The sequence below is a fragment of the Janthinobacterium pasteuri genome (assembly GCF_051380775.1).
In the GTDB taxonomy this organism is placed as follows: Bacteria; Pseudomonadota; Gammaproteobacteria; order Burkholderiales; family Burkholderiaceae_D; genus Janthinobacterium.
In genome coordinates this window covers 171,201-227,525 of sequence record NZ_JBNYXS010000004.1, presented here as the reverse complement: position 1 = coordinate 227,525, position 56,325 = coordinate 171,201, and the positions used below count along the sequence as shown (strand labels likewise).

Sequence of the window (56,325 nt, the reverse complement as noted above, 5' to 3'; positions counted from 1 at the left end):
CACTGCTTCATAGGTCAGAGTGCCCGAACGCGAAACCACGCCGATACGGCCCTTCTTGTGGATGTGACCTGGCATGATGCCGATCTTGATTTCGTCTGGCGTGATCAAGCCTGGGCAGTTAGGGCCCAGCAGCAAGGTTTTGCTGTTGGCTTTAGCCATGCGATCTTTCAAGGCCATCATGTCACGCACAGGAATGCCTTCGGTGATGCAAATGGCCAGATCCATTTCAGCTTCAACAGCTTCCCAGATCGCCGCTGCCGCGCCTGCTGGCGGCACGTAAATCACGGACACGTTGGCGCCGGTTTCTTTTTTCGCTTCGGTGACGTTAGCGAAAATAGGAATGCCTTCGAAGTCTTCGCCGGCTTTCTTCGGGTTCACGCCTGCCACGAAGGCAGCTTTGCCGTTCGCGTAGTCGCGGCAACCGCGGGTGTGGAACTGGCCGGTCTTGCCGGTGATCCCTTGGGTTACGACTTTGGTATCTTTATTGATCAGAATGGACATGTTGATTCCTTAATTAAGCTTGACCGGCAGCAGCGGCAACGACGCTCTTGGCTGCATCTTCCATGGTGTCGGCTGCGATGATAGGCAGACCGGAATCGGCCAGCATCTTCTTGCCCAGGTCTTCGTTGGTGCCCTTCATGCGCACGACCAGCGGTACGTTCAGCGAGACAGCTTTCACCGCGGCGATAACGCCTTCAGCGATCACGTCGCAACGCATGATGCCGCCGAAAATGTTCACCAGGATGGCTTTCAAGCCTGGGTTTTTCAGCATGATCTTGAACGCTTCGGTCACTTTTTCTGCCGTGGCACCGCCGCCGACGTCCAGGAAGTTGGCTGGCTCGCCGCCGAACAGCTTGATGGTGTCCATGGTGGCCATGGCCAGGCCGGCGCCGTTCACCAGGCAACCGATGTTGCCGTCGAGCGAAATGTAAGCCAGGTCGAATTTCGACGCTTCGATTTCAGCTGGATCTTCTTCGTCCAGATCGCGCAGGGCGACGATTTCCGGATGGCGGAACAGGGCGTTCGGGTCAAAGTTGAACTTGGCGTCCAGTGCGATGACTTTGCCGCTGCCGGTAACGATCAGCGGATTGATTTCGGCCAGCGAGCAGTCGGTTTCCCAGTACGCTTTGTACAGGCCTTGCAGGTTGACGCGGGCGTCGGCGATGGAACCGGCAGGCACGCCGATTTTGGTCGCGATGTCGTCTGCCTGGGCATCGGTCAGGCCAACACCTGGATCGATGGTGACGTGGTGGATCTTCTCTGGGTGGCTCTCGGCCACTTCTTCAATGTCCATGCCGCCTTCGGACGAAGCCATCAGGACGATTTTCTGGGTGACGCGATCGGTGACCAGCGAAACGTACAGTTCTTGTTTGATGTCGGCGCCTTCTTCCACCAGCAGGCGGTTGACTTTTTGGCCTTCGGCGCTGGTCTGATGCGTGATCAGCTGCATGCCCATGATCTGGTCGGCGTATTCCTTGACCTGTTCGATCGATTTCGCCACTTTCACGCCGCCGCCCTTGCCGCGGCCACCTGCGTGGATCTGCGCCTTGACGACCCATACCGGACCGCCCAGGGTTTCCGCAGCCTTGACGGCTTCGTCGACGGACATGCACGGAATACCGCGTGGTACCGTCACTCCATACTGCCGGAGGATTTCTTTGGCTTGATACTCATGGATTTTCATGCTGGCTTCCCTTCTGATACTGATTTGTAAAAATACGGTTAGTGGTGCAAAAAAAACAGGAAAAACAGCGCCGGGGTCACGCTTTGGCTACCCAGCGCGGGTAATACTGTGTAACCGCCCCGCCATCGGTGCGCAGGGCGTGGCATTTGTCGAGTTGAAACGGCTTTTCATGCGGCAAATCAGCATTCTCACCGTCGCGGGTCGACCAGACATCGCCGGCAAATGCCTGAACCGTCGCAGTCGGCAAGACTTGCGCCAATTCGGTCAAATGGGTACAGCCGGCGATTCCCGCCAGGCGCTGTTTCAAGTCGCGGCGGAAATTCTTCAATAAATTCAGACCGATCAGCGCGCTGTAAGCGGGGCCGATGGTATCGCAAAAACCGGGATAGGGTACGGAATCGGAGGCAGCTTCGGCCTCGACGATGGTCAGTTCGCGATCGACGGTAATGCGTAAGTGGAGGTCATGCAGGGGAGTGCCGGCGGGACGGGGGCCGGAGGCCAGCATCGCGTCATGGCTTTTGATATCGGTGATACGGGCGTCAATATCCCACAGGCCGTCGTCGCGCATATACGCTTGGACGTCGATAACGCGGGAGTGCCGTAGGGCGCGCCGGGATACGGGAGTTGACAGGGGCATAAGACCGATGCCGCTTGCGCGGCCATAATTTAGTAAGCAGCCATGTGCATAAAGCACGCCGTTCGCAGCTTCTACGAACAGCAACCGCACCTGCGGCGCCGCAAAAACCCTAAAAGTGTAGCACATTGGGCGCTGGTTGCGCCGCAACATAATTTTTCATTGCTTCGATAAAAACATTTCAAAGTATAAAAAATGCACATGGAAATTGATGCTGTTATCACTCACGGTGATGATAGATATGGCCGACACGTGCCGCGAAATACCGCAACTGACCGCGCCTGCCCGGCAGACGGCAGCACAGGCAGGCCCGGCGCCACGCAGCGCAACAATATGCCATCCAGGGACAAACGGCTGACAAGGAAAGTGAACTTACCAGTAAAACAATGATCCGCAGCGAGGCTGGCTTGCAGGCAAGGCACAGGGCAGCCATCAACTGTTGCAGAAGGAACACAGCGGAGCCACGGTGGGCAAGCCCGCGCGCAGGTCTGACCTTTGGCCAGCGGGACGTACCTTGGCGCGTGTCTAGTCGTCCTCGGGCTCCAGGCCTTTCAAGGCCACCTGCACGGCGCGCTGCGAAAAGCCCCGCTGCATCAGGAAGCGCACCTGCTTGTTGCGCTGTTCGGCATCCTGCGCCACTTCACCGAATTTGCGACGCCACACTTCGCAGGCGCGCGCGGTCTCGCCTTCGGCCAGGCCCGCCTTGAGTTCCTGCAGCGCTTCACCGCCTATGCCATGGCTTTGCAATTCCGCCATGATGCGGCTATTGCCGAAACGGGCCGAGCGGCGGTGAATCAGCGATTCGGAAAAGCGCTCCTGCGACAGCCAGTTGGCTTGCTCCAGGCTGTCGAGCAAGGCTTCCACGTCGTCACCTTCCTGCGCATGGCGCTGCAGCTTGCGCCGCAATTCCATCCGGCTGTGTTCGCGCATCGACAGAAAGCGTAGCGCCCTGCCCTTCAGGCTTAGTTGTACTGCAGCCATACACCCACCTTGTCTTTCATTCCACGATCACAGCACCCAAACACAATCGCCGCCCGGCGCAACAGCGCGGGACGGCGATCATGGTCACACCTTGCCAGACACCATCCGCAAGCGCGAATGATGGCTGACGGCAGCTTACTCGGCAGCCTTGGCTTCCGCCTTGGCAGCCTTGTCGGCGGCTTTATCCGCTTTTTCCGGCTTTTCAGCAGCCAGCGGTGGCAATTCGCGCACGCCCAGCGAAGCGCGGACCTTGTTTTCGATCTCGCGTGCCAGCGCCGGACGCTCTTGCAGGAAGGCACGGGCATTGTCCTTGCCCTGGCCGATGCGTTCGCCGTTGTAGCTGTACCACGAACCGGATTTTTCCACGATCTTGGCATCCGAGCCCAGATCCAGGATTTCGCCTTCGCGCGAGGTGCCGGCGCCGTACAGGATGTCGAAGTGCGCTTCCTTGAACGGTGGCGCGATCTTGTTCTTGACGACCTTGACTTTGGTTTCGTTGCCGATCACTTCATCGCCGGACTTGATCGAGCCGGTGCGGCGGATATCCAGGCGCACGGAGGCGTAGAATTTCAGCGCATTGCCGCCCGTGGTCGTTTCCGGGCTGCCGAACATCACGCCGATCTTCATGCGGATCTGGTTGATGAAGATGACCAGGGTATTCGTGCGGTTGATGGAACCGGTCAATTTACGCAAGGCTTGCGACATCAAACGCGCTTGCAAACCTGGCAGGGAATCGCCCATGTCGCCTTCGATCTCGGCGCGTGGCGTCAGTGCGGCCACGGAGTCGATGACCACCAGGTCGACGCTGCCCGAACGCACGAGGGCGTCACAGATTTCCAGCGCCTGCTCGCCCGTGTCCGGTTGCGAGATCAGCAATTCGTGCAGGTTCACGCCCAGCTTTTGCGCGTAACCGACGTCGAGCGCATGCTCAGCATCGATAAAGGCGCAAGTACCGCCCAGTTTTTGCATTTCAGCAATGGTTTGCAGGGTCAGCGTGGTTTTACCCGACGATTCCGGACCGTAGATTTCCACCACGCGGCCGCGCGGCAAACCGCCCACGCCCAGCGCGATATCGAGGCCGAGCGAACCGGTCGACACGACTTGCACTTCTTCGATCGCCGCGCTGGCATCCATGCGCATGACCGAACCTTTGCCAAACTGCTTCTCGATCTGCGCCAGTGCAGCGGCGAGCGCCTTGGCTTTTTCCGATGCGGGTACTACAGCTTTTTTATCGTCCATATGTTCTTTCAGCCGTTCTACAGTTGCAGATCCATTTGAATCCTGCAGCCTGCGATAGCGCCAGTGGGTTAAATTCTTTACACAGACAGTACTGTATAAAAAAACAGTGATCAATGCAAGCGGAACGTGGATTTGTTTTGAAACTGATCAATACAACCCTGGTTTTTCACAAAAACTCGCTACCTTGCGGAAAATGAAACACAATACAAGCTTCTACCGCCGCAAGCATAGGAAGTGCACCATGCGTATTTTACTTGCCGAAGATGACAGCGTGCTGGCCGATGGCCTGACCCGCTCGCTGCGCCAGTCCGGTTATGCGATCGACTACGTCAAGACCGGCCAGGAGGCCGATACGGCCCTGTCCACCCAGGAGTTCGACCTGCTGATCCTCGACCTGGGCCTGCCCAAGATGTCTGGCCTGGAGGTGCTGCGCCGCCTGCGCGCGCGCGCCTCGCTGCTGCCGGTGCTGATCCTGACGGCCGCCGATTCCATCGAACAACGCGTGAATGGCCTCGACCTGGGTGCCGATGATTATATGGCCAAGCCGTTCGCGCTGTCGGAACTGGAGGCAAGAGTGCGCGCCCTGACCCGCCGCGGCGCCGGCGGCGGCGCCACCGTCATCAAGCACGGCCCGCTCAGCTACGACCAGGTGGGGCGCAGCGCCTACATCAACGACCAGATGCTCGACCTGTCGGCGCGCGAACTGGGCTTGCTGGAAATCCTGCTGGGCCGCACCGGCCGCCTTGTCTCGAAAGAGCAGCTGGTCGACCACCTGTGCGAATGGGGCGAAGAAGTGTCGAACAACGCCATCGAAGTGTATGTGCATCGACTGCGCAAGAAGATCGAGGTGGGCGGCGTGCGCATCGCCACCGTACGCGGCCTCGGCTATTGCCTGGAAAAATACTCGGAAGCGGCGCGCCTGAACGCCGAAGCGGGCGAGTCGGCAGGCCCGGCCAGCGGACCCGCCACCAAGTGAAGGCGCGCGAGGTGCCGGCGGACGAGGCGGACGACGACGACTGGTTCGAGCCGCCCACCACGGAGCAGGATGACACCATCGAGCATTCGCTGTTTGGCGAAATCCTCGACTGGATGCTGGCGCCCTTGCTGCTGCTGTGGCCGATGAGCATCGCCATCACCTATCTGGTGGCCAAGGGCATCGCCAATCAACCGTTCGACCATGCGCTGGAAGACAGCGTGACGGTGCTGACGCAGCAGGTCAAGCAGGCCGACGGCGCGATGCTGCGCCGCGTGCCGGACAAGAACAGCAGCGGCCGCGACTTCCTGCGCGGCGACGATGTCGACACCCTGTATTACCTGGTGGTGGGCGGGCACGGCGAATACTTGGATGGCGACCGCGACTTGCCGCCGCCGCAAGACCCCGACAAATACCGCAGCGGCATGGTGCTGTTTCGCAACGACACCATCCACGGCACGCCCGTGCGCGTGGCGTTCAGCTATCTCGACATGCCGTCCAGCACCGACGACGAACCGCGCCGCACGCTGGTGCAAGTGGCCGAGACGCTGGAAAAGCGCGCCCAGCTGGCCAATGAAATCATCAAGGGCGTGATCTTGCCGCAGTTCATCATCCTGCCCGTGATCCTGGCCCTGGTCTGGTTTGCCCTGGCGCGCGGCCTGTCGCCGTTGGCGCAATTGCAGGAACGCATACGCGCGCGGCCGCCCGACGATCTCTCCCCCATCGAATCGGGCCAGGTGCCCGAGGAAATCACGCCACTGGTCGGCTCGCTCAACGAAATGCTGGCGCGACTATCTCTGTCGATCGACATGCAGAAACGCTTCATCGCCGATGCCGCGCACCAGATGAAGACACCGCTGGCCGGCATGCGCATGCAATCCGAGCTGGCCCTGCGCCAGACCGACCACGACGAAATTCACCGCTCGCTGCTGCAGCTGGCGAAAAGTTCGGAAGCGGCCACGCGCCTGGTGAACCAGCTGCTGGCCCTGGCGCGCGCAGAAAACCAGCCGCAAGCGGGCACGACGTTCGAACCGATCGAGCTGAGCGAACTGGCGCGTGGCGTGGTGCAGGACTGGGTGCAAGCCTCGTTTGCCCAGCATATCGACCTGGGCTTCGAACAGCCAGCGTATTCGATCATGATTTCCGGCAATGCCATGATGCTGCGTGAACTGCTGAGTAATCTGATCGACAATGCCCTGCGTTACACGCCGGCCGGCGGCAGCGTCACGGTGCGCGTGCGCAGCACCCTGGAACTGGCCATCCTGGAGGTGGAAGATACGGGCCCCGGCATCCCGCAGGCCGAGCGGGCCCACGTGTTCGAACGCTTTTACCGCATTCTCGGCAGCAACGTCGACGGCAGCGGCCTGGGCCTGGCCATCGTGCGCGAAATTGCTCAACAGCATGGCGCCGAAGTCGATATTTTTAACAATCCGCGCGCGCAGTCGCCGAAACTGCCAGGCACCCTGTTGCGCCTGAGCATTGCCCTGCTGTTGCCGGACGCGCCCGAAGAGGATGAGATCACGTATGGATAAGCCCAGCCTTCCCGCAGCGCCGCTGCGGCCGGCGCGCACGCCCAGCCCCGAGCTGCAGGCGCGCCTCGATGTGCACTGGCACAAGACGCGGCGCCTGACGGCCATCCTGCTGCTGATCTGGCTGCTGACGGGCTTTCTGACCGTGTTTTATGCGCGCGAACTGTTGCACCTGAACCTGTTCGGCTGGCCGCTGCCCTTCTATATGGCGGCCCAGGGCGCTTCGCTGGTGTACCTGGCCATCATCGCCTTCTATGCCTGGCGCATGCGGCGCCTGGACCGGGATTTTCATGCCGCGGAGCAAACATGAGCGGTCAGCGCAGCTTCTTTGCGCGGCTGTGCCGCTACTACCTGCTGTTTACCGCCGGTTTCGCCGCCTTCCTGCTGGCCCTGTCGGTGCTGGAACAGGAAGGCATGCCGCGCGCCTGGATCGGCTACCTGTTCATGCTGGTCACCATCACCCTGTACGCCACCATCGGCGTCATCAGCCGCACCTCGAATGTCACCGAATACTATGTGGCAGGGCGCCGGGTGCCGGCCATGTTCAACGGCATGGCCACGGCAGCCGACTGGATTTCGGCCGCCAGCTTCATCAGCCTGGCCGGCGGCCTGTACCTGAACGGCTTCGACGGCCTGGCTTTCATCATGGGCTGGACGGGCGGCTATTGCCTGGTGGCGCTATTGATCGCCCCCTACCTGCGCAAGTTCAGCCAGTACACGATTCCCGACTTCCTCGCCGCCCGCTACGGCAGCGGCACCGACAAGCGCGGCGCCAGCGTGCGCGTGGTAGCCGTGGCCGCCACCATCATCGTATCGTTTACGTATGTGGTGGCGCAGATCTACGCCGTCGGCCTGATCGCCTCGCGCTTTACGGGCGTGGATTTTTCCGTCGGCATCTTCCTGGGCCTGGCCAGCATCCTCGTCTGCTCCTTTCTTGGCGGCATGCGCGCCATCACCTGGACGCAGGTGGCGCAGTACATCATCATCCTGGTCGCCTTCCTGATTCCCGCCATGTGGCTGTCGGTCAAGCATGCGGACAATCCCGTGCCGCAAATCGCCTACGGCAAGGTGTTGCCGCAACTGAGCGCGCGCGAACACGTGCTGGAAACGGATCCGAAAGAAAACGAAGTGCGCACCATCTTCCGCCAGCGCGCGCAAAGCTACCAGGCGCGCATCGACGGTTTGCCCGGTTCCTGGGAGCAAGGCCGCCAGGCGGCCCAGCGCCAGCTTGATAGTTTGCGCCAGCGCAATACCTCGCTGTTCGATATCCGCAACGCAGAGCGCTACCTGATTGCCTATCCGAAAAGCCCGGACGAGGCACGCGTGCTGTGGCAGGCGGCGCAGGTGCAGAATCAGAAACGCGCCGAACCCATCATTCCGCACGCGCAGCCGTTTCCCGCCGCCGACCGCGAGCAGTCCGACATCAAGCGCAACAATTTCCTGGCCATCGTGTTTTGCATGATGCTGGGCACAGCCGCCCTGCCGCATATCCTCATGCGATCGTATACCACGCCCTCCGTGCATGAAACGCGCGTGTCCGTCTTCTGGGCCCTGTTTTTCATCTTGTTGATCTATCTCACGATTCCTGCGCTGGCCGTGCTGGTCAAGTACGATATTTACTCGGCACTGGTAGGCACGCAATACACGAACCTGCCCACCTGGGTATCGTACTGGGCCAATGTGGACAAACTCAGTCCCCTGATCAGCATCGTCGACGTCAACCGCGACGGCATCGTGCAACTGGCGGAAATTTCCATCGACGCCGACGTGCTGGTGCTGGCCACGCCCGAGATCGCCGGCCTGCCCTATGTGATTTCCGGCCTGGTGGCGGCCGGCGGCCTTGCCGCTGCCCTGTCGACGGCGGACGGCTTGCTGCTGGCCATTTCAAATGCTCTGTCGCACGACATCTATTACAAGGTGGTCGATCCCAGCGCCTCGACGCAAAAGCGCGTGACAATTTCAAAATTGCTGTTGCTGGCCGTGGCCTTCATCGCCGCCTATGCGGCCTCGCAAAAGCCGGCGGACATTTTATCGCTGGTAGGCGTGGCGTTTTCCCTGGCCGCCTCGACCCTGTTCCCGCCGCTGGCGCTGGGCGTCTTCTGGCAACGCGCCAATTACCAGGGGGCGCTGGCCGGCATGCTGACGGGCTTTGGCGTGTGCCTGTATTACATGCTGCACACCAGCACCATGCTGGGCGGCAATGCCAGCGGTCAATGGTTTCATATCGCGCCCATTTCTGCGGGCATTTTCGGCGTTCCGGCCGGCCTGGCCGCCGCCATCCTGGTCAGCTGGCTGACGCCGGCGCCGGGACGGCGCAGCATGGGACTGGTGGAACATATCCGCGCCCCGGAGTAACAGCGCATACTGGCCTGTGATGACGTGGAGAAATTCCACGACAGAACTATCGGAAAAGTCAGCGCCCCGGCTAAAAAGGAGTAGGCTGGAGGGCCGTTCCATTTACAAGGAAATCCCATGCCGTCTGGAAAAATTCTTGTTGCCCAGGGAGGCGGCCCTACCGCCGTCATCAACCAGTCGCTGGTGGGCGTGGTGCTCGAATCGCGGCGTTTTCAGCATGTCACGCGCGTGTATGGCGCGCTGCATGGCGTGCGCGGCATCGTCAATGAAGAATTCGTCGATCTGACGCAGGAAACCAGCCACAACCTGGAACTGGTGGCCGCCACGCCCTCGTCGGCCCTCGGCTCCACGCGCGACAAGCCGGACATCGCCTACTGCCATCAAATCTTCGAAGTGCTGCGCGCGCACGAAATCGAACATTTCTTTTATATCGGCGGCAATGACTCGTCCGACACGGTGCGCATCGTCAGCGAGGAAGCGCACAAGGCCGGCTATCCGCTGCGCTGCATCCACATCCCGAAAACCATCGACAACGACCTGGTGGGCAGCGACCACACGCCCGGCTTTCCCTCCGCCGCGCGCTTCGTCGCGCAAGCGTTCGCCGGGGCCAACCTCGACAATGCAGCCTTGCCCGGCGTCTACGTGGGCGTGGTGATGGGTCGCCACGCGGGCTTCTTGACGGCCGCCTCGGCGCTGGGCAAGAAGTTCCCCGATGATGGCCCGCACCTGATCTACCTGCCCGAAAGAATCTTCGTGCTGGAGCAATTCCTGGCCGATGTGAAAGCCACGTATGAAAAATACGGCCGCTGCGTGATCGCCGTCTCGGAAGGCATCCACGATGCCTCGGGCGAGCCCATCGCCAGCCTGCTGGCCAAACAGGTGGGCAATGAGGTGGAACGCGATGCGCACGGCAATGTGCAATTGTCCGGTACGGGCGCGCTGGCCGACCTGCTGTGCGACGAAATCAAGGCCAAACTGGGCATCAAGCGCGTGCGCGGCGATACCTTCGGCTATCTGCAGCGCTCCTTCATCGGCTGCGTCTCTGATGTAGATCAACGCGAAGCGCGAGAAGTGGGAGAAAAGGCGGTGCAGTTCGCCATGTGGGGCGACCGCGACGGCTCGGTTGCCATCAAGCGCACGGGCTTTTATTCCGTCGATTATGAATTGCTGCCCCTGACGGAAGTGGCGGGCAAGACGCGCACCATGGAAGATGAATTCATCAGCGCCAGCGGCACGGACGTCACCGATGCTTTCAGGTTATATCTGCGCCCGCTGCTGGGCTCAGGCATGCCCGATGCCTTCCGCCTGCGCGCAGCCAAGGTGGCGAAGGTGCTGAAACCCTAGTTGCTCTCCGCCAGCAATAGCGGCCGCAGCTTGATGGCCGCTTATATTAACTGCGGCACGCGCTGCAGGCCACGGCCTCGGCGGCAAATGAGGCGGCGCCGTGCTGATGACGCATGAATATGCCACGCAAAAGAGCGCGACTTCTATGCCAGCCTGCCGCAAGTTGGCCTGTGCCTCGCGGCACGCAAGCGCTGATGGGCGTGAGGGTTTTTTGGCCGCCTGTCGGACCGCATCGGCCGCAGCCAGGTGTTTTTCTGGGGTGCATAGATCAATCCGGGCGTAAAAAAAGGCAGGCCTCTCGCGAGTGCCTGCCTCTTCTATTCAAACTACAGCTTAGATGACGATCGTTTGATGCTCATCGCCCACGCGCGCGCGGATGGTGCCGATGCGCGAGACGCTTTCGCCGGCCGCTTGCAACTGGGCGATGGCGGCGTCCGCGTTTTCCTGCGAGACGATGACGGTCATGCCGATGCCGCAGTTGAAGACGCGGTGCATCTCGGCGTCAGCCACGCCGCCGTGCTGTTGCAGCCACGTGAACAGCGGTGGCATGGTCCATGCCTTCGAGTCCAGCTCGGCCACCAGGCCAGGCTGCAGCACGCGTGGAATGTTTTCCACCAGGCCACCACCGGTGATGTGCACCATGCCTTTGACTTCCATGGCGTCCATCAGTGCCAGCAATGGCTTGACGTAGATGCGCGTCGGCTGCATCAGCACGTCGGCCAGCTTGCGGCCGTGGAAGTCGCCTTCCAGGTCCGGCTTGGCCACTTCGATGATCTTGCGCACCAGCGAGTAACCGTTCGAGTGCACGCCCGACGAGGCCAGGCCCAGCACCACGTCGCCTGGAGCGATCTTGGTGCCGTCGATGATTTTCGATTTTTCCACGGCGCCGACGGCAAAACCTGCCAGGTCGTATTCGCCGGCCGGGTACATGCTCGGCATTTCTGCCGTTTCGCCGCCGATCAGCGCGCAGCCCGCCTGTTCGCAACCCTGGGCAATGCCCTTGATGACGTCGGTGGCGATGGCCACGTCCAGCTTGCCGCAAGCGAAGTAGTCGAGGAAGAACAGCGGTTCCGCGCCTTGCACCAGGATGTCGTTGACGCTCATGGCGACCAGGTCGATGCCGACCGTGTCATGGCGGTTCAGTTCGAACGCCAGGCGCAATTTGGTGCCCACGCCGTCGGTACCCGAGACCAGCACCGGCTCCTTGTACTTCTTGCTGATTTCAAACATGGCGCCAAAACCGCCCAGGCCGCCCATCACGCCTTCGCGCAGGGTGCGCTTGGCAAACGGCTTGATTGCTTCGACTAAAGCGTCACCTGCGTCGATATCGACGCCAGCGTCACGGTAGGAAAGGGAAACATTAGAAGTCTGGTTCATGGTGTGGTGGCAGCGGAGGCGGTAAAATAGAAGGCGGATACCCGCCGGCACGCGCGCGCAAGCATGTTTTTCAACATCGTGCGGCAGGGCGCCAGCGGGTGAATTCGGTCGATCAAGTCGCTATTTTATCAAACTGCCCCGCAATTTCGTAATTAACTGCCTTTTTTTAACGCAACAGCACAAACTACATGCCATTCGCCATCACCGCAGAACAGAAGCAAACAGCATTTTGGATCGCGGTCTGGCTGGCATTCTTGCTGCTGCTCGTCAGCCTGGGCCCCATCCTGACGCCCTTCCTGGCCGCCGCCATCCTCGCCTACGTGCTCAATCCCGGCGTGGACCGATTGCAACGCCTGCACTACAAGCGCTTTTACTTGCCACGGCCGCTGGCCGTGCTGGTCGTCGTGGTGTTGTTTTTCCTCGCCATTACGGCACTGGTGCTGATCGTCGTGCCAGTATTGCAAAAAGAAATCCCCCTGCTGCAGGCGCAGATCCCGCAGTTTCTCAGCAAGGCCAACGAGCTGCTGGCGCCGAAACTGCGCGACCTGGGTATCCGCGTGCGCCTGGACGGCACGGGCATCAAACGCATGCTGAGCCAGCAGATGGCCACCAGCGGCGATGAAATCTGGAGCACCGTGCTGGCCTCGGCGCGCATCGGCGGCACGGCCGTGCTGGGCTGGCTGGCCACCGTGGTGCTGATTCCCGTCGTGTTGTTCTACCTATTGCTGGACTGGCATCCGATGCTGGCGCGCATCGCCGGTGCCGTACCGCGCCGCTGGGTGGGCCGTACGGTGGGCATGGCGCAGGAAGTCGATACCCTGCTGGCGCAATACCTGCGCGGCCAGTTGCTCGTCATGCTGGTGCTGGCCACGTATTACTCGGTGGCGCTGGCCATCGCCGGTTTTGAAGTAGCATTGCCTGTGGGTATCATTACGGGCTTGCTGGTGTTCATCCCCTACCTGGGCTTCGGCCTGGGGCTGATGCTGGCGCTGATCGCCGCCCTGCTGCAATTTGCCGACTGGAGCGGCGTGATCGCCGTCGCCGTCATTTACGGTTGCGGGCAGGTCATCGAGGGCTTTTTCCTCACGCCGCGCCTGGTGGGCGAGCGCATCGGTTTGAACCCGCTGGCCGTCATCTTCGCCTTATTGGCTTTCGGACAATTGTTTGGTTTCGTCGGCGTTTTGCTCGCTTTACCCGCTTCTGCCGTCCTGATGGTCGCTTTTAAGCATCTAAGACGCCACTACCTCTCCAGCAGCTTCTATAATACCTAGTAAAAGCGGATATCATATCAACCTAGCAATACCACGATGCACATGCAGTAATGAAAAACAGGACAAGGCGTACGCCATGAAACAACTGGTGCTCGATTTAGGCACAGACCAGGCGCACAGCCTCGATACCTTCGAGGTGGGACAGAATGCCGAAGTGGCGCAGCTGATGCGCCAGTTCGCCGCGCGTACCTCGCGCGAACATTTTGCCTACCTGTGGGGCGAACTGGCCGCCGGCAAGAGCCATCTGCTCAAGGCCCTGGCCAGCACCGAGCGCGCGCGCTATATTTCGCCGTTCTCGATCGAGTCCGAATTCGTGTATTCGCCTGACGTGGATTTGTACCTGCTCGACGATTGCGAAAAACTCTCGCCGTTGGCGCAGATCGATGCCTTTGCCCTGTTCAATGAAATCCGCGCCAACAAAGCCTATATGGTGTGCAGCGGCGCCGTGCCGCCGGCCGTGTTGCCCGTGCGCGAAGACTTGCGCACGCGCATGGGCTGGGGCTTGATTTACCAGATCCACGGTTTGACCGACGATGAAAAAATCGCTGCCCTGACCCAGGCGGCCACCACCCGCGGCTTGACCTTGTCGCCGGGCGTGTTACCCTATCTGCTGTCCCATTTCCGGCGCGACATGCGTTCGCTGTCGACGATGCTGGACTCTCTCGACCTCTACTCCCTGGAAACCCAACGCCCGATCACCTTGCCATTGTTGCGCGAGTTGCTGCAGGCGGAAGCGAAAGAATGATGAATCTGGCCCTGTTTGACCTCGACCACACCCTGCTGCCCATCGACTCGGATCACGAGTGGGGCGAATTCCTGGTACGCATCGGTGCCGTGGACGCCGCCGAATTCACCCGCCGCAACGACGAATTTTTCGCCCAGTACCAGGCCGGCACGCTCGATCCGGTGGAATACCTGGAATTCTCGCTCGGCACGCTGGCACAATTCCCGCGCGAACGCCTGGAAGCGCTGCACCGGCAATTCATGGCCGAAGTGGTCATGCCGGCGATCCGCCCGGAAGTCGTGGCCTTGCTCAAGCAGCACCAGGACGCGGGCGATTTGCTGGCCATCGTCACGGCCACCAACCATTTCATCACCAAGCCCATCGCCGATGCGCTGGGTGTCGAGCACCTGCTGGCCGCCATGCCCGAATACGACGCCGAAGGCAATGTCACTGGCAAGCTGCTGGGCATGCCGACCCTGGGCGCGGGCAAGCTGACCCACACCCACGCCTGGCTGGAAAAGATGGGCAAGGAACTGGGGCAGTTCGAGCGCAGCTACTTTTACAGCGATTCACACAACGACATTCCCTTGCTGTCGGTCGTTACCCACCCTGTCGCGACCAATCCCAACACCGCTTTGAGCGCACACGCATCCCTCCACGGCTGGCCATCACTCCACTTATTCAATGATTAAAAAATTCATCCGCAAGATCCTCGGCGTTAAAAAAGAGGCAGCGCGCGACACCACGGCACCCATCGTGCTCGGTCCTGCGCAACACGGAATCGACCCAAAACTGGTGTCGTCGAATGCCATCCGCGTCACCAGCAGCCTACAGGAAGCGGGCTTCGAAGCCTTTGTCGTCGGCGGCGCCGTGCGCGACCTGCTGCTGGGCGTGAAGCCGAAAGACTTCGATATCGCCACCAACGCCACGCCGGAACAGGTCAAGCGATTGTTCCGCCGCGCCTTCATCATCGGCAAGCGCTTCCAGATCGTGCACGTGATGTTCGGCCAGGATTTGCTGGAAGTGACGACCTTCCGCGGCGCCGGTGCCGACTCGGCGCCCAAAGATGAACATGGCCGCGTCCTGCGCGACAACACCTTCGGGCTGCAGCACGAAGATGCGCTGCGCCGCGACTTCACCATCAACGCCATGTACTACAACCCGGCCACGCAGGAAGTGCTGGACTACCATGGCGGCGTGGAAGACATCCGCGCCAAGACCTTGCGCATGATCGGCAAGCCGGAAGAGCGCTACCGCGAAGACCCCGTGCGCATGCTGCGCGTGGTGCGCTTCGCCGCCAAGCTGAAATTCACCATCGAGCCGCATACGGCCGCGCCGATTCCCATCATGGCACCGCTGATCAACAACGTGCCGGCGCCGCGCGTGTTCGATGAGATGCTAAAACTCCTGATGAGCGGCCACGCGCTGGCCTGCCTGCAGCAGCTGCGCAAGGAAGGCTTGCATCACGGCTTGCTGCCGCTACTTGACGTAGTGCTGGAGCAGCCACTGGGCGCGAAATTCGTCACCCTGGCGCTGGACGCCACCGATCAACGCATCGCCGCCGGCAAGACCGTCTCGCCGGGCTTTCTGTTTGCCTCGCTGCTGTGGCACCAGGTGCTGGAAAAATGGACGGCCTACCGCGCCGCTGGCGAGTCGACCATCCCCGCGCTGCACCTGGCGGCCGACGACGTGCTCGATTCGCAGACGGAAAAACTGGCCCTGCAGCGCAAGATCGGCTCCGACATGCGCGACATCTGGTCGATGCAGCCGCGCTTCGAGCGCCGCGTTGGCAAGGCGCCGCACAAATTGCTGGAACACCTGCGCTTCCGCGCCGGCTACGACTTCCTGCTGCTGCGCTGCGCCTCGGGCGAGATCGACATGGACATCGGCGAATGGTGGACCGCCTTTTATGAGGGCGACGAAGAAACGCGCGAAGCGCTGCTGGTCAGCGCGAATGCCGCACCGGGCGCCGTCAAGAAGAAGCGCCCGCCACGCCGCAGCACGCGCAGCAAGACCGGCACCGGCGGCGGCTCGACCACCGGCAGCAGCAGCGACGAATAATGGTCGTCATTGCTTACATCGGTATCGGTGCCAACCTGGGCGACGCGCGGGCAAATGTACAGGATGCGATTGCGCGCCTGGCGCGCCTGCCCGGCGCATCCCTCGTGGACGCCTCGGCCAGCTACCGCACGGCGCCCATCGATTCCAGCGGTGACGACTACATCAACGCCGTGGCGCGCATCACGACCACCCTACCGGCAGAGGAACTGCTGCAGGCCCTGCACGCCATCGAGGCGGCGCATGGACGCGAACGGCCTTACCGCAACGCCCCGCGCACCCTGGACCTGGACTTGCTGCTGTACGGCGATGAACAGATCGCCAGCGCCAGCCTGACGGTGCCGCATCCACGCATCACCGAGCGCGCTTTCGTGCTGGTGCCGCTACTCGAACTGGCGCCCGCCGTCGTCGTGCCCGGCCTCGGGCCGGCGCAGGACTACCTGGCAAGCGTCGCTGACCAGGCCATCATCCAGCTCTGACGGCCACGCGGCATTGCTCTACAATGCCGCCCCTGCACGCCGCCATATAAAGTACTACACTAGCGGCGTCGCAATAGCATCACCCCCCTTTCACTCTAGAGAATACCTATGTCCGCTTATTTGCAAGGAACAGATCTGGCCGCAAAAGACAAGGCCGCCACACCGGCGCCGGCGCCATCCAAGCCTGTCGCCAACAAGGCCGTGACCATCCACACCCTGGCCACGCTGCGCGCCGCCCGCGAAAAGATCACCATGCTGACCTGCTATGACGCCAGCTTCGCGTCCCTGATGGACCGCTGCGGCGTGGAAATCCTGCTGATCGGCGATTCGCTCGGCATGGTCTGCAACGGCCACAACTCCACCCTGCCCGTCACCGTGGCCGAACTGGCCTATCACACGGCTTCCGTAGCGCGCGGCGCCAAGTCGGCCATGATCATGTCGGACTTGCCGTTCGGCGCGTATGGCACGCCCGAAACGGCCTACGCCAACGCCGTCATCCTGATGCAGGCTGGCGCGCACATGATCAAGATCGAAGGCGGCGCCTGGCTGGCCGAGACCGTCCGTTTCCTCACGGAGCGCGGCATTCCCATCTGCGCCCACATCGGCCTGACGCCGCAATCGGTGCACCAGCTGGGCGGCTACAAAGTGCAGGGCAAGAGCACGGAAAGCGCGGCGGAACTGAAGAACGACGCTCTGGTGCTGCAAAACGCCGGCGCCGCCATCGTGCTGATGGAAGCCATGCCGTCGCAGCTGGGCAAGGAAGTGACCGACATGCTGACGATACCCACCATCGGCATCGGCGCCGGTCCCGACTGCTCGGGCCAGGTACTCGTCATGCACGACATGCTGGGCGTCTTCCCAGGCCGCAAGGCGCGCTTCGTGCGCAACTTCATGGAAGGCGCGGCCAGCATCGACGACGCCGTCACCGGCTATGTGAATGCCGTCAAGGATGGCAGCTTCCCGGCGCTGGAACACTGCTTCTGATCTAGCCTATTGAGGCGATATCGCCCCGGTACTCGCCGGGGCGATTTTTTTTTCGCGCAGCGTTTCTGTGCGTACAAACGCCACCTCCAGTCCAAAGAACTGCCCGATACGGTTCAGCGTCAGGATGGTCGGATTGCCTTTGCCGCTCTCGATCTCCTTGATGGTTTTCAAGCTGACCCCTCGGTGTTCCGCAAATTGGGCCTGCGTCAGGCGCGAGATGGCGCGCATTTCCTTGACGGTGTGCTGTAGCGTGATGGTGCCTGCTTCAATGGCTGCGTAAAGCACAGCCCTGCGCTGCCGCAACTCTTCCTTGTCAACGGTCTTTTTCGTACGCGCCATGTCAGTGCTCTCCCAATGCCTTGAGCTGTTCGATCTGCCCGGCGATATGTGGCCGGAGGAAAGCGACGATGTCGTCATCCACGCCAGCCTCCTGCATATGCTGTTCCAGCGCGGTCAGTTGCTGGGAAAATCCGTATAGCGCGAAGCGGCTCTGCTGGCGCTCCACGTCCGGCATGGGGATCGTGGCCAGTATCGTCGTCCAGTCATGCAGCTCGTTTTTGGTATCCGGGTGATACCAGCGCGCTGCGCGTGGTATGCCATCCGGGTCCAGGTACATCGGCGCAAAATCGAACAGCGGCGTGAGGCGCACCTCGGCACCAATTTGCTGCACCGCCGTATTGCGTGCGTGATTGTCGGTATTGCGCATGGCCAGGTTCAAGATATCGCGTTTGAGAAATTCGATGGTTTCCGCAGTCTTATCGCTGACGACGGCGCGCAGCGCCTGCAATAGGTCGAACTGGCTGGGTGTGGCTTCAAAGCCAACAATACCTGCCAGCGAAGCGGCGCTTTCCTGATGCAGCCGCAGCACTTTTCCATCCCGGATGCGGCGGTCAAAACGGGGAATGAACAAGGTATCGTCCTGGTAGCGCAGCTGGCCTTCGGTGCGCAAGCCCACCGCGCGTGCCACAGTCATGTATGCGGCTTCATTCCTGAATACCTTCGCGTCGCTGGCGGTCTTTCCGCGCGGACGCTTGACGATGAAATATTAGCACTTATACGATCCAAATTTCAGCAGCCACATCGCCACGAAAAAATAAATAGACCTTAAAAGAACCATTTTAAGCCATCAACAACCTTAATTAGTCCTTTTAAGTGCCATACGCAAATTAACCCACCTGTATCCACGTCGTCTTCAACTCCGTGTACTTGTCCAGCGCGTGCAATGACTTGTCGCGCCCATTGCCCGACTGCTTGTAGCCGCCGAACGGCACGGTAATGTCGTCGCCGTCGTACTGGTTGACGTGCACGGTGCCCGCGCGCAGGGCGCGCGACGTCTGGATCGCCTTGCTAATATCCGACGTCCACACGGCCGCCTGCAAGCCGTACGGCGTGGCGTTGGCCTGTTTGGTGGCCTCTGCGATATCCGTAAAGCCCAGCACGGACAGGACGGGGCCGAAGATCTCTTCACGCGCAATCGTCATGCCCGCGTCCACGCCACCGAACACGGTCGGCTGCACGTAATAGCCACCCGTATCAAGGCGCACGGCGTCGCCGCCGCCCAGCAGCTGTGCGCCTTCGTTCTTGCCGGCCGCGATATAGGCCATCACTGTGTTCATCTGCGTGGCATCGACGATGGCGCCCATGACGGTGGCTTCGTCGAGCGGGTCGCCGGGCTGGAAACGGGGCAGCATGGCCAATGCCTTGGCCAGGAATTCTTCCCTGATCGATTCTTCCACGAACAAACGCGATGGCGCATTGCAGCTTTCGCCCTGATTGAAGAAGATGGAGCCGACGGCGGCCGCCACGGCCTTGTCCAGGTCCGGGCAATCGGCGCAGACGATATTGGCGGACTTGCCGCCCAGTTCCGTCCATGCCCGCTTCAGATTCGACTGGCCCGCCATCTGCACGATCAACTTGCCTGTGCGCGTGGAACCCGTGAAGCCGATGCAATCGACATCCATGTGCAGCGCCAGCGCGGCGCCGGCCTCGTTGCCGTAGCCAGGCAACACGTTGAACACACCTTTCGGCAAGCCCGCTTCCAGCGCGATGTCGGCCAGGCGCAGCGCCGTCAGCGGCGATTTTTCAGAGGGTTTCAATATCACGCTGTTGCCGGCCGCGAGGGCCGGCGCGATCTTCCAGGCAGCCATGATCATCGGGTAATTCCACGGCACGATGGCGGCGACGACGCCGACCGGCTCGCGCGTGATCAGGGCCAGGCTGTTGGCGGGAGTCGGTGCGATTTCATCGTAGACCTTGTCGATCGCCTCGCCATACCAGCGCAGGCAATTGGCCGTGGCGCCCACGTCCACGCTCTGGCTGTATTTGATCGGTTTGCCCATGTCCAGGGTTTCCAGCAAGGCCAGCTCGGGACCGTATTGCTGCACCAGGTCGGCGAACTTGATCAATACGCGCTTGCGCTGCGCGGGCGATTTGCCTGCCCAGCGGCGGTCATCAAAGGCGGCGCGCGCGGCCTGCACGGCCGCATCCACATCGGCGCTGTCGCAGCGGGCCACTTGCCCCAGCATGCGCCCATCGATGGGCGACAGATTGTCGAAAGTCTGGCCAGACCTGGCCCCCATCCGTTCGCCATTGATGAAGGCGCGTCCATCGATCGTGAGCGCTGCGGCCCGCGCATGCCAGCTGGTGTTTTCCGTCATGGTCGTCTCCTGTGTCAGTGTAAGAGCAGCTTACTCCTGGCCTGCCAAATAGGCCGCAGACAGTTGCTTGCGGCGCTGCCGGTCGGCGCGCGCCAGCATCACGGCATACACGATCACGGCGAGCGTCACGACGAGAATGGTCAGCGCGGCAATCGCATTCACGCGCGGATCGAGCCCCAGACGCGCGCGCGAGAAGATCACCAGCGGCATCGTCGTCGAACCGGGGCCGGAGAGGAAGGCCGACAGCACAACGTCATCGAGCGACAGGGTGAACGTCAGCAGCCAGGCCGAGGCCAATGCCTGCGTGATGTTCGGCAGGGTCACGAGGAAGAAGACCTGGTGCGCGCGGCAGCCCAGGTCCATAGCCGCTTCGGCCAGCGACTTGCTCATTTCCTGCAGGCGCGACTGTACCACCACGGCCGCATACGCCATGCCCAGCAGGGTGTGACCGAACCACATCGTCAGCACGCCACGCTCGGGAAAACCGAAGACCTTTTGCATGGATACCAGCATCAGCAGCAGCGACAGGCCGATGATCACTTCCGGCATCACCAGCGGTGCGCTGACCATGGACGAGAACAGCGTACGGCCGCGGAAGCGCTGGTAGCTGGTCAAGGCGAAGGCGGCGAAGGTGCCCAGGATGACGGACGAGGTGGCCGACATGAAGGCAATCTTCAGGGACAAGCCGAAGCCCGAGATGATCTGCGTATCGCTCATCAACTCGCTGTACCAGCGCAGCGAAAAGCCGCTCCACACCATGTCCTGGCGCGAGCTGTTGAACGAGAAGACGATCAGCACGATGATGGGCAGGTACAGGAACAGGTAGCCGAGCGAGAGCCAGCCGCGGCCGAACCAGCGCTGTAAAAAGGTACGTCCGTTCATGTGCGCTCCTCCGCGTCCTGGTCCGTCTTGTATTTGTTAAAAATAGCCATCGGCACGAGGATCAGCAAGACCACCAGCACCGTCACCGACGACGCCATGGCCCAGTCGTTATTCGTGAAGTATTCATCCCACAGCACGCGGCCGATCATCAACGTTTCCGGGCCGCCCAGCAACTCGGGAATCACGTATTCGCCCACGGACGGAATGAACACCAGCATGGCGCCTGCGATGATGCCCGATTTCGACAGCGGCACCGTGATGCGCCAGAACGCCTGGAAGGGCGTGGCGCCCAGGTCGGCCGCCGCTTCCAGATAGCGCACGTCCATTTTCACCAGGTTGGCATACAGGGGCAAAATCATGAACGGCAGATAGGCGTACACCATGCCAACCACCAGCGAAAATGAGGTATTCATCATGTGCAGCGGTTCACTGACCACACCCAGTGCGATCAACAGGTCGTTGAGCAGGCCGTGGTTGGCCAGGATGCCCTTCCACGCATACACGCGCAGCAGGAACGAGGTCCAGAACGGCAGCATCACCAGCATCATCAACACCGGACGGATCGACGGTCTGGCGCGCGCCATGAAGTAGGCGAACGGGTAGCCGATGAAGAGGCAAATGGCGGTGGTAATGGCCGCGTACTTGATGGAACTGAGGTAGGTGAGCAGATACAGTTCATCGGCAGCGATGAACAGATAGTTGGCAATTTTCACCTTCAGCACGACGATGCCGTCGACATACGACAGCAAGCCGCCGAACGGGCTGCCTGCCGTGTCCATGTCGGACAGGCTGATGCGCAGCACGATCAGGAAAGGCAGCAAAAAGGCGGCCGTCAGGAACAACGAAGGCACGGCGATGACGGCGTAGCGGCCCGTCAGCCAGCGCAAAGTGACGAAGTGGCGCAGCGATTGCAGGAGGGACGTCATGATGGCCTCAGCTGGTCAGTACGACGATGTCGGCGCCATCCCACCACACCCACACGCGCTGCTCGCGCTCCAGGCGCGCGGCGTCGTGGCGGGCCGCGTTGGTACGCGAGACTTTCACCACCGTGCCGCTGTCGAGGCGCACATGGTAGCTGGTTTCATTGCCAAAATACGCCATGGCGACGATCACGCCCTGGGCGCAGTTGTAGCCGTGTTCGGCCGGCGACGCGCGCTCCTCCAAAGCGGGTGGCGCGATCTGGATGCCGATTTTTTCGGGGCGCACGGCCACCGAGACATCCATGCCCAGGTTGCCCGTGATGCCGTGCGAGACATAGTGCTCGCCATCGGGCGTGGCGATGACCACGTGATCGGGTTCATCTTCCGTGATGCGCCCGTCGAACAGGTTCACGCTGCCAATGAAGTCGGCGACGAAACGGCAGTTCGGCGTTTCATAGATTTCACCGGGTGCGCCCACCTGCAGGATGCGTCCTTCGCTCATGACGGCGATGCGCGTGGCCATGCTCATGGCTTCATCCTGGTCATGCGTGACCATCACGCAGGTGACGCCCACCTGTTCGATGATGTTGACCAGCTCCATCTGCGTGCGCTCGCGCAGTTTCTTGTCGAGCGCGCCCAGCGGCTCATCGAGCAACAGCAATTGCGGACGCTTGGCCAGGCTGCGCGCCAGCGCCACGCGCTGCTGCTGCCCGCCCGACAGCTGGTGCGGCTTGCGCTTCGCGTACTGGCCCAGCTGCACCAGCGCCAGCATCTGCTCGACCCGCGCCGCCACTTCCGCTTTCGGCAAGCCGTCGCGGCGCAGGCCGAAGGCGATGTTGTCCCACACGGACAGATGGGGGAACAGCGCGTACGACTGGAACATCATGTTGATGGGCCGCTGGTGCGGCGGCACATCGACGATGCTGTTGCCCGCCAGGGCGATGCGGCCCGAGGTCGGCGTCTCGAAGCCAGCCAGCATGCGCAGCAGGGTCGACTTGCCGCAACCGGAGCTACCCAGCAGGGCGAATATCTCGCCCTGGTTGATCGTCACGGAAATATCATTGACGGCGCGCACGCCATCGAATTCCTTGACCAGCTGATCAATCAGCAAGAAAGGCGCGGGGGCGTCGCTGGCCGACGCGGCAGGTGTTGCTATCGTCATGTGTGGATGCTTTGGTAGAGGGTGTCAAAATGAAAAACTGGCCGCTACAGGAGCGGCCAAGATGGAAGTTTAGCGGAACTGCCGCCATTGCGGTCCAAAAATCGCGCAGATGGCGGCAAAATGGGGCAAAAACCTACACCCAGCCCTTCGCTTTCACGTCCGTATAGGTCTTGTCCAGACACAGGCGTATCAAGCCCACCATTTCATCGATCTGCGCGCGCGTCATGACCAGGGGCGGAGCGACGATCATGCGCTCGCCCACGGCGCGCATGATGACGCCGTTGTCGAACATGTGGCCGCGGCAAAGCATGCCCACGCCCTGGTCCTCGTCAAACAACTCGTTTTCGTGCACGGTGGCGCCCTTCTTGCGTACCAGGTTCAGTCCCGCGACCAGGCCGCAGCTGTCCGCGTAGCCGACCAGTGGATGTTCGCCCAGGCTGGCAAAGCACTGCTTCAGGTACGGTCCCGTATCCTCGGCCACCTTCGCCACCAGCTGTTCTTCCTCGATGATGCGGATGTTTTCCAGCGCCGCCGCGCAAGCGACGGGGTGGCCGGAATAGGTAAATCCATGCGTGAATTCGCCGCCCTGTTCGATCAGCACCTTGGCCACCCTGTCCCCCACCAGCACGCCGCCCAGCGGCACGTAGCCCGAGGTGACGCCCTTGGCAAACGTGATCAGGTCGGGCTTGATGCCGAACAGTTCGGAGCCAAACCAGCGCCCCAGGCGGCCGAAGCCGCAGATGACTTCATCGGCGATCAGGAGGATGCCGTACTTGTCGCAGATGCGCTGAATCTCGGGCCAGTAGGTCGCTGGCGGGATGATGACGCCGCCGGCGCCCTGCACCGGCTCGCCGATGAAGGCGGCCACCTTGTCGGCGCCGATTTCCAGGATTTTGTCTTCCAGCCAGCCGGCCGCCTTCAGACCAAATTCATCGGGCGTCATGCCATGCCCCGCTTCCAGGTAATTCGGCTGGCCGATATGCGCGATGCCCGGTATCGGCAAGCCGCCCTGCGCGTGCATGCCATCCATGCCCCCCAGCGACGCCCCCGCCACCGTGCTGCCGTGATACGCGTTGTGGCGGCTGATGATGGTGTGGCGCTCCTGGTAGCCGAGGATATCCCAGTAGCGGCGCACCATGCGCAAATTCGTGTCGTTGCCTTCGGAGCCGGAACTGGTGAAGAACACATGCTGGAACTGCGGCGGCGAAATCTGCGCCAGCTTGGCCGCCAGCTGCGCGGCCGGCACGTTCGTCGTGCCAAAGAAGCTGTTATAGAACGGCAGCGTCTCCATCTGCCGGTACACGGCTTGTGAAATCGAGGTACGGCCATAGCCAACGTTCACGCACCACAGGCCCGACATGCCATCGACGATTTTCTTGCCCTGGCTATCCCACAGGTAGACGCCGTCGCCGCGCACGATCACCCTGGCGCCTTTCGATGCCAGGTCCTGGAAATCGGTGAACGGATGCAGATAGTGGGCCGAGTCCATGTGCTGAATGGCGGCCGTGTCATACACCTGGGGCGCCGCATTTTTCTGCGCCACGGAGGAGACAAAAGCGGCGCTCGGCGCCAGCGGATTGTTTGTTGTACTCATTGCGATCCTTTCTTAAACGTGGAGCAGAAGGTGTTCGCGCTCCCACGGGCTGATGACCGTCATGAACTCCTGGTGTTCCAGGTCCTTGATGGCCGCATACACGTCGATGAAGCGCTCTCCCAGCACCGTGCGCAGCTTGTCTTCCGCGCGCAGCAACTGCAGGGCCTCGGGCAAGCCTTGCGGCAGTTCAAACTTCATGTCGTAGGCGCTGCCCACCATCATCGGCGTCGCTTCCAGCTGCTCCGTCATGCCCAGATATCCGCAGGCCAGCGTCACGGCCAGCGCCAGGTAGGGATTCGCGTCGGCGCCGATGATGCGGTTTTCCACGCGGCGGTCCTGCACGCCCGATTCGGGCACGCGGAAACCCACCGTGCGGTTATCCAGGCCCCACTGGATGTTGATCGGCGCGGCAGTGTGGCGCACGATGCGGCGGTAGGAGTTTACGTAGGGCGCGACGATGGCCATGGCCGACGGCATGTAGCGCTGCAAGCCCGCAATGTAATGCTTGAAGATGGGTGCGGCCGAACCATCCTCGTTGCTGAAGATGTTCAGGCCCGTCTTCGCATCGACGACACTCTGGTGCACATGCATGGCGGACCCCGGCTCGCCGGCCATGGGCTTGGCCATGAAGGTGGCGTACATATCGTGTTTCAGGGCCGCTTCGCGCAGGGTGCGCTTGAAGAAGAAGACCTTGTCGGCCAGGCCCAGTGGGTCGCCGTGCAGGAAGTTGATTTCCATCTGTCCGGCGCCAATTTCGTGGATCAGAGTGTCGACGTCAAGGTTCATCAGTTCGCAATAATCGTAGATATCCTCGAACAGGGGATCAAACTCGTTGACGGCGTCGATGCTGTACACCTGGCGGCTGGTTTCGGCACGGCCGCTGCGCCCGATGGGCGGCTTTAAGGGCAAGTCCGGGTCCGTGTTTTTCGCCGTCAGGTAGAACTCCAGTTCCGGCGCCACCACCGGCCTCCAGCCCTTGTCCGCATACAGTTTCAGCACGCGCCTCAGCACAGATCTGGGAGCAAAATCGACCAGCGCGCCGTCGGCAAAATAGCAGTCGTGGATGACTTGCGCGGTGGGGTCCGTGGCCCATGGCACCATGGTGATGGTGGTGGGATCGGCTTTTAAAATCATGTCGCGGTCGGTGCTGGAAATAGCGCGGTCGTAGCCGCCATCGTCGACCGGGTAATTGCCCGTCACCGTCATGCCCAGCACCGCCTCCGGGATGCGCATGCCGCGCTCCTGGGTGAATTTCCCGCGCGGCAGGATCTTCCCCCGTGCCACCCCCGTCAAGTCGGGCACCAGGCATTCGATTTCCGTGACGCGCTTTTCATTGAGCCACAAATCCATATCCGTATAGGTAAAATTTTCGCGTATTGCCATGTTTCCCTTTCGTTGGTCTTGCGATTTTCCTGATTAAGCGCCGCATGGTGCTGGGACGGCGCGCCTGTCATCCTGTCTTTCTGTGCTGCTGTTCCTGGTAATCGCGGCACGCCTGGCCGAAGGCGCCGAACAGCCGCATCGACTGCGGATGGTCTTCCACCTGCCATTCCGGGTGCCATTGCACGGCCAGCGTAAAACCGGCGGCGCTGGCCACCGTATAGGCTTCCACCAGGCCGTCGTCGGCCAAGGCTTCCACCAGCAAGCCATCGGCCAGCCGGGCGATGCCCTGGCCATGCAGGGAATTGACCATCATCTCGCTCTCGCCGCCCAGCAGGCGCGACAACAGGCCTTCCGGCGCCAGCTTGATCCGGTGTGCGGCCGCGTACTGGCGCGCCAGGGGATCGAGCCCATTCTCCCTGTGGTCCATCATGCCCGGCACCGCATGCACGGCCTGGTGCAGGCTGCCGCCCAGGGCCACATTGACTTCCTGGAAGCCGCGGCAAATGGCGAGCAGGGGCAGCTGGCGCGCCAGCGCGGCGCGGATCAGCGGCAAGGTGGTGGCATCGCGCGCGGGGTCTTGCGGCAGGTCGGGATGCAGGATGTCTTCGCCATACAGGCGAGCGTCGACGTTCGAGGCGGAACCGGTCAGCATGATGCCGTCGGCGATCTGCAGCGCCGCATCCAGGTCCGCGTCAGCTCCCAGGGCAGGCAGCAGCAGCGGCATGCAGCCGGCGCCGTGCAGCACGGCGTGCAGGTATTTGTCCTGCGCCATGTGCCAGGCATGGTTTCCCAGCTGGCGCTGGCAGGCGGGGACGAGAACGATGGGACGGCGCATAGAGTGCTACCTCGCTGGCGTGACGATCCAATGACAGCGCCATGATAGCGCTGCCGCTCGCTACACTGTACAGCAGAGCCGCTAGAAACGGCCACACGTGGCCAACGGCGGCACACATCGCCTACACTACGGCTTTGCGATATAGCTTTTATTAAAATCATCATATGCCCGTCCAGCGCCAAACACCAGCGCCACGGGCAAAGTCCCTTACTTCCCCATGCATCCACACCGTTTTCCAGCCATCCCGACCACCTTTTCCACCCTGTGGGGGCAGCCATGAAGCACATGCCATGGCGTGATTTCTTCGCCCTCGTGGTCAGCATCGGCGTGGTCGGCCTGGGCCTGGGCGCCACCATGCCGCTCACGGCCCTGACCTTGCACCAGCGCGGCGTGGGTACGGACATCATCGGCATGATCACGGCCGTCAGCGCGCTCGGCATCCTGGCCGCCTCGCCATTCGTCTCCGGCTGGGTGGCGCGCTTCGGCGCGCGCGCGACCATGCTGGGCGCCGTGTGGGCGGCATCGCTGGCGACGATCGCCATGCAGTTCACCGATCACCTGCTGGCGTGGAGCGTGCTGCGCTTCCTGTTCGGCGGCGCCATGGGCGTGCTGTTTACCATCGGAGAGGCGTGGGTTAACCGCCTGGCACCCGACAATTCGCGGGGCCGCGTGGTGGCCATGTACACCACCAGTTTTACCTTCTTCCAGCTGATCGGCCCTGCCCTCGTGGCGCTGTTCAACGACAAGATCAGCTGGAGCTTCGCCGCCTGCGGCCTGCTGTTTTTGCTGGCCGTGCCTGGCCTGATGCTGATCTCGAACGGCGGCCCGGAACGCGAACCAGAAGAACAGGGCGTGAAATGGACCTTGATCCTGCCGCGCATGCCGATGATCGTGCTGGGCGCCGCCTTCTTCGCCCTGTTCGACACGCTGGCATTGAGCCTGTTGCCCCTGTACGCGATGGAGCACGGCATCAGCACGGACCTGGCCCTGCTGTCGACCACCGTGGTGCTGGTGGGCGACACGGGCCTGCAATTCGCACTGGGATGGATGGCCGACCGCTTAGGCCGCGCCAAAGTCCACGCGGCCTGCGGCGTGGCCGTCTGCCTGCTACTGCCTCTGCTGCCGTTCGCCGTCGGCACACCGTGGCTGTGGTGGACCCTGCTGCTGTTGCTGGGCGCGGCGGCGGGCGGCATCTACATGCTGGCGCTGGTGGCCTGCGGCGAGCGTTTCACGGGACTGTCGCTGACCAGCGCCAGCGCCATCGTCAACGCCACCTGGGGCGTGACCAGCGGCGGCGGCCCCCTGCTGACGGGGGTACTGATGCAGTCGGTGGGCGTGAACGCGCTGCCGGCCGTGATGTGGGTATGCGCCGCCATTTTCGTGGGCAGCGCCGTGTGGGAGCGCAGGAAGGGGATCGTGTAGCTTGCGCTACTGCTTCGTTTTCTCCAGCCGCTGCCGCAATTCATCGGCCACCGGATAGTCGGGATAGGCCTGTCGGAACGCCACCCATTCCTCCTGCGCCAGCGCGCCTTCGCCCGCTTTCAACAAGGCGTCAATCTTCACCAGCCATACGGAAGCGTCGAGCCTGGCCGGTGGCGGCAACGGCGCCGACTTTGCCACGATGGGAGCGGGCATGGCCAGCGCGCGCTGCACCGGTGCCTGGCGCTGCAGGCTGGACTCGGCCTGCATGGCCGCTTGCTGCTCCATTGCCCGCGGCATGTCCGTGGCTGGTGGCGGTGGCGGCGGTGCCAGTTCAGCCGGCTGCGCCGGCCTGGCTGCCGCCATGGCGCGCGGCGCTGGTGCTGGCGGCGGTGCTGGCACCTGCACGGGAGCCGTGGAGACGGCAGCCTGCGGCACTGGCGCCGCAGCCGGCATCACCTGCTGCGTGACCGGTTCCCCGACCACGGGAAATTTCGCCGGCTTCGAGCCGAACCAGTCCACGCCGATCAGGTTTACCGTCAGCAGCACGGCCGCCGCCAGTCCCAGCGGAATGCGCCAGCGCTGCAGATAGTCGGGGGATTTCTTGGCGGGCAAGGTGCGCAGCACGCCATCGGCGCTGTCGTTCGCGGCCGCCGGTTTGTGCAGGGCCGTTTCCGCGTCCGCCAGAATGGCCGCATCGAGCGCGCTGGAAGGCGCGGGCTGCGGCAAACTGGCCAGCAGCGCATTTAATTCTTCGTCGTGATGATCTTGATGATCTCGATGATCCGAATCGTGCGTATTCATGCCTGTCCTCCCGCGCCAGCGGCGCTGTCCAAGCCCGCGCGCAATTTTTGCATGGCGTAGCGCAGCCGGCTCTTGACGGTTTCCGCTTCCGCCCCCGTCACCACGCCGATATCCTGGATGCTCATGCCGCTGAACTGCTGCAGCACCAGTGCCTCCTTTTGCTCGGTGGGCAACGCGGCGATGGCCGCATGCAGCAGCGCGTGCTGCTGTTTCTGCTCCAGCGATTGCAGCGGCGATGCGCCCTCGTCCGCCAGTTCGGCCACGTCGTCCTGCTCCTGCCCTTCGCGCTGGCGCAGGAGGTCGATCAGGCGGTTGCGCGCGATCTGGTACAGATAGGTGCGGAAAGCCGCCTGCGGCTGGTAGCCCGTGCGCGCCGCGTGCAGGCTGGCCCACGCATCCTGCACGATCTCGTCGACCCAGGCGCGGCGCGGCGAACGCCAGGCCACGAAGCGGTACAAGCCCTGGCTATGGCGCCGGTACAATTCGCGAAACGACGGCAGGTCGCCGGTGCTGTAGCGCAGCATCAAGTCTTCATCCGTGGCGGTGAGTAAAGTGTCGGGCATGCGGACCAGTGTAGCCGAACTACGCGGAAGCGACAATTTCGCTGCGCCGTCAGCGTGCAGTGGACGCAATGGGCGCATAGCTGATGCGGCGCACTTCACGGACCTGTCCATCCTTGAGCACCCCTTCCACCACTTCATAGCCGAGCAGGGCGAAGACCCGACCCTGCAGAAACAGGGGCCGCGCATTGCCATACCAGTCCACGCAGGACGCGCGGCAGCCATCGTCCGGCGCTGGACCGGGACGCGCGGCCAGCGCGCCCAGTTCCGTCAACTGCAAGCCGCTGTTACGCAGATAGAGAACGGATGCGGCTGACTTGTTCTGGCCGGGCCGCTCGTCCGCGCCCAGGATGGGCAAGCCGATCATGCCGTCGCTGGCCGTTTGTGGCTTGTAGAAAAAGCCGTGGCTGCGCGACTCGCCCTGCGCCGCATCGGCGCGGATGTAGCGCGTTGCAATCGCTGCCTGCGCCCCCAGGCGGATGCTGCTGAAGTGCAGATCCTGGCCCTGCGCGCCGATCACCACGGCATCATCGCCCAGCGCCTCGATGCGCTCCACGCCGTGCGGCAGGGCCAAGGATTGCACGCTGCCCGCATCGGCCCAGCGCACGGCATACAGGGGCTGGCGCGGCCAAGCCTGGTCCGCCTGCCGTCTGCCGCCATTGCCGGGATTGCCGTACAACAGATACGCCCCCACATAGCGGTTCTGCAGACCGTAACCGCCGCCACCGGGCAGCGGCTTGTAGCTGCTGGCGGGCGCACTGTCGCGGCCATCGGAAAACGACGTCAATGGCACGCGCAGCAGGGCCATGTCGCCGCGCCCGCGCGCGCCATCCCACATGGCGTCGCCCTGGCCTTCGGCGCGCAGCAAAACATTCAGGTGGCCGTCAAGGCTTTCCAGGAACGAGAACTGGTCGACGGGCGCGCCCGCCACCTTCAATGCGCTGGGCGCCGTGCCATCGAGCGGAATGCGGAACACGCCCGAGTCGCGGCCGCGCCGTGTGGTCCACACGAAAACGGACTCGCCCGACACATAAAACACGCGGCCCTGCGGCCCCATCACGGCAGTCGCTTCGCAGCGCATATCGCGCTGCGCCAGGTCGCATACGGTGACCGTGTGCAGGGTCAGACCAAAGCCCGGTTCGGGCTCTTCATCGGTGCGGTAGATGCGCGTGGCCGGAGCGATGCGCTTGAAGTCGGACGGCACGGCGTCGGGGCGCCAGCGCCGCAGCGCCGGGAAGCCGCCAAACGGGTCGCCCCGGTGCAAGTTCAGCGACAGGGGCGAATAGAACACCAGTTTGCTGCCGATCAGGCGGCTGGCGTAATTGCGTGAGGAATAATAATCATTGGAGCGCAAATGGTAGGTGGCGCGGTAGGCCAGCTTGCCGCCCGCATCGATGTCGAACAGGCCGATTTCCGTACCGCCCCGGCTGTAGCTGTAGCCGATCACCACCAGCGTGTCGCCATCGACCAGCATCTCGTCATACCAGCTTCCCGAGGGGTCGCTGCCCGGCGCGAACGCATCGAGCGAAGACACCGGCTGCAAGGCATTGCCGCCCACCTGCACGGTGAACAGCTTGCCGCGTCGGAGCATCACCAGGTGCTTGCCATGCAGCTTCACGATGCCGCCTTCGTCCACGCCCGCCGTCTGCACATTGGTGACGGATTCCGCCGCCTCTGCCGATGCTGCCGGTGCAGCTTTCGCCACCATCGGCGCTGGCGGTGGCGCGGCCATGTACTGCGCCGTGGCGCGCTGCAGTTTCTGCTGCTCCCTTTGCAGCGCCGCCTGGCGCGCCTGCAACTGCTGCAGGTAGCTGCTCAAGGCTTGCTCGCTGGCGAACGGCGTCAAGGTCTTGCGCGGCGCCGTGCCGGCGGCGTGGCTGCCTGCCGACAGCAGCAGGGACAGTATCAATGTAATCTTGAGGGCGCTGGACATCGCTTCTTCTCCGGTTGGCTGGGGTGTCCAACATGAAACGCAGCGGCGCGGAAAAAGGGGTTAAAGGCGCGTGAAAATATTCACGCGGCAGCCGCCTTACTCAAATCCCCGTATGCGGTCGCCATTAAAATTCGGCAGGCGCCACTCGAAGTGCAGGGCCAGGAAACGGAACAGGAAACCGGCGCCGATGGACGACAGCTGCGCCACAGAGCTGTCGACCTTGAAGTGCAGCAGGCCGACATACAGGGCGCCGGTAAACAGGGCCACGGTGGCATACACTTCGCGCTGCAGCACGAGGGGAATCTGGTTGCACAGGATATCGCGCAGCAGGCCGCCGAAGACGCCCGTGATCATCCCCGCCAGCACGACGATGGCAGGATGCATCTTGGCCGACATGGCGATGTCGCAGCCGATCACGCAAAACGCCACCAGGCCCAATCCATCGACCAGCAAAAAGATGGCGCGCAGATGGTGCAGGTAGCGCGCGACAAAGGCCGTCACAATGGCCGCACCGATGGTAAACAGCAGGTATTCGGGATGCGCGATCCAGCCCAGCGGATAGTGCCCCAGCAGCACATCGCGCACGGTGCCGCCACCGAGCGCCGTGACGGTGCCGATCATGCAGATGCCGAACAGATCCATGCCGCGCCGCATGCCCATGATGGCGCCGGACATCGCTTCGGCGACAATCGCCACCAGGTAAATCGTATATAACAGCATGCTCTTACTCTTCCGAAAATGATTTGAGAATTTGTTCGCGTTCGCGCGCTTCGCTCAGGGTGCGTGCGTCGCTCGTGCCCGTACTGGAGCCGCCATTGCCAGCGTCACCCTGCGCCATGCGCGTATCCGCATCGCCGCTGCCGCAGCTGACACTACTGTGGATAAAGGCAAAGTTATCCTTCAGGCAGTCGCCGGCCAGGTATTCGGCATACACGTAATCGCCATCGAGCAGGGCCAGGCCTGGCGGTTCGGCCAGCACCTGCTCGCGGCGGCCCTGCACGGCCACTTGCATGTAGTCGCGCCAGACGGGCAGCGCCAACGTCCCCCCGGTGGCGTTGCCCAGGCTTTTCGGCTGGTCGTAGCCGAGCCAGACGACGGACACGAGGCCCGAGGAATAGCCGGCGAACCAGGCGTCATACGCGTTGTTCGACGTGCCCGTCTTGCCGGCCGCGTCGCCGCGCCCGAGTGCTAACGCACCGCGTCCCGTGCCGCTCTTGACGACGTCGCGCAGCATGCTGTCCATGACGTAGGCATTGCGCGTGGAGATGACTTGCGTACCTGTTACCGGCTCGCCCTTGGCGCGAGGTGCCGCATCGCTGAACAGCACTGCACCGCTGCGGCTGCGCACTTCCTTGATCAGTTTCGGCGGCATCTGCATGCCGCCATTGGCGAACACCGCATACGACTGGGCCAGCTGCAGCGGCGTGACTGCGCCCGCACCCAGCGCCAGCGGCAGGGAAACGGGATTGCGCGCGCCTTCAAAGCCGAAGCGCGTGGCGTAGTGCTGCACGTAGCCGGGACCGGCCGCCTGCATCAGGCTGACGGCCACCAGGTTTTTCGAGCGCACCAGGCCGCGCCGCACGCTGATGAAGCCTTCATAGTTGTTGCCGTAGTTACGCGGACGCCAGGGCCGCGCGCCCGTTTCCTGCGGCAGCAGCAATCGCTGCGTATCGTCCACGGCCGTACCGGGAAAATATCCCTTTTCCAGCGCCGCCGAGTACACGAAGGGTTTGAAGCTGGAACCAGGCTGGCGGTAGGCCTGCGTGGCGTGGTTGTAGTGATTGCGGTAGAAATCGAAGCCGCCCGCCATGGCGACGATTTCGCCGCTGCGCGCATCGACGGAAATGAGCGCGCCCTCCATCTCGGGCAACTGGCTCACCAGCCAGCGCTTCTTTGCCGCATCGTGCACCACGCGGATCACGCTGTTTTCAACGATGGCGCGCGTGCCATCCCACTGCAACTTTCCGCCCAGGCGCGCGTCCGATGCGGTCAGCAGGATCTCGTCGCCATTGCGCAGCTGCGCCGTCAGTTGTTGGCGCTTGCCCGACGTCCCGACCTTGCGCACCAGCGCGGCGCGCAATTCTCCGCTATCCGGATAGGCGGCCAGCTGGCGCGCCACGCTGTCTGCGGAGGCGGCCAGGCGCGCTTCCGGGCCACGGTAGCCGCGCCGCGCCTGCGCGTTCAGCAAGCCATCGCGCAGCGACTTGTCGGCTGCGATTTGCGGCGCCATGCGAATGGTGGTCGTCACGTCCAGGCCCATGCTGTAGGCGCCTTCGGGGTAGCTTTGCAGGATCAATTGACGCGCTTCCTCGACCGCATACGCGGCCGCATGCACGGAGCTGTTGCGGTCCTTGTTCAGGGCCAGCTTTTCCGCCACGGCGGCGTCGTATTCTGCTGGCGTGATGTAACCGAGTTCGCGCATGCGCTGCAGGATGTAGTGCTGGCGCACGCTGGCGCGCTGCGGATTGGCGACGGGGTTATAGGCCGATGGCGCTTTCGGCAAGCCGGCCAGCATGGCCGCTTCGGCGATGCTGACCTCGGCCAGGGGCTTGTCGAAATAAATGTTCGACGCGGCGGAAAAACCGTAGGAGCGCTCGCCCAGGTAAATCTGGTTCATATACAGTTCCAGCAGCTTGTCCTTGCCATAGTGCTGTTCCAGCTTGTAGGCGAGCAGCATCTCCGTCAGCTTGCGCTGCACGGTCTTTTCGCGCGACAGGAAAAAGTCGCGCGCCACCTGCATGGTGATGGTGCTGGCGCCCTGCGCATGGTGGCCGGTGACGATGTTGGCGAGCGTGGCGCGCGTCAAGCCATAAAAGTCCACGGCGCCATGCTCGTAGAAACGCGCATCCTCGATGGCCAGCAAGGCCTGGCGCATGCGCAGCGGGATGTCTTTCAAGGGCAAAAATTCGCGGCGCTCCTCGCCGTACTCGGCCAGCAGCTCGCCTTCGCTGGAAAAAATGCGCAGCGGCAGCGCAGGCTTGTACTGGGCCAGGTGCTCGACGGCCGGCAAATCCTGCCACGCCTGGCGTAGCCACCAACCGCCCGCCAGCGCGGCGGCCATGCCCAGGCCCAGGGTCAATCCCAGGCCGAATTTCAGATTGCGCGCCAGCTTTGATGGTGACTTGCGGGTGGTAGTGTCGTTCGCTTGTGCTTCCATGGTGGTATTTCCTTGCTGCCAGGAGGCCGCGCGCTGGCGCGCGGCACTCCATCAAAGAGACATTGTGCACTGCAACACACCCATCCTTATAGAAAGTAAGTATTATTTAGTATTGATAAATTTTTCTTATGTTAGGCCTTGACCATGGATCTCAATCCCAAGCACACGGAAGCGTTCCGCGCCGTCGTCGAAACGGGCAGCTTCGAGCAGGCGGCGCTGCGGCTGCACCTGACGTCGCCCGCCATTTCCCAGCGCGTGCGGGCGCTGGAGAGCCAGCTTGGCAATGCACTGATCGTGCGCAGCCGTCCCGCACGCGCCACGCGCATGGGGCAGCGGCTGATGCAGTATTTAAAGCGGGCCAAGCTGCTGGAAGCGGACTTGCAGGCGGAACTGGCAGTGCAGCAAGATGCCCCGCTGACCCTGGTGCTGGCGCTGAACGCGGATTCGATGGGTACCTGGTTCTTCCCGGCCCTGTCCGAGGTGCTGATACGCGAGCGCGTGCTGCTCGACCTGACCGTGGAAGACCAGGACCACACGTACACCTTGCTGGAGACGGGCATGGCCATCGGCTGCATCAGCACGGAAGCCAAACCCATGCGCGGCTGCACGGCCGAACCGCTGGGCGTGATGCGCTACTGGCTGGTGGCCACGCCCGCGTTCCGCCAGCAGTGGTTCGCGCACGGCCTGACGCGCAAGGCGGCGCGCACGGCGCCCGTGGTCGCCTACACGCGCAAGGACACCTTGCAGTCAACGTTCCTGCAAGAGGCGCTGGGGCTGCCGGAAGGGGCTTACCCCTGCCATTACGTGCCGGGCGCCACCTCGCACTTCAACGCCATCCGCTACGGCCTCGGCTACGGCATGGTGCCGGAACTGCTGCTGAAGGCGAACACGGATGGCGAGCTGGTGGAAATGCTCACGCCCAAGACCCCGGCCGACGTGGCCCTGTACTGGCACACGTGGAAAGTGCAGTCGCCGCGCATGGAACAACTGTCGCGGCACATCATCGCGGCAGCGCGCAAAATCTTGAAATAGCTATCGCTGCATGCCCCAGCGTTTCAAGGTGACGCGTTCCAGAGTGCGAAAGCCGATGTTTTCCACCAGCAAACCAATCACGATGACGGCCGCCAGGCCCGCGAATACCTTGTCCGTGTACAGCTCGTTGCGGTTCTGGAAGATGTACCAGCCCAGGCCGCCCTGCCCCGACGTGGTGCCAAACACCAGTTCGGCCGCGATCAGGGTACGCCAGGCAAACGCCCAGCCGATCTTCAAGCCCGAGACGATGGACGGCAAGGCGCCCGGCACGAGGATGTGCAGCACCAGGCGTACGCCGTTTAGCCCGTAATTGCGGCCCGCCATGCGCAGGGTTTCCGGTACGACCTGGAAGCCCGCGTAGGTATTGAGCGCCAGCGGCCACATCACGGAATGGACGATGACAAAGATCAGGCTGGCGCGCCCCAGGCCGAACCACAACAGGGCCAGCGGCAGCAGGGCAATCGCCGGCAAGGGATTCAGCATGGCCGTCAGCGTTTCCAGCACGTCGCGTCCGAGTCGGCTGGACACGGCCAGCAAGGTTAGCACGAAGGCGGCCAGTACGCCCACCGCATAGCCCTGCAGCAAGACGAGCAGGGACGCGACCGTGCGCGTGAGCAATTCACCGCTGGCGATGCCGCCGATAAACGCCTGCGCCGTCTGTAGAAAGCTGGGCAGCAATAAATCGTTGTGCGTCCAGCGCGCCATACCTTCCCACAGCAGGGCCAGGCTGAGCAAAATCAAGACCTTGCGCCACAGCGCATGCTGGCTCAAACGCTGCCAGCGCGACAGCGGCCGCTCGACGGTGAGGCCGGCCGGTGGCGGCGCCGCATACACGAACTCCTGGCGGATCGGCGGCTCCAGCAGCACGTTCATAAGGCCTCCCTGTATGCCGCGTCAGCATGCTGTGTGGGAACAACATCGTCATCAAACAGCAGGCCGTGGATGCGACGGCTGGCGGCCTGAAATTCCGCGCTGCCGGCGCTGTGCAAGCCGAACTGATGACTGTTCAGTTCTGCACGCACCCTGCCCGGATGGGGCGACAGCAGCAGGATGCGGTTGCCCACCACCAGCGCTTCCTCGATCGAATGCGTGACGAACACGAGGGTAAAGCGCAACTCTTCCCACAAGCGGCTCAGCTCTTCCTGCATCTTGCGCCGCGTCAAGGCGTCGAGGGCGGCAAACGGCTCGTCCATCAACAGCACTTCCGGCTGCATGGCCAGCGCACGGGCGATGGCCACCCGCTGCTTCATGCCGCCCGACAAGGTGTGCGGATGAGCGTCTTCAAAGCCGGCCAGGCCCACCTTGGCGATCCAGTGATGGGCGCGCTCGCGGGCCGCCACCTTGTCGAGCCGCTTGCTGGCCAGCAAGGGGAACATGACGTTTTCCAGCACGGTTTTCCACGGCGGTAACTGGTCGAATTCCTGGAACACGACGACACGGTCCGGCCCCGGTTTATGAATGGGCTGACCCTGCATGGCGATGCTGCCGGCGCGCGGCGCGATGAAACCGGCCACGGCTTTCAAGAGCGAAGATTTGCCGCAGCCCGATGGCCCCAGCAACACAAAACGGTCGCCGCGGAACACGTCGAAACTGACATCATGCGTGGCGCGCACGGTGCGCTGCTCCATCCGGTATTCCAGGCTGACATTCTTAACGCTGAGCAAGGGCACCACCGCCACGGGTGGACGCACGAGGTGAAAAGCGGATGCGTTCATGTCAGCCTCCTTGGGTGATAGCCGGGTCGTCAAAGAAATAGTCTCGCCAGCTGCCGGGCAGGTTGCGGATGGCATTCACCCGGTGCAGGAATTGCGCCAGTCCATAGGTGTTTTGCGGCGCGATCTTGAATTGCACTTGCGGATTGGCAAAGATTTTCAAGAGCAGATTGCGGTCCACCTTGCTTCTATTCACCTTGATATAGATGTCGGCCGCGCCCTGCGGATTGCTGCTCGCATACTGCGCTGCTTCCGCCAGCGCGGCGATGAAGGCGCGGTAAGTCTTGGGATTAACCTTGCGGTATTTTTCCGTCGCATACAGCAGGGTCGACGAGCTGGGCCCGCCCTGCACATCGTAGGAATTCAAGATGATGTGGGCGTTCGGGTTTTGCGCCAGTTCCTGCTCCTGGAACGGTGAATTGCCGAAGTGGCCGCTAAGCTCCGTGCCGCCGGCGATGATGGCGGCCGCCGCATCCGGGTGCGGCAAGGTTTGCGTGATGTTATCCAGACGGGCAAATTCCTTGTCGCCCCACTGTTTCGCCACGGCCATCTGCAAGATGCGCGCTTGCACGGAGACGGACACGGCCGGCAAGGCGATGCGGTCCTTGTCCGTCAAGTCCGCCAGGGTTTTCACCTTCGGGTTGTTGCTGATCAAGTAGTAGGGGAAATTGCCCAACGACGCCACGGCGCGCACATTCTGCCGGCCTTTGGTGCGGTCCCATATAGTCAACAGCGGCCCCAGCCCAGCCCCCGCGATATCGATATTGCCCGACAACAAGGCGTCATTGATGGCCGGCCCGCCAGACAGGGTGATCCACTCGACCTTCACGTCGACGCCCTGCTGCTTGCCATGCTTTTCGATCAGCTTTTGTTCCTGCGCAATGTTGAGCAGCAAGAAGGTGATGCCGTGCTGGCCCGCGATGCGGATCTGGCCTTCGGCCCGGGCCATGGGCATCGCCATGCTTGTCAAACACAGCATGGCGATGGCGGCAAAAAGCCGGCGGCGGGCAAAGGTATAGATCGGCAACATGGACACTCCCTGGTCAACGACGGTCAAAAAATCAGTACGGCGCATCGCCTTCAATGGTGGTTCGGTAAAGTTTGCGGCGTTGTTCGGGCGGGCAACTGGTCGCCAGGTGCATCAGGGAACGGTTGTCCCAGAACACCAGGTCGTGCGGCTGCCAGCGGTGCACATACAGGTGCTCGGGGCGCACGCTATGGGCAAACAGTTCATCGAGCAGGGCGCGGCTTTCATCCTCGGGCAAGCCGACGATGCGCGTGGTGAAATGTTCGCTGACAAACAGGGCGCGCCGCCCCGTTTCCGGATGCACGCGCACGACGGGATGGGTGACAGGCTTGACTTCATCTATCTGCGCCTGCGTCAGTGCGGGACGCCAGGGATTGCGGCGGCGCAACTCCTCATACTGGCTCAGGTAGCTGTGTTCGGCACGGGCGCCGCGCACGGCGTGGCGCAGCGCGGCCGGCAAGCTTTCCCAGGCCAGGTGCATATTCGCAAATACGGTGTCGCCACCCTCGTCCGGCAACTCTTGCGCGTGCAGCATGGAGCCGAGGCTGGGCACTTCCTTGTACGACAGGTCCGAATGCCAGAAATGACCCGCATCGCCCAGGCCGATGGGCTGGCCATCCTCGACGATGTTCGAGATGATCAGCACTTCCGGCTGCGTCGGCAGCTGGAACTGGCGCAGCACGTGGATTTGCAGGGGACCAAAACGGCGGCTGAAATCCACCTGCTGCTGCGGCGTGATGCGCTGGTCGCGGAACACCAGCACGTGATGGTCGAGGTGGGCGTGGTGCAGGCGCTGGAAGTCGCCCAGCGACAGTGGCTGCGCCAGGTCCAGCCCCAGCACTTGCGCGCCGAGCGGCGCATCGAACGTCTCGATACGGAAATGGCTGGTGGAGTACTTGGGTTTCAGGACGGCCGACATGGGAATTCGCCTAGAGTCAGGGGAAGTCCACTGTATGCCTGCTTGCCCGTCCTGCAAACGAAGCATTTCTGATATGGATATGCGCGGCGCGTTGCGCCACGCTGCAACTGGCATCGGCGAGGCCAGGAAACCCGGCGCGGAGCCTGCGTTGCTTACGCCGTTGCTTCGTAGCGAGCCAGGCGAGTCGCCATGCGCGGCGCCAGCTCGTGACCAGCCGTGACCGTCACTTCCAGATCGTTCAGCAAGCCATCCTTCAAGCCATAGACCCAGCCATGGACGCTGAGTTCCTGGCCCCGTTCCCACGCATCTTGCACGATGGTGGTCTGGCACACGTTCAAGACCTGTTCGACCACGTTCAGTTCGCACAGGCGGTCGCCGCGCTGGCGGCTGGTCAGCACGTCGCCCAGGTAGCGTTCGTGCTTCTGGCCCACGTCCTGCACGTGGCGCAGCCAGTTGTCGACCAGGCCGATACGCGTGCCCGTCATGGCCGCATGCACGCCCTTGCAGCCGTAATGGCCGACGATGATGACATGTTTGACTTTCAGCACGTCCACGGCAAATTGCAGGACGGACAGGCAATTAAGGTCGGAGTGCACGACCACATTGGCAATATTCCGGTGGACAAACACGTCGCCAGGCGCCATGCCCAGCAGTTCGTTGGCGGGCACGCGGCTGTCGGAACAGCCGATCCACAGGTATTCGGGCGACGTTTGCGCTTCCAGGTTCTTGAAAAAGTTCGGGTCTTTCGCCACCATCGAGTCGGCCCAGCGGCGGTTACGCTGCAGCAGTTCCGCCAGGGCCATGCCATTTTTCGCTTCGGTCATATCGCTCCCATTGTGTGAGTACGACTGCATTGGCCGCAGATCGCGCCCATAGGCCGGCGATGTGCGTGCATTGTTCAGTCGTAGTGAAAAAAACGCCGGGATGTTTCAGCATCCCGGCGCATGGTGTTACGTGTGCTTATTCAAAGAAATCCTTGACCTTGTCTTTCCAGGTCTTGCTTTGCGGACTGTGCTTGGCACCGCCCTCGGTGGTCGACTTTTCAAAGTCGCGCAGCAGGTCTTTCTGTTTTTCCGTCAGCTTCACGGGGGTTTCGATCGCCACGTGGCAGAACAGGTCGCCCGCGTAACCGGAGCGCACACCCTTGATGCCCTTGCCTTTCAGGCGGAAGGTCTTGCCCGACTGGGTACCCTCAGGAATCGTGAACGACACTTTGCCGTTCAGGGTCGGCACTTCGATTTCGCCGCCCAGGGCCGCCTTGGTGAACGAGATCGGCATTTCGCAATGCAGGTCGTCGCCTTCGCGCTGGAACACGGCGTGCGGCTTGATGTGGATTTCCACATACAGGTCGCCCGACGGGCCGCCATTCGTGCCAGGTTCGCCGTTGCCGGACGAACGGATACGCATGCCGTTGTCGATACCGACTGGAATTTTGACTTCCAGCGTCTTGTTGCGCTTGATGCGACCGGCGCCGCCGCATGGCGTGCACGGGTCGGTGATGACCTTGCCGCTGCCATGGCATTTCGGGCAGGTTTGCTGGATGCTGAAGAAACCTTGCTGCATGCGCACCTGGCCATGACCACCGCAAGTACCGCAAGTGGTTGGCGACGTGCCAGGCTTGGCGCCGCTGCCGTGGCAAGTGTCGCACTTGTCCCAGCTCGGCACGCGGATGGTCGTGTCGAAGCCGTGCGCAGCTTGCTCCAGTGTAATTTCCAGGTTGTAGCGCAAGTCCGCGCCACGATATACCTGTGGACCAGCATTGCGGCTGCGTCCACCGCCACCGCCAAAGATGTCGCCGAAGATATCGCCGAAGCTGTCGGCAAAGCCGCCAGCACCGCCGCCGAAGCCGCCACCGCCGCCCATGTTCGGGTCCACGCCGGCGTGACCATAACGGTCATACGCGTCGCGCTTTTCCGGATTGGTGAGCATCTCGTAGGCTTCTTTGACTTCCTTAAACTTTTCTTCCGATTCCTTGCTATCCGGATTGCGGTCCGGATGGTATTTCATCGCCAGTTTACGGTAAGACTTTTTGATCTCTTCTTCCGAAGCATTTTTTGCGACACCGAGTGTCTCGTAAAAATCACGCTTTGCCATGTTGTCGGCACCTTGCAGTCTATCTACTGATGTAAAAATTACACGAAAAAGCCGAGTCGAGTGCTGCACGGGGCAACGACTCGGCTCGGCCGGTCTTCGCGGCTAATCCCGCGATGTAGCGTTCAGCCCGGCTGCCCCCTCATGGGAGCGCAAGACATTACTTGCTGTCTTTGACTTCTTTGAAGTCAGCGTCAACAACGTCGTCTTGCTTGGCGCCTGCGTCCGATGCGCCAGCAGCTTGCTGTGCACCTTCCGCGCCGCCGGCAGCTTGCTGCGCTTGCATGTCGGCATACATTTTTTCGCCCAGTTTCTGCGATGCGCTCGACAGTGCAGCCACCTTGGCGTCGATCTCAGCCTTGTCGCCCGCCTTGATACTTGCTTCCAGGTCGGTGATCGCCGCTTCGATCTTCTCTTTCTCGCCCGCATCCAGCTTGTCGCCGTATTCGGTCAAGGATTTCCGGGTCGAGTGTACCAGAGCATCGGCCTGGTTGCGCGACTCGGCCAATTCTTTGACCTTCTTGTCTTCTTCCGCGTTCAACTCGGCGTCTTTGACCATCTTCTGGATTTCAGCCTCGGTCAAGCCGGAATTGGCCTTGATCGTGATCTTGTTTTCCTTGCCGGTGGCTTTGTCTTTCGCGCCGACATGCAAGATGCCGTTGGCGTCGATGTCGAAAGTCACTTCGATCTGTGGCGTACCACGCGATGCTGGCGGAATACCTTCCAGATTGAATTCGCCCAGGCCTTTGTTGCCGGCGGCGATTTCGCGCTCACCCTGGAAGACCTTGATGGTCACCGCAGGCTGGTTGTCGTCGGCCGTCGAGAACACCTGGCTGAACTTGGTTGGAATCGTCGTGTTTTTGTGGATCATCTTGGTCATCACGCCGCCCAGGGTTTCGATACCCAGGGACAGAGGAGTGACGTCCAGCAACAGCAAGTCTTTGCGTTCGCCTGACAGGACCGAACCTTGAATCGCTGCGCCCACGGCGACGGCTTCGTCCGGGTTCACGTCCTTGCGTGGATCCTTGCCGAAGAATTCCTTCACTTTTTCCTGCACCTTCGGCATACGCGTCATACCGCCGACCAGGATGATGTCATCGATGTCCGACACTTTCACGCCAGCATCTTTGATGGCGATACGGCATGGTTCCATCGTGGCCGTGATCAGCTCTTCCACCAACGATTCCAGCTTGGCGCGTGTCATCTTCAGGTTCAAGTGGACCGGTGCGCCGTTCGCCATGGCGATGTACGGCTCGTTGATCTCGGTTTGCTGCGACGACGACAATTCGATCTTCGCGCGCTCGGCCGAAGCCTTGATGCGCTGCAGGGCGATCGGATCTTTTTTCAGGTCGATGCCGTTGATCTTCTTGAACTCGTCGATGATGTAATCGATGACGCGCTGGTCGAAGTCTTCGCCGCCCAGGAAGGTGTCGCCGTTGGTCGACAGCACTTCAAATTGTTTCTCTCCATCAACATCTGCGATTTCGATGATCGACACGTCGAACGTACCGCCACCCAAGTCATACACGGCGATTTTACGGTCGCCTTTTTCGGTCTTGTCCAGGCCGAATGCCAGCGCTGCCGCGGTTGGCTCGTTGATGATGCGCTTGACGTCCAGACCAGCGATACGGCCGGCATCCTTGGTCGCTTGACGCTGCGAGTCGTTGAAGTACGCAGGCACGGTGATGACGGCTTCGGTGACTTCTTCACCGAGGTAGTCTTCTGCCGTTTTCTTCATCTTGCGCAAGACTTCAGCCGAAATTTGCGGCGGCGCCAGTTTTTTGTCGCGTACGCCGATCCATGCATCGCCGTTGTCGGCTTTCATGATCTGGTACGGCATCAGCGCGATGTCTTTTTGGACTTCTTTTTCGTCGAACTTGCGACCGATCAGACGCTTGACTGCGTACAGCGTGTTTTTCGGATTGGTCACGGCCTGGCGTTTCGCTGGCGCGCCGACGAGAATTTCGCCATCTTCTTGATAAGCAATAATCGACGGCGTCGTGCGTGCGCCTTCAGCGTTTTCGATTACCTTTGGTTGACCGTTTTCCATGATGGAAACGCAGGAATTCGTGGTTCCCAGATCGATACCGATAATTCTACCCATGATTTTTTTCCTTTTATTTGCTAGATTTCAGATGGTTCTTATATGTGGCAAAGCGGCATGGTTTCAAGGCTTGCTTGATGCCGCACTCTGATTATTTTGCTTGCGCGGTCGTTACAATGGCTGGACGCAGCAGGCGGTCCGCAATCATATAGCCCTTTTGCAGGACGGACACGATGGTATTGGCTTCCTGCTCCGCTGGCACCACGGCAACGGCCTGGTGTTTCATCGGATCGAGCTTCTCACCCTGCACTGGCAATACTTCCACCAGGCGGTTGCGTTCGAACGCGGCGTTCAGTTGCTTCAGGGTCATCTCGACGCCTTCTTTCAGCGATTCGATGGTCGGTGCTTCCACCGTCAGCGCTGTTTCCAGGCTGTCTTTGACCGGCACCATGGCTTCGGCAAAGCTTTCCACTGCGAATTTATGCGCTTTAGCAACATCTTCCTGCGCACGGCGGCGAATATTTTCGCCATCGGCTTTGGCGCGCATGAAGGCATCGTGCATTTCTGCAAGACGCGCTTCGGCATTCGCCAGCTGCTCTTCCAAAGTAGGTTCTGCGGGAGCCGCGGCGTCCGCTTGCGGATTAGGTACAGCTTGGTTTTCCTGATCTTGCATCTAGAAAGCTCCTACAATCAATGACTTAAATGAGTTAGTCTAATTATCTTTACAACACTAACGGGCAGATGGGGCTATATCCTATTGTTTCAAGGGGTATGCATGGCAAAACCAGATTTCCATCGATCCATGTTACAGCTTATTACAAAGCACTTCCCATTTCGGGTAGCGATCCGTGCGCGCCCCCTTGATTTTCCAGGCTTCCCACCGTAAAGCGGGCATTCTACCAGCCCCGCCGCCGCCGTCGCCACTGACGACGTTGCTAACTGGATAGTACTTTTGTCGCGCCAGACATGACAAAGCCGCGCAAGCGCGGCTTTTTATTGCTTAAAAATTAATACCCCTTAATTCGCCGCGCCCAGCGCCAAGGCCGCCGCGCGTGCGCTTTCGCCCGCTTTCCTGTCCGCCTCGCGCTGCGGCGCCGTCTTCATCGTCGGCCAGCCGATCATGTGCTGTTCGGCAATTTCCGCCATGCCCGCGATCCAGGCTGGCGTTTCGTTCAGGCAAGCGATGTAATGAAACTGCTGGCCGCCGGCCGTTTCGAAATCATGCTTGGCTTCCATGGCGATCTCTTCCAGCGTTTCCAGGCAATCGCTGGTAAAGCCCGGGCACAGCAGGTCGACGCGCTTGACGCCCTGTTGCGCCAGCGCCACGAGGGTGGGCGCCGTGTACGGTTGCAGCCATTCGGCCTTGCCAAAGCGCGACTGGAAGGTTACCAAGTATTGCTCTTTAGTTAATTTTAACTTTTCCGCCAGCAGACGCGCCGTTTTCAGGCATTGGCAGTGGTACGGATCGCCCAGCAGCAAGGTACGCTTGGGCACGCCATGAAAACTCATTACCAGTTTTTCCGGACGGCCATGCGTTTCCCAGTGATTCAACACGGAATCGCGCAAGGCGTCGATATACGTGTCGTGCTCGTGATACTGCTTAATAAAACGCAATTCCGGCACATTGCGCACCGTGGCGTAATGGGCAAACACGGCGTCGTAGATGGAGCCTGTCGTCGGGCCAGAATATTGCGGATAGGCTGGCAGAATAGCGATGCGCTCGCAGCCTTCGCTTTTCAACTTGGCCAGCACCTCGGGCAAGGAAGGCGAGCCATAGCGCATGGCCATGGCCACCGTGACGCCGTCGTGACCACGCTCGGCCAGGGCGCCGGCCAGCAACTTGGCCTGCTTTTGCGTATGCACTTTCAGGGGCGAGCCCTCGCGCGTCCAGATCGACGCGTATTTCTTGGCCGACTGGCCGGAGCGGAATGGCAAGATGATCAGGTTCAAAATGCACCACCAGACCAGGCGGGGAATCTCCACCACGCGCGGGTCTGACAAAAATTGCTTCAGGTAACGCCGCACGGCCGACGAGGTCGGCGCATCGGGCGTGCCCAGGTTGACCAGCACCACGGCGCTGCGGTCGATACTGCCATGCGTGTACGGCGGTTCTGTTTGAAATGACATGAAATCTCTTCGAAGGCGTTGGATGGATTAGCTAGTTATTATAGTTGCATTGGGTTAATGGCGAAGCGCTGGGGTCAGGCCCTCAATGCCGCTAACGTCAAGCTCAGCGCTAACGCATCCGGGGGTCTGACCCCGGATTTAAGCCTCCGGTCAAATCGCCAGCAACTCGCGCGCGTGCTTGCGCGTGGTGGCCGTGATTTCCAGGCCACCCAGCATGCGCGCGACTTCTTCCACGCGGGCCTTGGCATCGAGCATGTCGATGCGCGACGCCGTCTTGCCATTGTCCAGGGTGCTTTTTGCCACCTGAAAATGCTGGTTCGCCTGGCTGGCCACTTGCGGCAAGTGGGTCACGCACAGCACCTGGCGTCCCTGCCCCAGGCGTTTCAGCAGGCGCCCCACGACTTCGGCGACGGCGCCGCCGATGCCGCTGTCGACCTCATCGAAGATCAGGGTCGGCGTGGTGGTAGCGTGCGAGGTGATGACGGAGATGGCCAGCGCAATGCGCGCCAGTTCGCCGCCTGACGCCACCTTGGCCAGCGAGCGTGGCGCCGTGCCCGCATGGCCGGCAACGAGGAATTCCACTTGTTCGAGGCCGTGGGCGGCCGGTACGCACGGGTGCAGGGCGATCTCGAAGCTGCCGCCCGTCATGCTCAGTTCCTGCATGGCGCGCGTGACGGCGTGCCCCAGCTCCAAAGCGGCGGCACGGCGCGTATCGGACAAGCGCTCGGCAACGCTGCGGTACTCGGCCTCGATCTTCGCTTCCTGGCGCAGCAAGCCTTCGATGTCGCTGGCGTCAGCCAGGTGCTGCAGATTTTCCGACAGCCTGGCGTGTTCCTCCGGCAACTCTTCGGGCGTGACGCGGAATTTGCGGGCCGTGCTGTGCATGGCTTCCATGCGCGCGTCGAGCTGGTGCAGGCGCTCCGGGTCCAGTTCGACCCGGTCCAGATAGTTGTTCAGCGCGTACACGGATTCCTGTAGCTGGATGCGCGACGATTCGATCAGGTCGACGATCGGCTGCAATTCCGCATCGACGGACACCAGCTTGCCCAGCTTCTGATTCAGGGTCGACAGTTGCGACACGATCGGGTGGTCTTCCGACTCGGAAATGAGGGACAGCGCTTCCTGCGCCCCTTCCAGCAGGCTGGCCGCGTGCGACAGGCGGCTGTGCTCGTTCGTGATCTCCGTCCACTCGCCGGGCTTGGCAGCCAGTTTTTCCAGTTCGCCCACTTGCCATTCCAGACGTTCGCGCTCGTACAGCACGTTGGCGGCATTCGTTTCGAATTCTTCGCGCTGGCGCACGAGGGCGCGCCAGCGCTTGTGCAGCGCCGCCACCTGCCGCCCATCCTGCTCCGCGCCCGCTTCGCGCGCCGTCGCCTGGCCGTCGAGCAGGGCGCGCTGCGCCTCGCTTTTCAGCAACGACTGGTGCGCGTGCTGGCCGTGGATATCGACCAGCATGTCGCCCAGTTCGCGCAACTGCGCGGCGGTGGCGGGGATGCCGTTGATGTACGCCTTCGAGCGGCCCGCATTGTCGATCACGCGGCGCAGCAGGGCGCCGCCATCGTCGTTGGCAAACTCATGTGCCACCAGCCAGGCTTGCGCCACCTCGCTGACGGAGAAGTCGGCCGTGATGTCGGCCTTGGCCGCGCCTTCGCGCACCACACTGGCGTCGCCGCGTCCGCCCAGCGCCAGGGTCAGCGCATCGATGAGGATGGACTTGCCGGCGCCCGTCTCACCCGTCAGCACGCTAAAGCCGGCGGAAAATTCCAGTTCAATGGTATCGACAATGACAAAATCGCGAATGGACAGTGTATGGAGCATGGCTTCTGTGGTTAGGCGGCGCACCGCGGGTTGACGTGGAGAAACTTATTAGCTGAGCTTGCCCTCGCCCGACGGGTACTCATTCCAGTGCAATTTTTCACGCAGGGTGTTGTAGTAACTCCACCCTTCCGGATGCAGGAAGGTAATCGTGTGCGGCGAACGGCGGATGAGGATGCGGTCTTGCTGCACCAGGCTGGCAAAGGTCTGCATGTCGAAATTGACGCTGATATCGCGCCCGCGCACGATTTCCACCACGATCTGGCTGGAGTCGGGCAGCACGATGGGGCGGTTCGACAGCGCATGCGGGGCGATCGGCACGAGCACGATGCCACCCAGGGTCGGATGCAACAAGGGGCCGCCGGCCGACAGCGCATACGCGGTCGAGCCCGTGGGCGTGGCGATGATCAGGCCGTCAGAGCGCTGGTTGTACATGAAGTGGCCATCGACTTCGACGCGTAATTCGGCCATGCCGGCACCGCCGCCGCGCGAGACGACGACATCGTTAACGGCCATGCCCACGTGAATCGACTCACCGTCGCGCAACACGCTGCCTTCGAGCAAGGTGCGGCGTTCGGCCTTGAAACGGCCACCGAGAATTTGCGCCAGCACGGGCAGCATGCGCTCGAGCGCGATATCCGTCATGAAACCCAAGCGCCCCTGATTGATACCGATCAAGGGGACATCGAATGGCGCCAACTGGCGCGCAATGCCCAGCATGGTGCCATCGCCGCCCATGACGATGGCGCAATCGGCTGCAGCGCCGATCTCGGCCGGCGACATGGCGCGCACGCCGGGAAAAGCCAGGTTCAGATGTGCGGCCGTCTCCGCCTCGAAGACCACCGTGTGGCCCAGCACCTGCAGGAAATCGACGATGCTTTTAACGGGCTCGGCAATGCCATCCGTATTCTGGCGCACGACCAGGGCGATGGTCTTGGCGCCCAGGTTGAAGCGCTCGCCCGGAGCTGGCAAGGTCGCGGCTGGCTGTTCGGCGCGTTGTTCGGCGGGTATATCGACGGGCATAAGAGTCTCGGTAGTGAATTCAGTGGCAAACCGCCCCAGGCTGTCGCGTCGCACGCCGGCATCGCATGATACTGTATATATGCACAGTATAGTGCGGCTGCCGTGTGCCCGCAAGGGGCGTTCTTGGTGTTGCACGCAGTGTAGCGCAGAAAAAGAATCGTCCATGCGTGCGCCAGCGCTCCCAGCTGGGACAAATCCACTTGCAGGTGGCCCGTCGCGGCAGGACACTGAGCTCACAACTTTACTCTCAGGAGGCCATATGCGTACCCCGCCAAGCGAACGCAAGATCAATACCGATGAAAAGGTCAGCAATGACGGCGTCGACCGCCTGCCGCACGAGCGCGATGAATCGCCCGACGCGCAAGACGTGCGCCCGCGCAAAATCATGCAACAGGCGGCCAGCGACCTGGAACGCGGCCTGGTCGATACGGACCGGCACGCCCAGCCCGGCGTGGAAAGGGTCAAGCCGGCCGCGCCGCAGCAAGCCCGCCCCGATGCGCAACTGGAACCAAAGAAGGCGCGCTGAATCGAATCCTCATGCACTGCTATTGTTCCGGAGTACGCCATGCACCGTTACGCCTGTTCCTTCCTGCTGGCCGCAGCCTGCGGCACCACGCTCGCCCACGCCCAGGCGCCCGCCATGCCCGTGGGCTTTGGCCCGCAACCCGCCCTGCCCGCACCGGACAGGCAATTCATTCCCACCGTCAACGTGGCGCCCGTGCAGCGCTGGACGGCTGCGCAGCGCCCCGTCGTCGCGCCCGGCCTTGCCATCCAGGCGTATGCGCGCGACCTCGACCATCCACGCTGGCTGTACGTGCTGCCGAATGGCGACGTGCTGGTGGCGGAAACGAATGCCCCGCCGAAACCGGACGACAGCAAGGGCATCAAGGGTGCCATCATGCAGATGCAAATGAAAAAGGCGGGTGCCGCCACGCCCAGCGCCAACCGCATCACCCTGCTGCGCGGCCTTGACGCGAATGGCGTGGCGCAATCGCGCAGCGTGTTCCTGCAAGGGCTGAACTCGCCATTCGGCATGGCCCTGGTCGGCAACGAGCTGTACATCGCCAATTCGGACGCACTGATGCGCTTCCCGTACGAAACAGGACAGACCGCCATCACGGCGCAGGGCGTGAAGGTGATGGATTTGCCGGGCGGCTCCATCAATCACCACTGGACCAAGAACGTCGTCGCCAGCGCCGACGGCAAATTTCTCTATGTTTCCGTCGGGTCCAACAGCAATGTGGGCGAGAACGGCATGGCGGCCGAAGATGGCCGCGCCGCTATCTGGCAATTCACACGCGCGACGGGCAAGGCACGCGTGTATGCCACCGGCTTGCGCAATCCGAACGGCATGGCCTGGCAACCCAAAACGGGCGCCCTGTGGACAGCCGTCAATGAGCGCGACGAGCTGGGCAACGACCTGGTGCCAGACTACATGACGTCCGTCAAGGAAGGCGCCTTCTATGGCTGGCCCTACAGTTATTTCGGCCAGCATGTCGATGCGCGGGTCAAGCCGCCGCGCCCCGAACTGGTGGCCACCGCCATTGCGCCCGACTACGCGCTGGGTGCGCACACGGCCTCGCTGGGACTGGCGTTTTATGACGGCACCTTGCTGCCCGCCCGCTACCGGGGCGGCGCCTTCATCGGCCAGCACGGTTCATGGAACCGCAAGCCCTTCAGCGGCTATAAAGTCATCCATGTGCCCTTCGCCAATGGCGTGCCCAACGGCCCGCCACAGGATGTCGTCAGCGGCTTCCTGGACGAGGACGGCAAGGCGCAGGGGCGCCCCGTCGGCGTGGCCGTCGACAAGGCAGGCGCGTTGCTGGTGGCGGACGACGTGGGCAATGTCATCTGGCGCGTGACGCCGGCGCCCTGAGCGTATGAGAGCCGCGCCGCGCATGCGTCCCTGCATGCGCCCCCTGTGTGACGCAACGAACGGAAGCGCAAGGGCGGGGCGCGCATGATGGACGCTCGAACCACGCAAGGAGTACATCATGAAAAAAACAGGATCAGCCGTCTGGAGTGGCGGCCTTAAAGATGGCAAAGGGTTTATTTCCACCGAAAGCGGCGCGCTCGACAATGTGGCCTATGGCTTCAACACGCGCTTCGAAGACGGTCCCGGCAGCAATCCGGAAGAACTGATCGGCGCGGCCCATGCCGCCTGCTTCACCATGGCACTGTCCGGCCAGCTGGGCGAGGCGGGTCTGCGCGCCACGGCCCTGAAAACCACGGCCGATGTCAGCCTGGAAAAAATCGATGGCAACTATGCCATCACGGCCGTGCACCTGACCCTGGTGGCGACCATTCCCGGCGCCACCGACGAAGCGTTCCAGGATGCGGCCCTGCGCGCCAAGCTGGGCTGCCCCGTGTCGAAGTTGCTGGCCACGCAAATCACGCTGGACGCCCATCTGGAGTAAGCATCTTAGCTTCCGCCGCCCCTGTGCCAGCGGGCGGCTGGGGCGGTCCCGGCAAGAAAGCCGTAAAACGCATAAAATCCTGCCATTCTCCTCTCACCCTCAAGGATTTACGATGCGTATTTTGCACACCATGTTACGAGTCGGCGACCTGCAGCGCTCCATCGATTTTTACACCAAGGTCCTGGGCATGAAGTTGCTGCGCACCAGCGACAATCCCGAATACCAGTACACGCTGGCCTTCGTCGGCTATGGCTCGAATCCCGACCATGCGGAACTGGAACTGACGTATAACTATGGCACTACCAGCTACGAGCTGGGCACGGCGTATGGCCACATCGCCATCTCGGCCGACGATATCGTCGCCGCTTGCGATGCGGCACGCGCGAATGGCGGCAACGTCACGCGCGAACCGGGCCCCGTGAAAGGCGGCAATACCGTCATCGCCTTCATCACCGATCCCGATGGCTACAAGATCGAATTGATCGAACGCAAGTTCGACGGCCAGGGCGGAGGCTTGTAATATCTCAGCCTGGCTCGACGGCCGCTGCAATCGCGGCGCGCAGCCAGGCTATCCCCGCATCGCCGTCCGTGCGGTGGTGCCGTATCACTTCAAACGCAAATGGCGCGATGGCAAATGGCGCAGCATGCTGTGCCAGCCCCAGCGCCGCGCTGCCGCGCAAGGCGCGCTGCGCCACCGTCAGGATCAATTCCGTCCCCATCACGACCTCCGGTGCGACCGTCCAGTACGGCACGCGCACGGCGATGCGGCGCGTCTGACCCAACTGGGCCAGCGCCGCGTCGACTTCGGCGGCCATGCCACCTTCGCTGGAGGCCACCAGCACATGGGGGCGCGCCAGATAGGTCTCCAGGTTCAGCGTTTCGCCCGGCGCCAGGCTGGCCGGGTCCAGCGCGCACACAAACGTTTCCTCAAACAAGGCTTCCCTATGGAGCTGTTTGGGCAGTTGCGGGAACACGCCCAGCGCCAAATCGATCTCGCCATCCTGCACACCGGCCACCACGGCCGAACGGCTGGCATAGCTCACGGCCAGGTCGATGCCGGGCGCTTCCACGCGCAAGCGGCGCAGCAAGGCGGGCAATACCAGCGCCGCGCCATAGTCGGACATGGCCAGGCGAAACACGCGTTGCGCCGTGGCCGCCTCAAAGACGGCGCCGCCGAGCACGGAGCGCACGCTTTGCAGCGCCTCGGCCAGCGGCCGCGCCAGCGCCAGCGCGCGCGCCGTGGGCTGGAAGCCGCCCTTGCCGCGTAGCAGCAGAGGATCGTCGAGCAAGTGGCGCAAGCGTGCCAGCGCATGGCTGACGGCAGGCTGACTCATGTGCAAGCGTTGCGCCGCGCGCGACAGATGGCGTTCGCTGAGCAGCGCTTCCAGGATTACCAGCAGGTTCAAATCGACGGCGCGCAAATTATTCATTTGGTGCATAGTTGAATGACAAATTACGAATTGGATTTAATCATGACAGCATAATACGATGTTCCCATCAACTCAAAGAGATGGAGTCAACCATGCAGGGATGGATAACCGTATTTGCCCCGCTGGCCATGCTGGCCGGTGCCGTCGTCCCCTTTCAGGCGGGCGCGAATGCCGCGCTGGGCCGCCACCTGGGCCACCCGCTGTGGGCCACCATTGCCTCGCTGGCTGTCAGCGCCGTGCTCGCGTCGCTGGTGATGCTGCTCTGGCGCGTGCCGACGCCCGATTTCCAGCTCGCCGTGCGCGGTCCGGGCTGGTCCTGGTTGGGTGGCGCGGCCGGCGTGTTTTATATTACGGCGGCACTGATGTTGGCGCCACGCATGGGTTCCGGCCCCTTCATGGCGGCCGTCATCGGAGGACAAATGCTGGCCGCGCTGGCCATCGACCGCTACGGCTTGCTGGGCTTTGCCGTCAAGCATATTTCTCCGCTGCACTGGACGGGCGCGGGCCTGGTGGTGGCCGGTGTCGTGCTGACACAATTCGCCAACAGCCGCGCCGTGTGACAACACCGATAGACGAAAAAAAACCAGCGCCGTTGCCGGTGCTGGTTTTCATTCAGAGCAAGTCCGCGCTTACTTGTCGAGCAAGGCGTTGACGGGCATCAAATCCGTTTCCTTCAAGGTGCCGGCCGCCGCCTTCAGGCGCAAGCCGTTCATGATGGTGTCGTAGCGCGCTTTCGACAGGTCTTTTTGCGTCGAGAACAATTGTTTCTGCGCATTCAAGACGTCGATATTGATGCGCACGCCCACCTGGTAACCGAGCTGGTTCGATTCCAGCGCCGATTTGCTCGACACTTCCGCCGCTTCCAGCGCCTTGACCTGCGCCAGGCCGCTGTTGACGCCCAGGAAAGCCTGGCGCGCGCCTTGCGACGCCGTGCGGCGTGCCGTTTCCAGGTCGTTGCGGGCCTTGTTTTCCAGCGCGATCGATTCGCGCACTTTGCTGGTGACGGCAAAACCGCTGAAGATCGGGATGCTCCACTGCACGCCGATGGCGTTATTGTTGTTGCCGTTGCCATTGCCGCCACCCGAGGAATAGCTATGGCCAGCGTTGGCGATCAGGTCCACGGTCGGGTAGTGGCCGGCGCGGTTGCGGCCGATGTCGCGCTTGGCCGATTCCACATTGAACTGCGCCGTGACGACGCCGTAGTTCTGCTCTTCGGCGGACGCCACCCACGGCTCGACGGCAGCCGGTTCCGGCGCGCTGATGACCACGCCCGTGCGCATGGGCGCCAGGCTCGTTGGCGCTTCACCGATGATGGTTTGCAAGGCGCTGCGCTTGTTCGCCAGGTCATTGATGGCGGCAAATTCCTGCGCCACCACCAGGTCGTAGGCCGCTTGCGCTTCGTGCGTGTCGGTAATCGTTTGCGTGCCGACTTCGAAATTGCGCTTGGCCGATGCCAGCTGCTCCGTCGTGGCGACCTTTTGCGCCTGCGTGGCGCCCAGGTTGTCCTGCGCGCTGAGCACGTCGAAATATGCCTGCGCCACACGGGTGATCAGGTCTTGCTGGACTTGCGCAAATTGCGCTTCAGCAATCGCTTGCGCCAGCTTGCTTTGCTGATAGGTTTCCCAGCGGTCCCAGCGGAACAGCGGCTGTGCCAGGGTCAGGTTGTAGCTGTTCGCACGCACGTTCACGGATGGCGAAGTGATCTTGCTGCCGCCATTGTTCTGGACGATTTGCTCCTGATTACCGCGCGTATTGCTACCCGAGGCGGAGATTTGCGGCAGCAAGCCTGCCAGCCCCTGCGGAACCCGCTCCATCCCGGCCGACAGGGCAGCGCGCGCACTGGCGTACTGCGCGTCATTGGCCAGCGCCTGCTGGTACACCTGGATGAGATCGGCCGCCTGCGCCTGCAGCGAGCATGTCATCGAGACAAAGGCGCTGGTCATCAGCACGGCGATAAGGGGTTTCCGCATTGCATTTCTCCGTTGGAGTCGTCAAAAGTTGATGGAATCAAAAATCTGCTACCGCGTGCCTTGCGCCCGCCGGATGAGCGGGGTACAGGCCTCCGCAGGCATGCAGGAAAACATGCCTGGGTGCATCTACTGCAAAATAACTTAGTATTTAGGCATTGCGCTGTCGACTTGCAGCGCCCAGGCATGCACGCCGCCCGTCAAATTACTGATCTTGCCAAAACCATTGCGCTCCAGGAAGGCCGCCACTTGCATGCTGCGCATGCCGTGATGGCAGATGCAGACGATCTCGGCGTCTTCATCGAGGTCATCGATGCGGGCAGGGATCGAATTCATCTGCATCAGTGTGGCACCATCGAGGTGGCACAGGTCGAACTCCCACTGTTCGCGCACGTCGAGCAAAAACGGGCGCGGGCGGGAAGGGTCAGCCAGCCAGGCGGCCAGCTGCGGTGCACTCAAATGCTCCATCGAATCGGTCGCCTCAGAACTGGAAATGCGACGGGGCCACGGCTTGCAGCGGCGTGACGTTGGTTTCAAACAGCTTGCGCGTGTCGTAAGCCTTGTCCGAGCTGCGCGTGATCAAATGCGCCGACATGATCGGCGCTTCGCCGATGATGGCCAGGATACGGCCGCCGACTTTCACTTGTTGCAACAGCGCTTCCGGCAACACGGCCAGGGCACCGGAGACGACGATCACGTCGTATGGTGCGCCCTTGCTCCAGCCCTGGGCGCCGTCGCCCAGTTCCACGGTCACATTGGTCACGCCGTTGGCGGCCAGGTTCTGCTCGGCCAGGGTTTTCAATTGGGGCACGATTTCCACGCTCGTCACATGACGCGCCTTGTGCGCCAGCAAAGCAGCCATGTAGCCGCTACCGGTGCCGATCTCCAGCACATTTTCATGCTTTTTGACGGCGACGTCTTGCAAAATGCGCGCTTCCAGCTTCGGCGTGAGCATGCATTCGCCGCCGCCCAGTGGAATTTCCGTATCGACGAAGGCCAGGTTTTTATAGGCGGCCGGCACGAAATCTTCACGCTTGACCACGTTCAACAGCTCCAGCACGTCGATATCCAGTACGTCCCATGGACGGATCTGCTGTTCGATCATATTGAAGCGGGCTTGTTCGATATTCATCTTTGGACTCGGTAAGTGAAGTAATAATCCGCCATTTTATCGTTGAACTGGCTGAAAGCACATGTTAACCATAAAGGCGGGAAATGGAGGAAATTTGCGACGATCTGCAGATTTGGGGGGGCGAACCTTGGAAAGGGGCAACTGAACGGTAGTCGCGGGCACGCTGCGTCAGTTTTTCCCGGGCATCTCCACCTGCAGGCTGCGCAAGCTCATGTCGATAAACGCATCCATGTAGGCGAGCGGATCGATATTCTTGACCTCGCATGGCAGGTAAGAGTGCGTCCACATCATGAGCATGGTGACGGGCGCGCTGAGGATAGTGCTGACCAGCACGGGATCGATCTGACGGAATTCGCCGCGCTGCATGCCCCGTTCCAGCAGGCTGACGATCAGCCCATTGCCGCGCGCAACGACCTCTTCGTTGTAAAACTGCGCCAGTTCCGGGAAATTGTTCGCTTCGGCCAGCATCAGCTTGGTCAAACCGGCCAGCTTGGTGGCGCCGAACTCTTCCCACCACTGCATCATCACCTTGCGCAACAACTCGGCGCTGCTGCTGTCCGAAGCGGCCATGCTGTCTTCCGCCTCGCCGATCGACTGCACGATATTGTCGCGTACCACGGCCTTGAACAGCTCTTGTTTATTCTCAAAGTA

General features: G+C 62.0%; 54 protein-coding genes (2 of these 54 running past the window's edge). 18 read left to right on the top strand and 36 right to left on the bottom strand.

What is annotated here, in order from left to right:
* The 5 genes from sucD to recA all read right to left on the bottom strand — a co-directional run.
* Positions 1-501, bottom strand: the 5' portion of a protein-coding gene (gene sucD, locus ACQ4WN_RS06735) for a succinate--CoA ligase subunit alpha (RefSeq protein WP_034746085.1). It extends 381 nt beyond the left edge of the window; 501 of the gene's 882 nt are visible here — the first part of the coding sequence; its start codon is at positions 499-501; its stop codon lies beyond the left edge, outside the window.
* 13 nt (positions 502-514) lie between these two features.
* A complete protein-coding gene (gene sucC / locus ACQ4WN_RS06730) occupies positions 515-1,684 on the bottom strand; it encodes an ADP-forming succinate--CoA ligase subunit beta (protein WP_436550812.1) in 1,170 nt (389 codons plus the stop codon).
* Between the two features lie 76 nt (positions 1,685-1,760).
* On the bottom strand, positions 1,761-2,321 hold the full coding sequence (locus ACQ4WN_RS06725; protein WP_436550871.1) for a DUF2889 domain-containing protein: 561 nt from the start codon (positions 2,319-2,321) through the stop codon (positions 1,761-1,763).
* A 522-nt stretch (positions 2,322-2,843) separates the two neighbouring features.
* The gene (gene recX / locus ACQ4WN_RS06720; protein WP_436550811.1) at positions 2,844-3,299 is read right to left on the bottom strand and encodes a recombination regulator RecX; all 456 of its coding nucleotides are present in this window, start codon (positions 3,297-3,299) and stop codon (positions 2,844-2,846) included.
* A 135-nt stretch (positions 3,300-3,434) separates the two neighbouring features.
* Positions 3,435-4,538, bottom strand: a complete 1,104-nt coding sequence (gene recA, locus ACQ4WN_RS06715; RefSeq protein ID WP_099376371.1) for a recombinase RecA — start codon at positions 4,536-4,538, stop codon at positions 3,435-3,437.
* A 241-nt stretch (positions 4,539-4,779) separates the two neighbouring features.
* On the opposite strand from recA, the gene ACQ4WN_RS06710 reads away from it, so the two are divergent.
* From ACQ4WN_RS06710 to ACQ4WN_RS06690, 5 genes are all read left to right on the top strand, one after another.
* The gene (locus ACQ4WN_RS06710) at positions 4,780-5,514 is read left to right on the top strand and encodes a response regulator (protein ID WP_436550810.1); all 735 of its coding nucleotides are present in this window, start codon (positions 4,780-4,782) and stop codon (positions 5,512-5,514) included.
* Positions 5,511-7,043, top strand: coding sequence for a sensor histidine kinase (locus tag ACQ4WN_RS06705; RefSeq protein ID WP_436550809.1), 1,533 nt, complete (start codon positions 5,511-5,513; stop codon positions 7,041-7,043). The genes ACQ4WN_RS06710 and ACQ4WN_RS06705 overlap by 4 nt, the downstream gene beginning before the upstream one ends.
* Positions 7,036-7,350, top strand: coding sequence for a DUF4212 domain-containing protein (locus ACQ4WN_RS06700; protein WP_436550808.1), 315 nt, complete (start codon positions 7,036-7,038; stop codon positions 7,348-7,350). Before ACQ4WN_RS06705 ends, ACQ4WN_RS06700 begins: the two co-directional genes overlap by 8 nt.
* Entirely contained in the window at positions 7,347-9,395 is a 2,049-nt protein-coding gene (locus ACQ4WN_RS06695; RefSeq protein WP_436550807.1) for a sodium:solute symporter family protein, read from the top strand. Before ACQ4WN_RS06700 ends, ACQ4WN_RS06695 begins: the two co-directional genes overlap by 4 nt.
* Before the next feature lie 117 nt (positions 9,396-9,512).
* Positions 9,513-10,739, top strand: a complete 1,227-nt coding sequence (locus ACQ4WN_RS06690; protein WP_436550806.1) for a 6-phosphofructokinase — start codon at positions 9,513-9,515, stop codon at positions 10,737-10,739.
* Between the two features lie 333 nt (positions 10,740-11,072).
* Here the strand turns inward: ACQ4WN_RS06690 and purM are convergent, their stop codons facing one another.
* Positions 11,073-12,116 (bottom strand): phosphoribosylformylglycinamidine cyclo-ligase, encoded by a 1,044-nt coding sequence (gene purM, locus ACQ4WN_RS06685; protein ID WP_096238012.1) that lies wholly within the window; start codon positions 12,114-12,116, stop codon positions 11,073-11,075.
* A 188-nt stretch (positions 12,117-12,304) separates the two neighbouring features.
* Here purM and ACQ4WN_RS06680 point away from each other — a divergent pair, with 188 nt between their 5' ends.
* From ACQ4WN_RS06680 to panB, 6 genes are all read left to right on the top strand, one after another.
* The gene (locus ACQ4WN_RS06680; protein WP_436550805.1) at positions 12,305-13,387 is read left to right on the top strand and encodes an AI-2E family transporter; all 1,083 of its coding nucleotides are present in this window, start codon (positions 12,305-12,307) and stop codon (positions 13,385-13,387) included.
* Between the two features lie 76 nt (positions 13,388-13,463).
* A complete protein-coding gene (gene hda, locus ACQ4WN_RS06675) occupies positions 13,464-14,132 on the top strand; it encodes a DnaA regulatory inactivator Hda (RefSeq protein ID WP_034788687.1) in 669 nt (222 codons plus the stop codon).
* The gene (locus ACQ4WN_RS06670; protein WP_436550870.1) at positions 14,132-14,803 is read left to right on the top strand and encodes a histidinol-phosphatase; all 672 of its coding nucleotides are present in this window, start codon (positions 14,132-14,134) and stop codon (positions 14,801-14,803) included. The genes hda and ACQ4WN_RS06670 overlap by 1 nt, the downstream gene beginning before the upstream one ends.
* Positions 14,796-16,172 carry a polynucleotide adenylyltransferase PcnB gene (pcnB, locus tag ACQ4WN_RS06665; RefSeq protein WP_436550804.1) on the top strand — a complete coding sequence of 459 codons (1,377 nt, stop codon included), beginning with the start codon at positions 14,796-14,798 and terminating at the stop codon, positions 16,170-16,172. Before ACQ4WN_RS06670 ends, pcnB begins: the two co-directional genes overlap by 8 nt.
* Positions 16,172-16,648: a 2-amino-4-hydroxy-6-hydroxymethyldihydropteridine diphosphokinase gene (gene folK / locus ACQ4WN_RS06660; RefSeq protein ID WP_436550803.1), complete on the top strand. Its 477-nt coding sequence runs from the start codon at positions 16,172-16,174 to the stop codon at positions 16,646-16,648. The genes pcnB and folK overlap by 1 nt, the downstream gene beginning before the upstream one ends.
* A gap of 108 nt (positions 16,649-16,756) precedes the next feature.
* A complete protein-coding gene (gene panB / locus ACQ4WN_RS06655; protein WP_436550802.1) occupies positions 16,757-17,632 on the top strand; it encodes a 3-methyl-2-oxobutanoate hydroxymethyltransferase in 876 nt (291 codons plus the stop codon).
* Positions 17,633-17,638: 6 nt separating this feature from the next.
* Here panB and ACQ4WN_RS06650 read toward each other — a convergent pair whose 3' ends face one another.
* The 9 genes from ACQ4WN_RS06650 to ACQ4WN_RS06610 all read right to left on the bottom strand — a co-directional run bounded on the left by ACQ4WN_RS06650 (position 17,639) and on the right by ACQ4WN_RS06610 (position 27,065).
* Positions 17,639-17,971: a helix-turn-helix transcriptional regulator gene (locus ACQ4WN_RS06650; protein ID WP_436550801.1), complete on the bottom strand. Its 333-nt coding sequence runs from the start codon at positions 17,969-17,971 to the stop codon at positions 17,639-17,641.
* Position 17,972: 1 nt separating this feature from the next.
* The gene (locus tag ACQ4WN_RS06645; RefSeq protein WP_436550869.1) at positions 17,973-18,671 is read right to left on the bottom strand and encodes a HipA domain-containing protein; all 699 of its coding nucleotides are present in this window, start codon (positions 18,669-18,671) and stop codon (positions 17,973-17,975) included.
* Positions 18,672-18,798: 127 nt separating this feature from the next.
* A complete protein-coding gene (locus ACQ4WN_RS06640; protein WP_436550800.1) occupies positions 18,799-20,289 on the bottom strand; it encodes an aldehyde dehydrogenase in 1,491 nt (496 codons plus the stop codon).
* Positions 20,290-20,319: 30 nt separating this feature from the next.
* Positions 20,320-21,171 (bottom strand): ABC transporter permease, encoded by an 852-nt coding sequence (locus ACQ4WN_RS06635; protein WP_436550799.1) that lies wholly within the window; start codon positions 21,169-21,171, stop codon positions 20,320-20,322.
* Positions 21,168-22,097 (bottom strand): ABC transporter permease subunit, encoded by a 930-nt coding sequence (locus ACQ4WN_RS06630; RefSeq protein WP_436550798.1) that lies wholly within the window; start codon positions 22,095-22,097, stop codon positions 21,168-21,170. The genes ACQ4WN_RS06635 and ACQ4WN_RS06630 overlap by 4 nt, the downstream gene beginning before the upstream one ends.
* A 7-nt stretch (positions 22,098-22,104) precedes the next feature.
* A complete protein-coding gene (locus ACQ4WN_RS06625) occupies positions 22,105-23,253 on the bottom strand; it encodes an ABC transporter ATP-binding protein (RefSeq protein ID WP_436550797.1) in 1,149 nt (382 codons plus the stop codon).
* A 133-nt stretch (positions 23,254-23,386) separates the two neighbouring features.
* Positions 23,387-24,847, bottom strand: coding sequence for an aspartate aminotransferase family protein (locus tag ACQ4WN_RS06620; protein ID WP_436550796.1), 1,461 nt, complete (start codon positions 24,845-24,847; stop codon positions 23,387-23,389).
* A gap of 12 nt (positions 24,848-24,859) precedes the next feature.
* Complete coding sequence (locus ACQ4WN_RS06615) at positions 24,860-26,230, bottom strand: glutamine synthetase family protein (RefSeq protein ID WP_436474982.1); 1,371 nt, start codon at positions 26,228-26,230, stop codon at positions 24,860-24,862.
* Between the two features lie 67 nt (positions 26,231-26,297).
* Positions 26,298-27,065, bottom strand: a complete 768-nt coding sequence (locus ACQ4WN_RS06610; protein WP_436550795.1) for a gamma-glutamyl-gamma-aminobutyrate hydrolase family protein — start codon at positions 27,063-27,065, stop codon at positions 26,298-26,300.
* 276 nt (positions 27,066-27,341) lie between these two features.
* Between ACQ4WN_RS06610 and ACQ4WN_RS06605 the strand changes: the two genes are divergently transcribed.
* Entirely contained in the window at positions 27,342-28,487 is a 1,146-nt protein-coding gene (locus ACQ4WN_RS06605; protein ID WP_436550794.1) for an MFS transporter, read from the top strand.
* 6 nt (positions 28,488-28,493) lie between these two features.
* On the opposite strand, the gene ACQ4WN_RS06600 is transcribed toward ACQ4WN_RS06605, so the two are convergent.
* The 5 genes from ACQ4WN_RS06600 to ACQ4WN_RS06580 form a co-directional block, all read right to left on the bottom strand.
* Complete coding sequence (locus tag ACQ4WN_RS06600) at positions 28,494-29,288, bottom strand: hypothetical protein (protein ID WP_436550793.1); 795 nt, start codon at positions 29,286-29,288, stop codon at positions 28,494-28,496.
* The gene (locus tag ACQ4WN_RS06595) at positions 29,285-29,851 is read right to left on the bottom strand and encodes a sigma-70 family RNA polymerase sigma factor (protein WP_436550792.1); all 567 of its coding nucleotides are present in this window, start codon (positions 29,849-29,851) and stop codon (positions 29,285-29,287) included. Before ACQ4WN_RS06595 ends, ACQ4WN_RS06600 begins: the two co-directional genes overlap by 4 nt.
* 49 nt (positions 29,852-29,900) lie before the next feature.
* The gene (locus ACQ4WN_RS06590; RefSeq protein ID WP_436550791.1) at positions 29,901-31,781 is read right to left on the bottom strand and encodes a beta-propeller domain-containing protein; all 1,881 of its coding nucleotides are present in this window, start codon (positions 31,779-31,781) and stop codon (positions 29,901-29,903) included.
* Positions 31,782-31,877: 96 nt separating this feature from the next.
* Positions 31,878-32,501 carry a trimeric intracellular cation channel family protein gene (locus tag ACQ4WN_RS06585; protein ID WP_070220436.1) on the bottom strand — a complete coding sequence of 208 codons (624 nt, stop codon included), beginning with the start codon at positions 32,499-32,501 and terminating at the stop codon, positions 31,878-31,880.
* Positions 32,502-32,505: 4 nt separating this feature from the next.
* The gene (locus ACQ4WN_RS06580; RefSeq protein WP_436550790.1) at positions 32,506-34,938 is read right to left on the bottom strand and encodes a penicillin-binding protein 1A; all 2,433 of its coding nucleotides are present in this window, start codon (positions 34,936-34,938) and stop codon (positions 32,506-32,508) included.
* A 138-nt stretch (positions 34,939-35,076) separates the two neighbouring features.
* Here ACQ4WN_RS06580 and ACQ4WN_RS06575 point away from each other — a divergent pair, with 138 nt between their 5' ends.
* The gene (locus ACQ4WN_RS06575; RefSeq protein WP_436550789.1) at positions 35,077-35,970 is read left to right on the top strand and encodes an HTH-type transcriptional regulator ArgP; all 894 of its coding nucleotides are present in this window, start codon (positions 35,077-35,079) and stop codon (positions 35,968-35,970) included.
* Here ACQ4WN_RS06575 and ACQ4WN_RS06570 read toward each other — a convergent pair whose 3' ends face one another.
* From ACQ4WN_RS06570 to ACQ4WN_RS06520, 11 genes are all read right to left on the bottom strand, one after another.
* A complete protein-coding gene (locus ACQ4WN_RS06570; protein WP_436550788.1) occupies positions 35,971-36,843 on the bottom strand; it encodes an ABC transporter permease in 873 nt (290 codons plus the stop codon).
* Positions 36,840-37,685: an ABC transporter ATP-binding protein gene (locus ACQ4WN_RS06565; protein ID WP_436550787.1), complete on the bottom strand. Its 846-nt coding sequence runs from the start codon at positions 37,683-37,685 to the stop codon at positions 36,840-36,842. Before ACQ4WN_RS06565 ends, ACQ4WN_RS06570 begins: the two co-directional genes overlap by 4 nt.
* 1 nt (position 37,686) lies before the next feature.
* Positions 37,687-38,712, bottom strand: coding sequence for an ABC transporter substrate-binding protein (locus tag ACQ4WN_RS06560; RefSeq protein WP_436550786.1), 1,026 nt, complete (start codon positions 38,710-38,712; stop codon positions 37,687-37,689).
* A 31-nt stretch (positions 38,713-38,743) separates the two neighbouring features.
* On the bottom strand, positions 38,744-39,628 hold the full coding sequence (locus tag ACQ4WN_RS06555; protein ID WP_436550785.1) for a TauD/TfdA dioxygenase family protein: 885 nt from the start codon (positions 39,626-39,628) through the stop codon (positions 38,744-38,746).
* Between the two features lie 152 nt (positions 39,629-39,780).
* Positions 39,781-40,452 (bottom strand): carbonate dehydratase, encoded by a 672-nt coding sequence (gene can, locus ACQ4WN_RS06550; RefSeq protein WP_436550784.1) that lies wholly within the window; start codon positions 40,450-40,452, stop codon positions 39,781-39,783.
* Between the two features lie 136 nt (positions 40,453-40,588).
* Positions 40,589-41,722, bottom strand: a complete 1,134-nt coding sequence (gene dnaJ / locus ACQ4WN_RS06545; protein WP_034745985.1) for a molecular chaperone DnaJ — start codon at positions 41,720-41,722, stop codon at positions 40,589-40,591.
* 157 nt (positions 41,723-41,879) lie between these two features.
* Positions 41,880-43,823, bottom strand: coding sequence for a molecular chaperone DnaK (gene dnaK / locus ACQ4WN_RS06540; RefSeq protein ID WP_225242738.1), 1,944 nt, complete (start codon positions 43,821-43,823; stop codon positions 41,880-41,882).
* A gap of 91 nt (positions 43,824-43,914) precedes the next feature.
* Positions 43,915-44,436, bottom strand: coding sequence for a nucleotide exchange factor GrpE (gene grpE, locus ACQ4WN_RS06535; RefSeq protein WP_436550783.1), 522 nt, complete (start codon positions 44,434-44,436; stop codon positions 43,915-43,917).
* A gap of 344 nt (positions 44,437-44,780) precedes the next feature.
* Positions 44,781-45,890, bottom strand: coding sequence for a ferrochelatase (hemH, locus tag ACQ4WN_RS06530; protein ID WP_436550782.1), 1,110 nt, complete (start codon positions 45,888-45,890; stop codon positions 44,781-44,783).
* 150 nt (positions 45,891-46,040) lie between these two features.
* The gene (gene recN / locus ACQ4WN_RS06525) at positions 46,041-47,708 is read right to left on the bottom strand and encodes a DNA repair protein RecN (protein WP_436550781.1); all 1,668 of its coding nucleotides are present in this window, start codon (positions 47,706-47,708) and stop codon (positions 46,041-46,043) included.
* A 48-nt stretch (positions 47,709-47,756) separates the two neighbouring features.
* The gene (locus ACQ4WN_RS06520; RefSeq protein ID WP_436550780.1) at positions 47,757-48,728 is read right to left on the bottom strand and encodes an NAD kinase; all 972 of its coding nucleotides are present in this window, start codon (positions 48,726-48,728) and stop codon (positions 47,757-47,759) included.
* A 259-nt stretch (positions 48,729-48,987) separates the two neighbouring features.
* Between ACQ4WN_RS06520 and ACQ4WN_RS06515 the strand changes: the two genes are divergently transcribed.
* The 4 genes from ACQ4WN_RS06515 to gloA all read left to right on the top strand — a co-directional run bounded on the left by ACQ4WN_RS06515 (position 48,988) and on the right by gloA (position 51,665).
* A complete protein-coding gene (locus ACQ4WN_RS06515; RefSeq protein WP_436550779.1) occupies positions 48,988-49,254 on the top strand; it encodes a hypothetical protein in 267 nt (88 codons plus the stop codon).
* Between the two features lie 39 nt (positions 49,255-49,293).
* The gene (locus ACQ4WN_RS06510) at positions 49,294-50,604 is read left to right on the top strand and encodes a PQQ-dependent sugar dehydrogenase (protein ID WP_436550778.1); all 1,311 of its coding nucleotides are present in this window, start codon (positions 49,294-49,296) and stop codon (positions 50,602-50,604) included.
* A gap of 118 nt (positions 50,605-50,722) precedes the next feature.
* A complete protein-coding gene (locus ACQ4WN_RS06505; RefSeq protein ID WP_436550777.1) occupies positions 50,723-51,145 on the top strand; it encodes an OsmC family protein in 423 nt (140 codons plus the stop codon).
* 112 nt (positions 51,146-51,257) lie between these two features.
* A complete protein-coding gene (gloA, locus tag ACQ4WN_RS06500) occupies positions 51,258-51,665 on the top strand; it encodes a lactoylglutathione lyase (protein WP_010401713.1) in 408 nt (135 codons plus the stop codon).
* 4 nt (positions 51,666-51,669) lie between these two features.
* Here gloA and ACQ4WN_RS06495 read toward each other — a convergent pair whose 3' ends face one another.
* Positions 51,670-52,575, bottom strand: a complete 906-nt coding sequence (locus ACQ4WN_RS06495; protein WP_436550776.1) for a LysR substrate-binding domain-containing protein — start codon at positions 52,573-52,575, stop codon at positions 51,670-51,672.
* A 92-nt stretch (positions 52,576-52,667) separates the two neighbouring features.
* On the opposite strand from ACQ4WN_RS06495, the gene ACQ4WN_RS06490 reads away from it, so the two are divergent.
* On the top strand, positions 52,668-53,135 hold the full coding sequence (locus ACQ4WN_RS06490; RefSeq protein WP_436550775.1) for a DMT family transporter: 468 nt from the start codon (positions 52,668-52,670) through the stop codon (positions 53,133-53,135).
* A gap of 69 nt (positions 53,136-53,204) precedes the next feature.
* On the opposite strand, the gene ACQ4WN_RS06485 is transcribed toward ACQ4WN_RS06490, so the two are convergent.
* The 4 genes from ACQ4WN_RS06485 to ACQ4WN_RS06470 form a co-directional block, all read right to left on the bottom strand.
* The gene (locus ACQ4WN_RS06485; RefSeq protein ID WP_436550774.1) at positions 53,205-54,545 is read right to left on the bottom strand and encodes a TolC family outer membrane protein; all 1,341 of its coding nucleotides are present in this window, start codon (positions 54,543-54,545) and stop codon (positions 53,205-53,207) included.
* 141 nt (positions 54,546-54,686) lie between these two features.
* Positions 54,687-55,010, bottom strand: coding sequence for a rhodanese-like domain-containing protein (locus ACQ4WN_RS06480; RefSeq protein WP_034788759.1), 324 nt, complete (start codon positions 55,008-55,010; stop codon positions 54,687-54,689).
* 13 nt (positions 55,011-55,023) lie between these two features.
* A complete protein-coding gene (locus ACQ4WN_RS06475; protein WP_046684434.1) occupies positions 55,024-55,674 on the bottom strand; it encodes a protein-L-isoaspartate O-methyltransferase family protein in 651 nt (216 codons plus the stop codon).
* Positions 55,675-55,842: 168 nt separating this feature from the next.
* Positions 55,843-56,325 carry the 3' portion of a TetR/AcrR family transcriptional regulator gene (locus tag ACQ4WN_RS06470; RefSeq protein ID WP_436550773.1) on the bottom strand. Its footprint extends 168 nt past the window's final position, so the window shows 483 of its 651 coding nt (coding positions 169-651); the start codon falls outside the window, past its right edge — the gene reads right to left on this strand; it ends in the stop codon at positions 55,843-55,845.

Coding starts and splice junctions, on each gene's coding strand:
- ACQ4WN_RS06580 (WP_436550790.1), bottom strand. CDS start 34,938: ATGGAAGCACAAGCGAACGACACTACCACCCGCAAGTCACCATCAAAG.
- purM (WP_096238012.1), bottom strand. CDS start 12,116: ATGAACCAGACTTCTAATGTTTCCCTTTCCTACCGTGACGCTGGCGTC.
- dnaJ (WP_034745985.1), bottom strand. CDS start 41,722: ATGGCAAAGCGTGATTTTTACGAGACACTCGGTGTCGCAAAAAATGCT.
- ACQ4WN_RS06590 (WP_436550791.1), bottom strand. CDS start 31,781: ATGTCCAGCGCCCTCAAGATTACATTGATACTGTCCCTGCTGCTGTCG.
- ACQ4WN_RS06475 (WP_046684434.1), bottom strand. CDS start 55,674: ATGAATATCGAACAAGCCCGCTTCAATATGATCGAACAGCAGATCCGT.
- ACQ4WN_RS06495 (WP_436550776.1), bottom strand. CDS start 52,575: ATGAATAATTTGCGCGCCGTCGATTTGAACCTGCTGGTAATCCTGGAA.
- ACQ4WN_RS06570 (WP_436550788.1), bottom strand. CDS start 36,843: ATGAACGTGCTGCTGGAGCCGCCGATCCGCCAGGAGTTCGTGTATGCG.
- ACQ4WN_RS06680 (WP_436550805.1), top strand. CDS start 12,305: ATGCCATTCGCCATCACCGCAGAACAGAAGCAAACAGCATTTTGGATC.
- ACQ4WN_RS06615 (WP_436474982.1), bottom strand. CDS start 26,230: ATGGCAATACGCGAAAATTTTACCTATACGGATATGGATTTGTGGCTC.
- gloA (WP_010401713.1), top strand. CDS start 51,258: ATGCGTATTTTGCACACCATGTTACGAGTCGGCGACCTGCAGCGCTCC.
- ACQ4WN_RS06490 (WP_436550775.1), top strand. CDS start 52,668: ATGCAGGGATGGATAACCGTATTTGCCCCGCTGGCCATGCTGGCCGGT.
- ACQ4WN_RS06480 (WP_034788759.1), bottom strand. CDS start 55,010: ATGGAGCATTTGAGTGCACCGCAGCTGGCCGCCTGGCTGGCTGACCCT.
- ACQ4WN_RS06585 (WP_070220436.1), bottom strand. CDS start 32,501: ATGCTGTTATATACGATTTACCTGGTGGCGATTGTCGCCGAAGCGATG.
- ACQ4WN_RS06595 (WP_436550792.1), bottom strand. CDS start 29,851: ATGCCCGACACTTTACTCACCGCCACGGATGAAGACTTGATGCTGCGC.
- ACQ4WN_RS06710 (WP_436550810.1), top strand. CDS start 4,780: ATGCGTATTTTACTTGCCGAAGATGACAGCGTGCTGGCCGATGGCCTG.
- ACQ4WN_RS06650 (WP_436550801.1), bottom strand. CDS start 17,971: ATGGCGCGTACGAAAAAGACCGTTGACAAGGAAGAGTTGCGGCAGCGC.
- recN (WP_436550781.1), bottom strand. CDS start 47,708: ATGCTCCATACACTGTCCATTCGCGATTTTGTCATTGTCGATACCATT.
- ACQ4WN_RS06630 (WP_436550798.1), bottom strand. CDS start 22,097: ATGACGTCCCTCCTGCAATCGCTGCGCCACTTCGTCACTTTGCGCTGG.
- dnaK (WP_225242738.1), bottom strand. CDS start 43,823: ATGGGTAGAATTATCGGTATCGATCTGGGAACCACGAATTCCTGCGTT.
- ACQ4WN_RS06690 (WP_436550806.1), top strand. CDS start 9,513: ATGCCGTCTGGAAAAATTCTTGTTGCCCAGGGAGGCGGCCCTACCGCC.
- ACQ4WN_RS06505 (WP_436550777.1), top strand. CDS start 50,723: ATGAAAAAAACAGGATCAGCCGTCTGGAGTGGCGGCCTTAAAGATGGC.
- ACQ4WN_RS06725 (WP_436550871.1), bottom strand. CDS start 2,321: ATGCCCCTGTCAACTCCCGTATCCCGGCGCGCCCTACGGCACTCCCGC.
- ACQ4WN_RS06700 (WP_436550808.1), top strand. CDS start 7,036: ATGGATAAGCCCAGCCTTCCCGCAGCGCCGCTGCGGCCGGCGCGCACG.
- ACQ4WN_RS06565 (WP_436550787.1), bottom strand. CDS start 37,685: ATGAACGCATCCGCTTTTCACCTCGTGCGTCCACCCGTGGCGGTGGTG.
- grpE (WP_436550783.1), bottom strand. CDS start 44,436: ATGCAAGATCAGGAAAACCAAGCTGTACCTAATCCGCAAGCGGACGCC.
- pcnB (WP_436550804.1), top strand. CDS start 14,796: ATGATTAAAAAATTCATCCGCAAGATCCTCGGCGTTAAAAAAGAGGCA.
- ACQ4WN_RS06635 (WP_436550799.1), bottom strand. CDS start 21,171: ATGAACGGACGTACCTTTTTACAGCGCTGGTTCGGCCGCGGCTGGCTC.
- ACQ4WN_RS06620 (WP_436550796.1), bottom strand. CDS start 24,847: ATGAGTACAACAAACAATCCGCTGGCGCCGAGCGCCGCTTTTGTCTCC.
- ACQ4WN_RS06605 (WP_436550794.1), top strand. CDS start 27,342: ATGAAGCACATGCCATGGCGTGATTTCTTCGCCCTCGTGGTCAGCATC.
- sucC (WP_436550812.1), bottom strand. CDS start 1,684: ATGAAAATCCATGAGTATCAAGCCAAAGAAATCCTCCGGCAGTATGGA.
- ACQ4WN_RS06560 (WP_436550786.1), bottom strand. CDS start 38,712: ATGTTGCCGATCTATACCTTTGCCCGCCGCCGGCTTTTTGCCGCCATC.
- ACQ4WN_RS06670 (WP_436550870.1), top strand. CDS start 14,132: ATGAATCTGGCCCTGTTTGACCTCGACCACACCCTGCTGCCCATCGAC.
- ACQ4WN_RS06485 (WP_436550774.1), bottom strand. CDS start 54,545: ATGCGGAAACCCCTTATCGCCGTGCTGATGACCAGCGCCTTTGTCTCG.
- panB (WP_436550802.1), top strand. CDS start 16,757: ATGTCCGCTTATTTGCAAGGAACAGATCTGGCCGCAAAAGACAAGGCC.
- ACQ4WN_RS06600 (WP_436550793.1), bottom strand. CDS start 29,288: ATGAATACGCACGATTCGGATCATCGAGATCATCAAGATCATCACGAC.
- recX (WP_436550811.1), bottom strand. CDS start 3,299: ATGGCTGCAGTACAACTAAGCCTGAAGGGCAGGGCGCTACGCTTTCTG.
- recA (WP_099376371.1), bottom strand. CDS start 4,538: ATGGACGATAAAAAAGCTGTAGTACCCGCATCGGAAAAAGCCAAGGCG.
- hemH (WP_436550782.1), bottom strand. CDS start 45,890: ATGTCATTTCAAACAGAACCGCCGTACACGCATGGCAGTATCGACCGC.
- ACQ4WN_RS06695 (WP_436550807.1), top strand. CDS start 7,347: ATGAGCGGTCAGCGCAGCTTCTTTGCGCGGCTGTGCCGCTACTACCTG.
- ACQ4WN_RS06625 (WP_436550797.1), bottom strand. CDS start 23,253: ATGACGATAGCAACACCTGCCGCGTCGGCCAGCGACGCCCCCGCGCCT.
- hda (WP_034788687.1), top strand. CDS start 13,464: ATGAAACAACTGGTGCTCGATTTAGGCACAGACCAGGCGCACAGCCTC.
- ACQ4WN_RS06640 (WP_436550800.1), bottom strand. CDS start 20,289: ATGACGGAAAACACCAGCTGGCATGCGCGGGCCGCAGCGCTCACGATC.
- can (WP_436550784.1), bottom strand. CDS start 40,452: ATGACCGAAGCGAAAAATGGCATGGCCCTGGCGGAACTGCTGCAGCGT.
- ACQ4WN_RS06515 (WP_436550779.1), top strand. CDS start 48,988: ATGCGTACCCCGCCAAGCGAACGCAAGATCAATACCGATGAAAAGGTC.
- ACQ4WN_RS06610 (WP_436550795.1), bottom strand. CDS start 27,065: ATGCGCCGTCCCATCGTTCTCGTCCCCGCCTGCCAGCGCCAGCTGGGA.
- ACQ4WN_RS06520 (WP_436550780.1), bottom strand. CDS start 48,728: ATGCCCGTCGATATACCCGCCGAACAACGCGCCGAACAGCCAGCCGCG.
- ACQ4WN_RS06555 (WP_436550785.1), bottom strand. CDS start 39,628: ATGTCGGCCGTCCTGAAACCCAAGTACTCCACCAGCCATTTCCGTATC.
- ACQ4WN_RS06510 (WP_436550778.1), top strand. CDS start 49,294: ATGCACCGTTACGCCTGTTCCTTCCTGCTGGCCGCAGCCTGCGGCACC.
- folK (WP_436550803.1), top strand. CDS start 16,172: ATGGTCGTCATTGCTTACATCGGTATCGGTGCCAACCTGGGCGACGCG.